The organism is Neorhizobium sp. T7_12 (assembly GCF_002968535.1).
Classification (GTDB): Bacteria; Pseudomonadota; Alphaproteobacteria; order Rhizobiales; family Rhizobiaceae; genus Neorhizobium; species Neorhizobium tomejilense.
Map to the genome: position 1 here is coordinate 225,046 of NZ_PVBK01000001.1, position 56,255 is coordinate 281,300.

Sequence of the window (56,255 nt, forward strand, 5' to 3'; positions counted from 1 at the left end):
TGAGGCCGAGGCGTTCGATGGCGGCGCTCGCCTTGCCGCGCGGATCGGCGAGGCCGTAGACGCGGGCGACGAATTCGAGGTTCTCGCGGATCGACAGGTCCTGGTAGAGCGAAAATTTTTGGGTCATGTAGCCGACCCGGCGACGGATGCGGTCGCTCTCGGTCAGAATGTCGAAGCCGAGGCAGGTGCCGTCGCCGCTGTCTGGCGTCAAGAGGCCGCAGAGCATGCGGATGGTGGTCGTCTTGCCGGAACCGTTGGGGCCTAGAAAGCCGTGGATGCGGCCTTTCTTCACCGACATGGAGACATCGTCGACCACCTTGCGGCCGCCAAAACTCTTGGTGAGGTGGTGGACGTCGATCACCGTTTCCGGGGCGTCGACTTGGTAGGTTTCGGCGGCGGTCATGGATGAACTCCCGGAAGGACATCGACCGGCTGGCCGGGGCGGAGCGCCTTCGGGTCGGCAGGGATGGCCTCGATGCGATAGACGAGTTTTGCACGCTCTTCGAGGCTGTAGATTTCCGGCGGCGTATATTCCGCGCTCCTGGCGATGAAGCTGACCTTTGCATCGGACGGCCGGCAGGCGTCGCAGCCGACGCGGACCGGCTGGCCGAGCGACAGGCGGGCGATTTCGGTTTCGGGCACGAAAAAGCGGATGCGGACATTTTCGGGTGGCAGGAGGGCGACGATCGGGCGGCCTGCGGGCACGACTTCGCCCGTGCGGTAATAGAGTGTCTCGACGCTGCCGGCGGCGGGAGCCGAAACCGAGCGGCGGGCAAGTGCTGCCTGCGCCGAGGCGAGATCGGCCCTGGCGGCGGCGACGGATTCTTCTGCCTGACGCAGCGCCTCATCGCGGGCGGGAAGGGCGGCGAGGATGATCTGGCTGCGGACATTCTCGAGGGCGGCGCGGTTGGCGGCCTCGGTCGCGGTCGCGGTATCGAGATTGGCGCGGGTCGCGGTGCCGCGCTCGACGAGAACCCGGGTGCGGTCGAGATCCTGTTCGGCAAGCTCCAGCCGGGCGGAGGCTTCGCGTTCGGAGGCGCGCAGCACGTCGATCTCCTGGGGGCGTTTCTGGGCGGCTTGCGCCAGATCCAGTTCCGCCCGCGAGCGGGCAAGCGCGGCGCGGGCCGCAGCGACGGCGGCCTCTTCGCTTGAGGAGTCGAGCCTGAAGAGCGGCGCGCCGGCTGCGATCGTCGCACCTTCGGCGATATCGACCTGAGTGAGCCGGCCGGCACTTTCGGCACCGATGAACAGCGTGTCGGCTTCGACCCAGCCCTGGTAAGGGCGCGGCGGCTTGTCGGCGAAGAGGAAGGGCAGGGCGGCAAGGGCGGCGCCCGCCAGGATAGCGATGATGAGGATACGCTTCACTTCGCACCTCCTTCCGGCACGAACAGGGTTTCGAGAAAGGCATCGAACAGATTTTGGGTGTCGAGATGTTCGTAGGCCTCGAACAGCGTCGTCCAGACGATCGACAACAGCGCCGGGGCGATGACGATCTGCGGCACTTCGGCAATGGCCGGATTGCGCAGGTCGCCGCGGGCGGCGGCACGGGCGAGCAGGATGCGCAGGACGCCGAGACCCTTCGAAATGATCTCGCGGTGGTAAAACTCGGTGACGGCCGGAAACATCGGGCCTTCGGCGAGGATCAGCCGCAACAGGTGGCGGCGCTCGGTCTCCAGAACCTCGCGCTTGAAGAGGGTATAGAACATCGAGATGGCGAAACGCGGCGGGATTGCCTCGTTGGCCGCCAGCCCGTCGATCTGACCGAGGATCGGCGTGGCGATGCCCGAGACGAGCTCGGTGAACAGCGCTTCCTTGTCCGGAAAATGCAGGTAGACGGTGCCCTTGGCGATGCCGGCACGGGCCGCGACATCCTCCATGCGGGTGGCGGCGAACCCGCGTTCGGAAAAGCAGGCGAAGGCGGCGGCCAGGATTTCGGCCCGGCGCTGCTGCGGATCGCGTTTCTCTCTTTTCCTCTCGGCCACCGCGTATCTCCAATTGTGACTGACTGGTCGGTCATTAACATTTGGCTGCGAAATTTGCAAGCGGTTTTGGGAAAAGTGAAGAGAGGAGGTGGCGCGTGACGAACATTGTCGGGCGGTTTTTCGGTGGGGTTCGGCGGCGCGGACGTTCCGGATGAACCTCACGAAGACGTTGGATGCATCCGGCTGGTTCGACCCCCATATAAACCAAACGGGACCCTTGAAGCTGCATAAGCCGCAAACGCGTGCTAAGTTGGGGGTGACGAGGGTGATTGTAGGAGTCGCAGTAGATGTCGCAGAATTCCGAAGGTGTAGTGCCGGCCTTCGAACTTTCCCTGGGGGGGCAGCTCCGCATGATGGGCAAGGCATTCTGGAATGCGCCGGTGCGCAATCGCGTCCTGGTACTGACCGCGGCCCTGCTCGTCGTCATCTTCGCAACGACCTATGCGACATACCGTCTGAACGAGTGGAACGGACCATTCTACGATGCGCTGGAACGGCGCGACATGCCGGAATTTCTGAACCAGCTCGTCGTCTTTGGTATTATCGCCTTTTCGCTGACGCTCCTGAACGTCATCCAGCAGTGGCTGAACCAGATTACCGCCCTGCGGATGCGCGAGGGGCTGGCGCGCGACCTCGCCGATGTCTGGCTGAAGCCCGGCCGGGCGCTGAAGCTTGGCCGCGCAGGCTCGATCGCCAGCAATCCCGACCAGCGGCTGCATGAGGACACGCGCATCCTGGCGGAAAACACCACGGCGCTGGCGATCGGGCTCGTCAACTCGACGATCCTGCTCGCGAGCTTCATCGGCGTGCTCTGGGCGATCTCGTCGAATTTCGTCTTCCATTTCGGCGACCGCGCCATTTCGATCCCCGGCTATATGGTGTGGACGACGATCCTCTATGCGCTGCTGGGTTCGGTGCTCAGCAACGTCGTCGGCAACCTTTTGCCGAAGCTCAACGCCGAGCGTTATGCCCGGGAAGCGGACCTGCGCTCGGCCCTGGTGCGCGCCAACGAGAACCTCAAGCCGATCACGCTCGCGCGCGGTGAGGCAAGCGAGCGCGACCGGGTGCATTTTGCGATCGACGGCGTGCTCGGCATGCTGCGCAAGCTCGCCTGGGCGCTCGCCAACCTCACCTGGGTCTCTGCCGGGTTCGGCTGGCTGGCGCTGGTGGCGCCGATCATCATCGCGTCGCCGATGTATTTTTCCGGCGAACTTTCCTTCGGCGGGCTGATGATGGCGGTCGGCGCCTTCAACCAGGTCAACCAGGCGCTTCGCTGGTACGTCGTCAATTTCAGCGTCATCGCCGACTGGCGGGCAACGCTGAACCGCGTCTCTTCCTTCCGCAACGCGCTGCTCTCCATGGATACGCCGGCTGAGGAGGGCGGGGTGATCGCCTATCGAGAGGCGCAACAGGGGGAGGGCATCAGCGTTTGCGGCATCACGGTTTACGGCGCGCCCGAGCAGGGCGAGGCCGGACATGGGGTGCGCGTCGTCGAGGGCGATTGCGCCATCAAGCCGGGCGAGCGGGTGATGATCAACGGCGATCCCGGCGCCGACCGGCATCTGTTTTTCCAGGCGCTGGCCGGCATCTGGCCCTGGGGGCGCGGCGAGATCGCCCTGCCGCCCGCGGGCCGCATGATCCTGATGCCGCAGGACGGATACCTGCCGACGGCGACGCTGCGCGAGGTGATGACCTATCCGGACGGGCTGAGCGACATCAACGACAAGGCGCTGACCGAGGCCCTGGAGAAGGTCGGGCTCGACCGCCTCGTGCACCGGCTGGACGAGGTGGAGCGCTGGGACCGACTGCTCGACAAGGACGAGGAGGCAGCGCTCGCGATCGCCAACGCGGTGCTGCGTAAGCCGGCCTGGCTGATCATGGACGACGTGCTGGAAGGCCTGGAGCCGGAAACCCAGCAGCGGCTGCTGAACGTGCTCAGCCGTCTCGACGGCGTGACGCTCATCTATATCGGCCGTTCGGAAGAGTTCCGGGCCAAATTCTCGCCGCGCCTCTTCCACCTCTCGCCGCTTCACGCGCATGCGAAGAAGAAGGAAGATGCGTGAAATGAGCAGGCATCTGGCTCCGACCAAGACAGGGCAATGCGTCGTCTGCGGCCGCACTTTTCCGCTCTCGAAAATGCACAAGGCCGGACACCTGCGGCCGAACCTCGTGGCAATGGTCGCCGAGGAAGTCCCGGACTGCACAGCCGACAGCTATATCTGCGACGAGGACCTCGGCCGCTATCGCCGCCGTTATGTGGAAAAGCTGCTCGACGAAGAGCGCGGCGAGCTTTCCGATCTCGACAGGCGCGTGCTCGACAGTTTCGAAAAGGGCGCCTCGACGGTGCAGACGAGCGCCAGCGACCTGCTCGAGCGCAACCCCACCTTCGGCGAGCGGATTGCCGACAAGGTCGCCACCTTCGGCGGCTCCTGGACGTTCATCCTGAGCTTCCTCGGCGTGCTGGTCGTCTGGATGGGGATCAATGTCGTCGGCCTGTTCTCCCAGCCTTTCGACCCCTATCCGTTCATCCTGCTCAACCTGGTGCTCTCCTGCCTTGCGGCGCTGCAGGCGCCTGTCATCATGATGAGCCAGAGGCGGCAGGAGGAGAAGGACCGGCTGCGCTCCGAGAACGACTACATGATCAACCTGCGCGCCGAACTCGAAATCCGCCAGCTCCACGAAAAGATTGATCACCAGATGGCGCATCAATGGGAGCGGCTGGCGGAAATGCAGCAGATCCAGATCGAGCTTCTGGAACGGCGCGGCGGCGGGCGGAGCCCGAGCTAGGCCGGAAATACCGAATGTCCGAGACCGGCCGCCGTCCAGCGCTGCTATTTCAAGGGCAGGAACAGTTCCACGACGACATCATGGACCTGCGCGCCCGGGAAGAGGGAGAAGTGCCGCTGGCAATAGATGGGGAAGTCGCGTGCGTCCTCCCCACTGGCTGGAAGCCAATCCCGATAAAGAAAGAGCGCGGCGGGCTCTAAATTGTGGGGATCATGGAAGACGCGCAGGACCGCACAGCGCCCGCCGGGGATCACGCCTGGTTTCATCTGTGCGTCATCGGGCGCAATCGGCAGGTCAGTCCCGACACACAGGTCCATGCTATAATCGGCCGGGATCGCAGGGGTCCTCTCAGAACGGAAGACGTTGAAGGTCGGGCTCGTCTCAGGCGATAAGCCGGCCGCCTTGCGCCAGGCAATGAAGCGCTCGATGGTATCGCCAAGTGTTGCCCGGTCGCCCCGATGCTCCATGATCGCCACCGGCGTCGGGGGGACATCGCGGATAGTCACGTCGTCGTGGGTATAGGTAATCTGCATGAGCTTGCTCCTCGCATTGTTCAAAGGCCCGAAGGCCGCAAGCCACGGTGCCCAGTCGGGCGACTTCCGGAATGATGAAGGCGATTGGCCAAGCCTTTGCCGAAAGGCGCGGGCAAAGGCGTCGGGTGCATCGTAACCGGCATCCATCGCTACGTCCGTGACACTTGGAGCGTCCTTCGAAGCCAGCCGGTGCGAAGCATGCTTCAAACGGGCAAGCTGGACATAGCGATGTACGGACACCCCGAAGGTGGACGCGAACTGCCGGTGGAAATGGTATTTCGAGAACGCTGCAACGCCGCTCAACGCGTCCAGGCCCAGATCATCGTCGAGGTGCTGGTCGATATGGTCCAGCACCCGCTGCATTCGGGCATGGTAGTTTTCAAGTGGCGCCTTCATAGTCTTCCTCCGTGGCGACACCATCTACGCCCTTTCAAATATGACGCGCTCGACCGATCTTGCGGTTTGGCATGGATCAGCAGGTGCCTGCCAGCGACGGCGGAAGGGGAGGTGGCGTACCCTAACGCGAGTTTGGCGGAATTCTCCGGCTTTTTGAGTGTTTGCTCCACCTATTCTTAAAGGGCTGCGTGCTAAACGGGTTTTCGCCGCTGGTAGAAGCATCTGCGGTCCCCATTTCTTAAGGATTCACAGATGAAAAAAGCTCTCCTGATTGCCATGTTCGTCATGGCCGCTCCCATGCTGGCTGAGGCGAAAACACTCAAGTTCCCGAGCGATGCTCCGATCGCTAGCATCAAGATCCCCGACAGCTGGAACCCGAAGGAAACCGACACCGGCGTCGATGCCACGTCCAGTGACGACGCCGTCTATCTTTCCGCCGATGTCGCGGAGCTGAAGTCGATGGACAAGACCGTTACGGACGCCATCGATTTCCTGAAGGAGGTTGGCGTCACCGTCGATCCCAAGACGCTGAAGGAAACTCCGGTCGAGGAGTTCAACGGCATGCAGATGACCACGCTCGATTGGGACGGCAAGGACGAGAGCGGCCCGGTGAGCGTCGGGCTTGCACTGATCCAGACGTCGCCGACCAAGGGCCTCGTCGTCACCTATTGGGGAACCAAGGGCGACGAGGAAAAGCACCAGAAGGAACTGGTCGACATCCTGTTGTCGATCAAGCCCATCGGTAAGTGATCCGGACAAGCGGCGGCGGTTGTTTTCGCCGCCGCTTTCGTCTCGTCTGACTGAACGGGCGAAAAGTCAGCCGATGAAATCGTGGATGATGCGGGCGACCTCGTCCGGCATTTCGAGCTGCAGCATGTGGCCGCTCGGAACTTCCATGGATGCCCAGGACGGATCGGCGCCAACCCTGGCGTAGATGCCGGAAAAGATCTTCGCCTGGTCGATATTGGCCGAGACGTAAAGCCTTTTCGTGATCTTCCGATAGTCACCCGACAGCTTGATCTTCTGGATCATCGTCGCGAACGGCTGCGGCGAGCGGCTGGCCATGTAATGACGCAGATGTTCCGGTACGCGGGTCGCGTGACGGGCAGGGGGCGGCACCGCGACGCCGCCGAGTTCGCCGGCCATGGCAAGGTTGGCCATCGCCACTTCCGGGCCGAGCAGATCGAGCGCCGACTGGCCGTTTTCCGGCAGGAAAGCGTCGAGATAGGTCAGCGTGCGGATGCGGGCCGCGAAACGATCCACGACGCCCGTAATCACCATGCCGCCATAGGAATGGCCGACGAGGTCGAATTCCTCCAGGCCCTCCGCTTCGATAAGGCCGCAGACATCGCCGATATGGGTGTCGAGATTGATGGCGCCCGAAAAGAGGTGGGCGCGTTCACCGAGCCCGGTGAGGCTCGGCACGAAAACCTGGTGACCCATGCCCCGCAGAATATCGGCAACCGGCGTCCAGCTCGCGCTCGAACCCCAAGCACCCTGAACCAAAACGATTTTGCGACTAACCATTCATCCCCTCCCGTCTGAACGATGCCGGTTGTTTCCCATCCGGGTCGGGTGGAGTCAATGCGACAGGCGAGGGGACAGGTTTGGTGGAATACGGCTGTTCAGTTGTTCTTCCAGGTGAGGCGGAAGGCGCGCAGCCAGTTGTCGAAGGCGAATTTTCTCAAGGTCGGTTCGTCGAAACCGGCCTTGCGCATGGTAGCGAAGAGATGCGGCAGGCCGCTCGCATCTCCGATCTCGCGGGGCACGACCGTGCCGTCGAAGTCTGACCCGAGCGCCACGCGGTCCACGCCAACGCGATCGATCAGATATCTGATGTGGGAGACAACGGTGTCGAGAGGCGTGTTTTCGTCCAGATGTGCGTCGGCACGGATATCGTAGACGGCGAGGTTGAAGCCGATGACCCCGTCCGTATCGCGAATGGCGTCAAGCTGCCGATCGGTGAGGTTGCGGGTGGAGGGGCAGAGTGCATGGGCGCAGGCATGCGTGGCGACGAGGGGAGCGGAGCTCAAGGCGGCCACATCCCAGAAGCCCCGTTCGTTCAGATGCGCAAGATCGATCATGATGCCGAGGGCATTACAGGCTTTCACCAGTTCCTTGCCAATATCCGTCAGGCCTGGGCCCGTGTCGGGAGACCTCGGATAAGCGAAAGGCACGCCATGGCCGAATATATTCGGGCGGCTCCAGACCGGGCCGAGCGAACGCAGGCCCGCCATGTGCAGGACATGGAGATAGTCGAGATCGGGGCCGATGGCCTCGGCGCCTTCCATATGAAGAACGACTGCGAAGGCGGATTCCGCCCGAGCGGTCTCGATGCTGCCGACATCGGTCGCGAGGCGCATCCGGCCGCTCGATCGCCGGATCAAGAGATTGATGGCGGCAAGTTGGGCGTCGATCAGCCGACGGGCATAACCCTCTTCCAGGGCATCGGCATAACGGACCTCATAACCATCGTCGGTGACCGTCAAATCGTTTTCCGGCTTGCGCTCCGGATGGGCCTGCAGCGCAAACAATCCGCCGACAAGATGTCCTTCTACCGCCCGGGGAAGATCGAGATGGCCGGCCTCCGAGCGAGCCAGGAAATCCCTGCCGCCGGGTTTGTAGTCCAGCATGAACTGGACCGCATCGTTATGGCCGTCGAAAACTGCGATTTTGTCCATAAGAATTCGTCCGCTTCCGTTGCGATTGTTGGCGAGTCTTAGGACAGTTTTGTTACCGCCACATGCCACGCATGCGGGCGGTGACGTCGATGCGGACCTGGTGGCGAACCTGGCGTTCGGCCTCGGTCATCTGGGCGACGATCGGCCAGGCGGCGGTTTCGAAGAACTGCAACAAGGTCGCCGGGATGAAGCGGGTGCGGGCGGCATAGACGTGGCGGTCGCCCTGCGAGGCCTGGCCGTGCACGAAGAAACGCTGCGGCGTCATCAGGTGCAGGTGGTCCTTCGCCCGCGTCATCGCGACATAAAGAAGACGGCGCTCCTCCTCGATTTCTGCGGTCGAACCGACGCCGAGATCGGAGGGGATGCAGCCGTCGACGCAGTTCAGGAGGAAGACGGAGCGCCATTCCTGGCCCTTCGACGAATGGATGGTCGAGAGGATGAGGTAGTCCTCGTCGAGCAGAGGCGTGCCGGATTCGGCGCTGGTCGCATCCGGCGGGTCGAGGGTCAGTTCGGTGAGGAACCGTTCGCGGGAGGCATAACCCGAGGCGATCTGTTCGAGTTGCAAAAGGTCGGCCTTGCGGGTCTCGGCGTCCTCGTGGATGCGGATGAGATGCGGCTCGTACCACTGGCGGGCAAGGCCGATCTCGGACGGCCAGCCCTGGCCCCTGCGGATGGCGGCGAGCATGTCGACAAAAGCTGGCCAGTCAGCTCCGGACCGCGGCGGGGCGGGGATTTCCTGGAGGGCTGCGAGCGGTTCGGGATCGGCGGCGATCGCATCGAGGATTTTTCCGGCCGTCTGCGGGCCGATACCGGGGATGAGCTGCATCAGCCGGAAGCCGGCGACCCGGTCGCGCGGGTTCTGGGCGAAACGCAGCGCCGCCAGCAGGTCCTTGACATGGGCGCTGTCGAGGAATTTCAGGCCGCCGAACTTCACGAAGGGAATGTTGCGGCGGGTGAGCTCGACTTCGAGCGGCCCGGAATGATGCGACGCGCGGAACAGCACGGCCTGGCTCTTCAGCGTCATGCCGGTTTCGCGGTTTTCGAGGATCTTTTCGGCGATGTAATTGGCCTGCTCGGTCTCGTCCTTGACGGCGACGAGGCGGGGGCGCTCCTCAGACTGGCGCTCGGTCCAGAGGTTTTTGGTGAAGCGCTCGCGGGCAAGATCGATGACGCCGTTGGCGGCGGCGAGGATCGTGTTCGTCGAGCGGTAGTTGCGGTCGAGCGTGACGATATTGGCCGGCGGATCGAACGTGTTCGGGAAATCGAGGATGTTGCGGATCGTCGCGGCGCGGAAGGAATAGATCGACTGGGCGTCGTCACCCACCACGGTCAGCCCGATGCCGCCGGGCTTCATCGCCATCAGGATCGACGATTGCAGGCGGTTGGTATCCTGGTATTCGTCGACGAGGACATGGTCGAAACGGCCGCCGACATCCTGCGCAATCGCCGGCTCGCTCATCATCTGCGCCCAGTAAAGCAGTAGGTCGTCGTAATCGAGGACATTCTGGGCCTGCTTGGCCTCGACATAGGAGGCGAACAGTTCGCGGAGCTGCGGTTCCCAGGCGGAGCACCAGGGGAAATAGAGTTTCAGCACCTCGTCCAGAGGCGTTTCGGAATTCACCGCACGGGAATAGATCTGCAGACAGGTGCCTTTGGTGGGAAACCGGTTCTCGGTCTTCGAGAAGCCGAGTTCGTGGCGTACCAGGTTCATCAGGTCGGCGGAATCTTCCCGGTCGTGGATGGTGAAGTCGTGGTCGAGGCCGATCTGTTCGGCGTAGAGGCGGAGCAGCCGGGCGCCGATGCCGTGAAAGGTGCCGGCCCAGGCGAGCGCATCGGTCATGATGCCGGCATTTGCGCCCAGAACCTGCGCGCAGATGCGCTCGACCCGGCGGCCCATTTCCGAGGCCGCGCGGCGGGAAAAGGTCATCAGCAGGATGCGGCGCGGGTCGGCGCCCGAGACGATCAGGTGCGCGACGCGATGGGCGAGCGTGTTGGTCTTGCCGGAACCGGCGCCGGCGATGACCAGCAAAGGCCCGGCGGGGCCGCCCTTGGGCACGTCCGAGCCGTGCTCGACCGCACGCCGTTGCGCATCATTCAGCTTTTCCAGATAAGCAACAGCCATGCCCGTTCCCGATGTGTTCGAATTAGCCATAGCTGATTCGTGGGCCTGCGCGGAAATCCGCTTCGGCACTTATGCGGCAAGTCGCCAACTTGCCCGCGGGCCGGAAGATTGCGACGATGCGGCCGGCGGCAATTTCCGCCCAAGTACAATTTGCACACCACGGCCCGGTGCCGCGATCAATTCGCGTCTCCTGCTGTATCTATTTGTATTTTAAAGGTAAATCACGCTTTTGTTATGCCTGTCACGGGAATAAACTTGACCACAAATCTCTGCTTTGGTTATGACGGGCTCGTCAAATTCCTGACTCTCTTGCGGAGGCGACCTTGAAAGCTTCATTCACCTTGGCCGCGGGCGTTGCCCTGGCTTTTTCCGTTCTGTCCCTATCGTCGCCGGCTTCGGCGCAGGTGGCCGACAGTCTCACTATCTATAATGCCCAGCACGAAGGGCTGACCAAGGAATGGGTGAAGGCTTTTACGGAAGAGACCGGCATCGCGGTCACCATCCGCCAGGGCAGCGACCTCGAAGTCGCCAACCAGATCGTCCAGGAAGGCGCCAATTCGCCGGCCGACGTGTTCCTCACCGAAAATTCGCCGGCCATGGTGCTGGTCGACGGCAAGGGCCTTTTCGCGCCGGTCGACAAGGCAACCCTCGACCAGGTTTTGCCGGGTTTCCATCCGGCCAACGGCAACTGGGTCGGCATCGCTGCCCGCTCGACCGTTTTTGTCTATGACAAGACCAAGCTGACGGGAGACAAGCTGCCGAAGTCGATGCTCGACCTTGCCAAGCCGGAATGGAAGGGCCGCTGGACGGCATCTCCGTCGGGCGCCGATTTCCAGGCGATCGTCGGTGCGCTGCTGCAGCTCAAGGGCGAAGAAGCGACCGCTGCCTGGCTGAAGGGCATGAAGGAAAATGCGACCCCGATCCGCGGCAACTCGACAGCGATGAAGGCGGTCAATGCCGGCCAGTTCGAAGGCGCCCTGATCTATCACTACTACTATTTCGGCGACGTCGCGAAGACCGGCGAGAACACCAAGAACATCGGCATGCATTATTTCAAGAACCAGGATCCGGGCGCCTTCGTGTCGATCTCGGGCGGCGGCATCCTCGCCTCCTCCAAGCACAAGGAACAGGCGCAGACCTTCCTGAAGTGGGTCACCGGCAAGGGCGGCCAGAAGATCTTGCGCGACGGTACCGCCTTTGAATACGCCGTCGGCAAGGGGGAGGCTTCCAACAAGATGCTGACCCCGATCGCCGATCTGCAGGCCCCGAAGGTCGAGCCTTCGACCCTCAACAACGCCAAGGTCACCGACATGATGACCGCCGCCGGCCTGCTCTAAAAAGCGGTCGATAACAGTTGCACGGAGACATCGCAGGGCGTACCTGCGATGTCTCGTATTTTCGGACCGGCAATGACTTCCACCACAGATACCAGGATCTCCATCGCGCCGCGACACCGCCTGCCGGCGGCGTCGTCCTGGACGCTGACGATCGCGGTCGTGGTGGCTTTGCTGGCGCTCCTGCCGCTCGGCTTCGTGTTATGGGCAGCGGTAGTGACAGGTTGGGAGATGGCCTCGCAGCTGATTTTCCGCTCGCGGGTCGGCGATCTGCTGGCCAACACGGTCCTGCTCGTCGTCTTCACTATTCCAATCTGCGCCGTGCTCAGCGTCGCGCTCGCCTGGCTGACGGAGCGCAGCGACCTGCCGGGCGCGCGGTTCTGGTCCTGGCTCTGCGTCACGCCGCTTGCCGTGCCCGCCTTCGTGCACTCCTATGCCTGGATCGGGATGTGGCCCGCTTTCAACGGCCTTCCCGCCGGTGTTGCGATCTCGGTCGTCGCTTACTTTCCCTTTCTCTACCTTCCGCTTTCGGCCGCCTTCCGGCTGCTCGACCCAGCACTGGAAGATCAGGCGGCCTCACTGGGGCTGGCACCGTTTGCCGTCTTCCGGCGCGTCGTGCTGCCGCAGCTTCGGCTTGCCCTTTGCGGCGGCGCGCTGCTGATCGGCCTGCATCTCTTGGCCGAATACGGTCTGTTTGCGATGATCCGTTTCGACACGTTCACGACCGCCATTCTCGACCAGTTCCAGTCGACCTATAACGGTGTCGCCGCCTATATGCTGGCGCTGGTGCTGGTGCTCTGCTGTTTCGTGCTGCTCGGGCTCGAAGCTTCGCTGCGCGGCCGCAGCCGCTATGCGCGGCTCGGATCTGGCGTCGCCCGCCGGCCGAAGATCGCCCGGCTCGGCCGATGGAAATACGTCGCCCTCCTTCTGCCGGCTGCGACCGCCGCCTTTGCGCTCGGCATTCCGGTGCTGACGCTCGGTCGCTGGCTGATTGCCGGCGGCACCGGCGTGTGGCGGATCGACGAGGTTGGGCTGGCGCTGTGGCAGACGCTGGTCATCTGCCTGGTCGGCGGGCTCGCGACGACCGCCGCCGCCGTGCCGATCGCCTGGCTCTCCGTGCGCCGGCCGACCCGAGCCAGCCGGTTCCTCGAAGGCTGCTATTATCTCGCGAGCTCGATGCCGGGCGTCGTCGTGGCGCTGGCGCTCGTCACCATCACCGTGCGGACCATGCTGCCGCTCTACCAGAGCGTTGCCACCATCGTGCTCGCCTATATGGTGATGTTTCTGCCGCGGGCGCTGGTGAGCCTGCGGGCCAGCATTGCGCAGGTGCCGGTCGAGATCGAACAGGCGGCGGCAAGCCTCGGCCGGTCGCCGGGCAACGCGCTGCTTGCGACCACGATCCGGCTTGCCGCACCGGGGGCTGCGGCCGGCGTTGCGCTTTCGTCGCTCGGCATCATGAACGAACTCACCGCCACCCAGATGCTGGCGCCGAACGGCACCCGCACGCTCGCCATGGCCTTCTGGGCGCTGACCGGCGAGATCGACTATGCCGGTGCGGCGCCTTATGCGGTGCTGATGGTCGCCTTCTCGCTGCCGCTCACCTTTCTTCTCCATCACCAATCGAAAAAGATCGCCGGGCGATGACGCTGCTTACCCTGACCTCCCTGCGCAAACAGTATGGCTCCGTCGCAGCCCTCGACGGGATCGACCTGTCGGTGACAGCCGGCAGCCGCACGGCGATTGTCGGTCCGTCCGGATGCGGCAAGACCACGCTTCTGCGCCTGGTTGCCGGCTTCGACGCGCCGGATGAAGGCCGTATCGTGTTCGATGGCCAGACGCTCGCCGACGGCTCGTCCCAGGTGCCGGCGCACAAGCGCGGTATCGGCATCGTGGCGCAGGACGGCTGCCTGTTTCCGCATCTGACGATCCGGCAGAATATCGGTTTCGGGCTGGAGGCGGAGGCCTCGGTCAAGAGTGCCCGCATCGCAGAGCTGATGGACATGGTCGGGCTTGACGCGGCCATGCTCTCCCGCAAGCCGGACCAGCTCTCAGGCGGCCAACAGCAGCGCGTGGCGCTTGCGAGGGCCTTGGCACGCAAGCCGAGGCTGATGCTGCTCGACGAGCCCTTCTCGGCGCTGGATACGGGTCTGAGAGCCGCCACCCGCAAGGCGGTGACTGACGTGCTGACGGCCGCCGGCATCACCACGCTTCTGGTGACCCACGACCAGGGCGAGGCGCTCGCTTTTGCCGACCAGGTGGCGGTGATGCGCGCCGGCCGGTTCGCGCAGGTCGGTTCTCCGCGCGAGGTCTATTCCAGGCCCGTCGATGCGGCGACAGCGGCTTTCCTCGGCGAGGCGATCGTGATGCCGGCGGATATCGCCGACGGACAGGCAAAAAGCCCACTGGGCGTGCTGCCGGTCGACGATATCGCCTATCGCGGCAAGGCCCAAATCATGCTGCGGCCGGAACAGGTCACGGTCAGTCAAGCCGGCGGCCACAATGGCGGCGAGGGGGCTTCAGGCACGATCGCCGAGATCAATTTCTGCGGCCCGACCTCGGATGTCCGGATCAGGCTTGGCGGCGATCCGCAAGGCTTCTCCTTCCGGCTCGACATTCCCAGCCGCGAGACGCTTTTCGTCGGCGACCGGGTGACGATCGGCGTGGCCGGAGCCGCCCACGTCCTGCGCTGATTGGGAACCCTGGAACATTTCTTCGCGTTATCGGACCATCAACGTGAAGGAAACAATTCCATGCTGAAATGGGCTCTCATCTTTCTGGTCATCTCGCTGATTTCCGGTTTCCTCGGCTTTTCGGGCATTTCCGCCGCGACGGCAGGGATCGCGAAAATCCTGTTCTTCATCTTCCTTGTCGTTTTCCTGATTTTCGTCGTGCTCGCCTTTGCCGCCGGCAATGCGATTCTCTGATTCCCCTGACATCCTCGGGGCGTCAAGCGCGAGGAACCGTGCCGCTGAAACAAAAAAGCCCCGCCGAAGGTCGGGCGGGGCAAATTGGGGAAAATCCGCATCAAAGACGCGGTAGGTCGCATCTGGCATATTCGATGTCGTGTTGCGAGGCGGGTTGGGGCCGATTCGGTACGCTCCGGCGAAAAAAGAGACCGGTCTCGAAACGGCGGTAACTGTTCTGCGCAGATGCGGAGGTCAGGGGCGCGAGGGATGTTTCTGGGCGAACACGAGCAGCTTCCAAATTACCGGTCCGAGGACCGTGTGCTCGTGGTGGATCTGAGGGATGGCCGCGTCCTTGTGCACGACGATTTCGTCGCCGCAGGTCTTGCACCGGTAAATGCCGGCATTCGGCACCTTCTGCCCCGGCATCCAATCCTTCTCGAAGGCCGGTGCTTTCGTCTGGACGAGATGCTCCGAATTCTTGAACTGCGCCATCTAGACCTCCTTGATGTCGTAACACCATAACAGCCGCAGATGACCAAATCGCCAGCAAGGCTGGTGAAGGATTTCGGGCGCAAGTGCGCCGTTTTGGAACGAATAGATTAAGGGGAGGATCAGAAACGAAGAAATCCGCCGAAGCGGATTTCTTAACGTTTTGAACTGGATGGTGGGCGTGACAGGGATTGAACCTGTGACCCCTACGATGTCAACGTAGTGCTCTCCCGCTGAGCTACACGCCCATCCGTGGCGGCGCATAGACCATAGACTGGTCGGGCCGTCAACAGGTTTTTGCCATGAAATGCGAAGGTTTTTTGAAGGCCTTGCAGATCAGGGCTTTCGGGGCCTCAGGCCGCCAGAAGCTTGTTCACTTCGTCCACCAGATCGCGCAGGTGGAAGGGCTTCGACAGCACCTTGGCATCCTTAGGGGCCTTGGAATCGGAGTTCAACGCGACGGCTGCAAAGCCGGTGATGAACATCACCTTCAGGTCCGGGTCGAGTTCGGTCGCCCGGCGGGCGAGTTCGATCCCGTCCATTTCCGGCATGACGATGTCGGTCAGGAGCAGCGAGAAGGGCTCTTCGCGCAGGCGATCATAGGCGCTGGCGCCGTTGTCGAAGGACGCAACCTTGTAGCCCGCCTTTTCAAGCGCCTTGACCAGGAAACGACGCATGTCGTTATCGTCTTCGGCGAGAAGGATTTTCTGAATCATCTCCAGGACCGTTATCCAATGCAAATTTTTAGAGTTGTCGGTATCTCTTACACTGCCTACACGCGGTAAACATCCGTTTAATGAGGGTACAAGAGGATTTGGTAGGGTATAGATAGTATGGACTTCGCCTCGGGCAACTGGCAACATGAGTTCCTGAACAAGTTCGCGACATGGTAAAGGCAGGATGGATTGCAACGCGGGTGATTTTGAACACTTCGAAGTGAGGGAGCCCGCCACGCAGACTATCCCCTTCGTCTTCAATTCGCCTCACAGCGGCAGCTTCTACCCGCCCGAATTTCTCGCCGAGAGCGACCTCGATTCGCTCGCCATCCGCCGCTCCGCAGACCACTATGTCGACGAGCTTTTCGCCGATGCGCCGGAACTCGGTGCGCCGCTGCTTCTCGCCCATTTCCCGCGCGCCTATCTCGACGTCAACCGCGAGCCCTACGAGCTCGATCCGCGCATGTTCGACGGGCCTTTGCCGCCTTTCGTCAATATCGGCTCGATGCGGGTCGCAGGCGGGCTCGGCACGATCCCCCGGATCGTCGCGGAAAACATGGAAATCTATCGCCGCCGGCTGCCGGTCAACGAGGCGATGTCGCGTATCGAAACGATCTACAAGCCTTATCACGCCTGTCTTCGCAAGCTGATCGCCCGCACCCATGCCCGCTTTGGGCTCGCCATCCTGATCGACTGCCATTCGATGCCGGGCAATATCCGCCTTTCAGGCTCGGACGTGCGGCCCGACTTCATCATCGGCGACCGCTACGGCACCAGCGCCTCGGCCGAGCTTTCGCGGGCGGCGATGCAGTTCCTCGACGGCATGGGTTTTTCCGCCGTGCGCAACAAGCCCTATGCCGGCGGTTTCATTACCGAACATTACGGACGGCCGGTGCGTGGCCTGCACGCGCTGCAGATCGAGATCAACCGCGCGCTCTACGTGGACGAGATGACGCTTGCCAGGCGGCCGGAGTTCCCGATGGTCGCGGCCGCCCTTTCCACCTTCATGCGACAGATGGCGGATTTCGTCGTCGACTTCGCCGGCGACAGCGCGCTGGCGGCAGAATAGACCTTCAGGTTTTCCACAGGTTTGATCTTTTGCCGGCCCGTTGGCAGGCTCGCCAGCTTGATCGCGGGCAAAAAAAACCGCGCTTGTGGGCGCGGCTAAGTCTAGGGAGGAAACACCCAAGGAGGGTATTTACAGTCAAAGACTGTGCAATGAACCTACGAGTGCACTGCACAAATGTCAAGCAACTTTTTTGACTGATTAAATATGCGCCATTTTTAGGCGGTTTGATGAGTTTTTCGGCGCGGGTGGCGTGTTTTTTGATTTTCTGCGCCCGGCCACGCGATTCCGGTTTTCAGTTTCAGGCGAGTATCCTAGAAGGGATCACCTCTTCCTCAGCGGATCTCCCCATGCTCCCCGATCGCGATTTCTTCGATGCGCTTGCCGCCGCCGCCAAGGCAGAGACCCTGCCACGCTTCCGCACCGGACTTTCGGTGGTCAACAAGCTGATGGGCGGGTTCGACCCGGTGACCGAAGGCGACCGCGCCGCCGAGACGGCGATCCGGTCGCTGATCACTGAGAAATTTCCGGAACACGGCATCCTCGGCGAGGAGCATGAGAATGTCGGCCTCGACCGCGAACATATCTGGGTGATCGATCCGATCGACGGTACGCGCGCCTTCATTTCCGGCCTGCCGGTCTGGGGCACGCTGATCGGCTTCCAGTCGAACGGCCGCGCCGCCATGGGGCTGATGGACCAGCCGTTTATCGGCGAGCGCTATTTCGCCGACGGCACCCGCGCCTGGTATTCCGGCCCGGACGGCGAGCGGCAGATTTCGGTGCGCGACTGCGGCAGCCTGGCCGACGCCACCCTGTTCACCACGTCGCCGCATATTTTCGGCGGCGAGGACCTGGCGAAATACCAGGCCGTCGAGGAAAGGGTGCGGCTGTTCCGTTACGGGTGCGATTGCTACGCCTATGTGCTGCTCGCCTCCGGCCATATCGACATTGTGGTCGAGAACAACCTGAAGCCCTACGACGTCGGCGCGCTGATTCCGATCATCGAGCAGGCGGGCGGCATCATCACCACCTGGGACGGCGGGCGCCCGGAAAACGGCGGCAATATTCTTGCGGCGGGCAGCAAGGCCGTGCATGCGGAAGCCATGAAGCTGCTTTCCGGCAAGTAGGTCGCCGAGCGGGTCGCGGGATCAGGCGGCCGTCTCGGAAAGCCCAAAACCGCCATCCTGGCCGGGCATAAAGGCTTCGATCGCCGCCAGCCCCTGGGCGCGGTAGATATCCCTGTCGTGAAACAGCTCGTGGCGCCCGCCGTTGATAGTGATCAGCTGGCCGGCGCGGAAATTGCGCGACATCTCCTCCTGCGCCGCATAGGGGACGATGGCATCGAGAACCGGAGCGAGGATCAGGGTCGGGATGGTGATCCTGGTCAGATGCGACTGGGAGGACACGCGGCGCGCCGCCTTGAATGTCTCGTGCAGCCAGCGGGCCGTCGGCGGGCCGATCGTCAGCTCCGGATGGGCGGCAGCGATCTCGATATTGCGGGCAAAACGCTTCGGATCCGATGTCAGCGGGTTGCCTTCGAAGGGGCGGTTGCTCCGGTCGGTGCCCATCGAGACGCCGCCGAAGCCGGTCCAGCTTGCCAGACCGGCGAGCGAACGGATAAGCCCTTCCGGCACGCCCTGGCCCGAAAGCGCGATATAGGGGGCGGCAAGCGCCATCCGGTTGATGCGGTTCGAGAGGCGTGGGGCAGCCGAGAGCGCGATCAGGGCGCCGGTCGAGTGGGCAACCAGGAAGAAGGGCAGGCGGGCATCCGGCAGGACGATATGCTCGAGGAAGATCTCGAGATCCCGCTCGTAATCGGAAAATCGGCGGACATGACCCTTGCGCGGATTTTTCGTCAGCCGCTGCGATCCGCCCTGGCCGCGCAGGTCGAAGGTCGCGACCCACAGGCCCATGGCATTCAGGTCCCGGATCGTCTCGAAATATTTCTCGATGCACTCATTGCGGCCCTGCATGAGCACGATGGTGCCGATCGCCGGCGACATTCCGGAGCGAAACAGGCCGTAGCGTAACCGGGTGCCGCGATGGCCGGTGAAATAGCCGGCCGAATAATTGGCCGGAGCCGGATTGCCGGGCGTCGGGTGGAGAATGTCGTCGATGGAATCTGCCGCTTCGCTCATGCCGTCCAGCGTCAGCCAGCGGCGGCGGGACGTCAAGGAAAAAGCGCGGCCGAAGAAATCGGAGGGCTTGCACGCTGCCGGTCAAACATGTGTATTCAGGCGCTTTTGCAGATTTCCGGATGTCCGTCGGTCCGCCCGAGCACGGGAGTGTGCGAGGAGGTGGGTTGGCGTCAGTCGACGTATAAGAGGGAGACAAGTCATGTATTACGCAATCCTTGCCTATCACCAGGAGGGAGTGGTCCAATCCTGGACCGAGGAGGAGGATCAGGCGCTGATGACCGAGTTGCTCGAGGTCAACGACCGTCTGGTTGCGCAGAAATCCCTGGGACCTGCCGCGCGGCTCGGCCCGACGGAGCAGGCCGTGACATTGCGGGGCAAGGGCGAAGGCATGGTCATCGACGGTCCGTTTGCCGAAACCAAGGAGCAGCTGCTCGGCCTCTACGTGGTGGATTTTCCGACGATCGAGGGAGCCATTGCGGCGGCACGAGATCTGCGCCGGGCCAATCCGACAGCGGTCTACGAAATCAGGCCGATCCTGCTTTATCTGCCGGGCGCGCAGCTTGAGACGCGGGGCGAGGCCTAGCGAGTTCTTCAGCGGGAAAAAAGAAGCCGGAATCGCGGGTCTAGGGATACCTCAAGCGATTCCGGCAATTGATGACCGAAGCGAAGGGACGAATGGAGCTTCGGTCGAGAGAGACAGTCTGCCTTCCACTGTCACTTCTATCAAAACGATCCTGAACCGGCCCGAAACGGGCTGTTCATGTCAGGTTCACGCGCAAAACCGCGCCGCAACCGGGCTCTTGAAGCCGCAGAAATCAATCCCCATCTGAACTCTGCGGGCGCCAAACGGGTCCGCTGAACGGGACCGCATCGCCAATCAAGGGATGCGCAAACCCGGATGAAAACCGCAACGTCGCTTCCCAAGGAGGACTCCATGCGTCACGTCGATTTTACCCCCCTTTATCGTTCCACCGTCGGTTTCGACCGTCTTTTCAACCTGCTCGACAATCGCGGGCCGGCCGACCAGACCCCGAGCTATCCGCCCTACAATATCGAGCGCACCGGCGAAAACACCTATCGCATCACCATGGCCGTTGCCGGTTTCGACGAAAAGGAACTGAGCCTCGAAGCCCATGCGAACGTGCTGACCGTCAAGGGTGAAAAGAGCGAGGACGAAACCGCTGCCGAACAGAGCGAATATCTCTATCGCGGCATCGCCAAGCGCGCCTTCGAGCGCCGCTTCCAGCTCGCCGATCATGTCGAAGTGCAATCCGCTTCGCTGAAGAACGGCCTGCTCCATATCGACCTGCTCCGGAACATTCCGGAAGCCATGAAGCCCCGTCGCATCGCGATTGCCGCAGACGCAGTCGCTCCGAAGACGATCGAGGCTCAGGTCACCCCGCAGCAGGTCAACTAACCCGCTGCCGGGCACCCGGCCGATATAGTCGAGCAAGCCCAATGCGGCCCTTCCTCCTGGGGGAAGGGCCGTTTTTCGTTCTGGGGAGTTATTTGACCACCCGGCGCTAGGGGTCTATTGTATCGACAATGTATCTACTTGGAGCGACCCATGCGCGTGACCGTCAAAAAATGGGGTAACAGCGCCTCCGTGCGCATTCCCGCCGCCGTCATGGAGGCAGCGCAGCTTCAGATCGACACGATCGTTGATGTGTCGGAGGAAAACGGACGGATCATCATCGAGCCGGTGCGGGACGCGGAACTTGATCTTGACCAACTCATTGCGGGGATGACACCCGACAACCTTCACGAGGAAATCGATTTTGGAGGGCCTGTCGGCAAGGAAGCCCTATGATGGCTGCTTCCTACGTTCCGGAGGCCGGCGATATCGTCTGGCTGGAATTTTCTCCACAGGCGGGACATGAGCAGACCGGGCGCCGGCCCGCGGTCGTGTTGAGTCCTCAAAGTTACAATCGCTTCGGCTTGATGCTGTGCTGCCCGATGACCACCAAGCGGAAGGGATATCCTTTCGAAGTGGCGATCGGCGACGACGGCGACAGCACGGCCCTTGCCGACCAGGTGAAGAGCCTCGACTGGAAGGCGCGTAATGCGCAGCGGAAGGGCCGGGTTTCAACCCGGGAGCTTTCCCAGATCAGGGCCAAAGCAGGTGCGCTGATCGGCAAGCCCTGATCAGCGCTACCAGCCCCTCAAGCCGCAGCCGATGCCACCACCGCATCCTTCTTCGCCTTCAGGCGGTCGGCGTATTTCTGGGCGATGACGGCGCAGGCCATCAGCTGGATCTGGTGGAAGAGCATCAGCGGCAGGACGATGGCGCCGATCGACGAGGACTGGCCGGAGAAGATGGCGTTGGCCATCGGCACGCCGCTTGCGAGCGACTTTTTTGAACCGCAGAAGGTGATGGTGATCTCGTCTTCCTTGTTGAAGCCGAGCGCACGGCTGCCGAACATGGTGATGCAGATGACGACGGCCAGAAGCGCCATGTCGACGAGGATGACGACGCCGATATCCAGCGCCGAAAAGGTGTGCCACAGGCCTTCCATGACCGCTTCCGAGAAAGCGAGGTAGACGACCATCAGGATCGAGCCGCGGTCGACGGGGGCGAGCATCTTCTTCTTCGAGCGGATCCAGTTGCCGATCCAGGGCTGCAGGATTTGGCCGACAACGAAGGGGGCGAGGAGCTGCAGCAGGATGCTTTCGAGCGCATCCCAGGAGAAACCGGCGTCACCGGTGGTCGAAAGCAGGATGCCGGCGAGAAGCGGCGTCAGGAACATGCCGAAGATGTTGGAGCCCGAAGCGGCGCAGATCGCCGCCGGCACGTTGCCGCCGGCGATCGAAGTGAAGGCGATCGAGGACTGCACGGTCGAAGGGAGCACGCAGAGGAAGAGGATGCCGGCATAAAGCGGCGCTGCCAGGATATCCTCCGGAATAAATCCGATCATCAGCCCGAGAATCGGGAAGATCGCGAATGTCGTCAGCAGGATCGTCAGGTGTAGGCGCCAGTGCAGGATACCCGCCACCACGACATCGCGCGACAGGCGCGCGCCATGCAGGAAGAACAGCAGGCCGATGGCGATATCGGTCGCGACGTTGAACCAGTCGGCATAGGCGCCGTGGATCGGCAGGACCGAGGCGAGGATGACGGTGCAGACGAGAAGGACCGTGAAGCGGTCCGGCAGAAAACGGCTCATGGGCGGATTCCTCGAGTTTGAGGATTTACCCCTCCCTTATCATGAAGCAGAATTCAAACACTAACAGTTATCACGATATTGGATAGCCATGCTGAACCTTTATCACCTGAACAGCTTCGTCATGCTGCAGCAGACCGGCAGTTTTACCGAGGCGGCGGCCCGGCTGGGGATCGGCCAGTCGACCGTCACCCAGCATATCCAGCGGCTCGAAAAATCGCTCGGCCGCCGATTGGTGTTTCGCGACACCCATCAGGTGAAGCTGACGGCGGAAGGCGAGGCGCTGCTCGGCTATGCGCGCGGCATGCTGGATATGAACGGCAAGGTCGCCTCGCTGTTCGGCGAAAGCCGGTTGCGTGGGCGGCTGCGGCTCGGGGTTTCGGAAGACGTGGTGGCGAGCCGGCTGACGTCGATCCTCGAGGATTTCATCCGGCTTTATCCGCTGGTCGATCTGGAACTGACCGTGGCTCTCTCGGCCGTGCTCTACCAGATGCAGGACATTGGCGATCTCGACCTGGTGCTCGCCAAGCGGCATATCGGCGAGACGCATGGGCGGCTGCTTTATCGCGAACCGCTGGTCTGGCTGGCGCGCGATCCGGACCGTGTCCTGTCGCGCGGCGATGCATTGCCGCTGATCGCGTTTCCGCCGCCAAGCATCACGAGGCGCGTCGCCCAGGAAGCGCTCGACCGGGAAAAGATGGCCTGGCGGATCGTCTGCACCTGCGGCAGCTTGAGCGGGTTGACGGCCGCGGCGCGGGCCGGCATGGGGTTGCTCGTCCAGCCGCGCAGCATGGCGCCGGCGGGGCTCAAGGAAATCCCCGCGGACCGGCTGCCGGTGCTGGAAGACGTGGAATTCGTTCTGGTCCCGCGGCGCGGCGCCGATGCCGCGCTCGTGGAAGCGCTGTCGAGCCTGATCGTGGCGCAGATCGCGCCACAACATCAGTTGTAGGTCGAGGCTTCAGCCCGCTTTGCAAATCGCCAAAAACTGGTCGATGTCCTCTTCGGTGGTGGCGAACGAGGTGACGAGGCGGATCAGGGTTTCGTCGTCCCTGACCGGCTCCGGCATGTTGGTCGGCACCGGCCAGCCATAGAATTTGGCGCCCCTTGCTTCGGCTGCTTCGGCCGACGCCTTGTTGAGCACGGCGAAAACCTCGTTGGAGGTCGTGTCCCAGGCAAGCCGCGTGCTGTTCAGCGAGCCGATGCCGGCGCGCAGGCGGTCGGCCATGCTGTTGGCGTGGCTTGCCATGTTGAGCCAGAGCCCATCCTGCAGGTAGGCGTCGAACTGGGCCGAGATGAAGCGGGTCTTGGAAAAGAGCTGGGCGGCGCGCTTGCGGATGAAGGCGAAGTCCCGGGCAAGGTCCGGATTGAAGAAGACGATGGCTTCGGCACACCAGCAGCCGTTCTTGGTGCCGCCGAAGGAGAGGATGTCGATGCCGCGCTTCCAGGTCATTTCGGCGGGCGAGACGTCGAGCGAGACCAGTGCGTTGGCGAAACGGGCGCCGTCCATATGCACGGGCAGGCCGTTCGCCTTGGCAATCGCGGTGATCGCGTCGATCTCGTCGAGCGTGTAGATAGTGCCGGTCTCGGTCGCCTGGGTGAGGGTGACGGCGGCGGCGCGGCCGTGATGCAGCGAATCCTGCGGAAAGCCGGCAATGCGGGCGCTGAGCTTCTCCGGATCCATCTTGCCGTCTTCGCCTTCGACCGGAACCATGCGCATGCCGGAAAAGAAGTCGGGCGCGCCGCATTCGTCCTCGATCACATGCGCTTCCGAATGGGAAAAGGTGACGCCGCCGACCCGCGCGATGCTGGCGAGCGACAGGGAATTGGCAGCCGTGCCGGTGGAGACGAAATAGACCGAGACCTCCCGTTCGAAAATCTCGTTGAAACGGGCTTCGACCGCCTTGTCGAGATCGCTGTTGCCATAGGCGGCGGCAAACCGGGTCGACTCCTTGGAGAGGCGTTCATTGATGGATGGATGGGCGCCGGCCCAATTGTCGGAAGCGAAAAACATTCTGAAAAATACCCTGGAAGTTTTGTCTCGGAAGCGTGGGGAGATTAATCTTTTTGAACCGGTAATCAATCGGCGAGGGTGGCGGGCGGGGCCAAAACGGTTAGGTCAGCACGCGCCACGCTTTAAAAGATGGCCGATTGTAATTAAATTTCGACATCTACGCCATTCGGCGTAATCTTCTGTCGCCAGACACGGCAGATTTTTAACAACCGCTCTTGTCGCGGGTTAACTTCTATGGCATAGATTTTAGAAATTAGGACAGAAGTACTGTCCTAATTTCGGGAAAAGAAGCGCCAATGGATGCGTCTTTCCCGCTGACGTTCGCGCCGATCCGCGTTATGCTGCGCTGCAAAGCTGCAACTCACACCGGAGCGGCGCCATCGCATGAAGCACGGGATGGAGCTTAGGCTTGTCATCCCCAAGAGACAATTGAGAGCCACTTTGCCCGCTGCCGAAGGCGGCCAACAGGAGGAATGACGATGACGAAGACCATCTCCGAGATATCCGGCCCGGCTCATCACGCTGAAGCCCCGATGTCGGCCGAGACGACAGTTCGCGTTCCATTTGTCGCCGGCGGTTTGCCGATGGCCCAGGGCCTCTATCACCCGCGCAACGAGCACGATGCCTGCGGCGTCGGCTTCATCGCCCATATGAAGGGCAAGAAGTCGCACCAGATCGTCAAGGACGGCCTGTTCATTCTCGAAAACCTGACGCATCGCGGTGCTGTCGGCGCCGACCCGCTGATGGGCGATGGCGCGGGCATTCTGGTGCAGATCCCCGACCGTTTCTTCCGCGAGGAAATGGCGAAGCAGGGCGTCACCCTGCCGAAGGCCGGCGAATATGCCGTCGGTCACATCTTCATGCCGCGCAAGGCCGAGGAGATCGAGCACTACAAGAAGGTGATCGAGGACGTCATTGCGGAAGAGGGGCAGCAGTTCCTCGGTTTCCGCGACGTGCCGGTCGACAACTCGTCGCTTTCCAAGGCGCCGGATATCGCCGCCACCGAGCCGCATCACGTCCAGGTCTTCATCGGCGCGGGCAAGGACGCTGCGACGAACCATGATTTCGAGCGCAAGCTTTTCCTGATCCGCAAGGTGATCTCCAACCGCATCTATGACGCGTTCGGCGGCGTCGACATGGGTTTCTATCCGGTGTCGCTGTCGTCCTCGACGATCGTCTACAAGGGCATGTTCCTCGCCTATCAGGTCGGTGCCTATTACAAGGACCTGGCCGATCCGAGGTTCGAAACGGCGGTGGCGCTGGTGCACCAGCGGTTCTCGACCAACACCTTCCCGTCCTGGAAGCTCGCGCATCCTTACCGGATGGTCGCTCATAACGGGGAAATCAACACGCTGCGCGGCAACGTCAACTGGATGGCGGCGCGGCAGGCGTCGGTCTCTTCGCCTCTCTTTGGCGACGACATTTCCAAGCTCTGGCCGATTTCCTACGAAGGCCAGTCGGACACGGCTTGTTTCGACAACGCGCTCGAGTTCCTCGTGCGCGGCGGGTATTCGCTCGCCCATGCGGTGATGATGCTGATCCCGGAAGCCTGGGCCGGCAACCAGTCGATGTCGAAGGAGCGCAAGGCCTTCTATGAATACCACGCCGCCCTGATGGAGCCGTGGGACGGCCCGGCTGCCGTTGCCTTCACCGACGGTCGTCAGATCGGCGCGACGCTCGACCGCAACGGTCTGCGTCCGGCCCGCTACATGGTCACCGACGACGACCGCATCATCATGGCGTCCGAAGCGGGCGTCCTGCCGGTGCCGGAAGAGCGTATCGTCAAGAAGTGGCGCCTGCAGCCCGGCAAGATGCTGCTGATCGACATGGAAAAGGGCCAGATCGTCTCCGACGAGGAGCTGAAGTCCGAACTTGCGACCAAGCATCCCTACGGCAAGTGGCTGGACAAGACCCAGCTCATTCTCGAAGACCTGAAGCCGGTGGAGCCGCGGGCGCTGCGCCGCGACGTGTCGCTGCTCGACCGTCAGCAGGCCTTCGGCTACACGTCGGAAGACACCAAGATCCTGATGTCGCCGATGGCGACAACGGGCCAGGAAGCCATCGGCTCGATGGGCACCGACACGCCGATCTCGGCGATGTCTGAAAAGTCGAAGCTGCTCTACACCTATTTCAAGCAGAATTTTGCGCAGGTCACCAACCCGCCGATCGATCCGATCCGCGAGGAGCTCGTCATGAGCCTGGTGTCGTTCATCGGTCCGCGCCCGAACATCCTCGACCACGAGGGTGCGGCGAACGCCAAGCGCCTGGAAGTGCGCCAGCCGATCCTGACCAATGGCGACCTCGAGAAGATCCGTTCGATCGGCCACACGGAAGACCGGTTCGACACCAAGACGCTCGATTTCACCTACGACATCGAGCGCGGCGCCGAAGGCATGCCGGAAATGCTCGACCGTCTCTGCGAACGTGCGGAAGCGGCGGTCAAGGGCGGTTACAACATCATCGTGCTTTCCGACCGCCAGATCGGCCCGGACCGGATCGCCATCCCGGCTCTGCTGGCGACCGCTGCCGTGCATCATCACCTGATCCGCAAGGGGCTCAGGACCTCAGTCGGCCTCGTCGTCGAGAGCGGCGAGCCGCGCGAGATCCATCACTTCTGCTGTCTCGCCGGTTATGGCGCAGAAGCCATCAACCCCTATCTCGCCTTCGACACGCTGACCGACATGCACATGCGCGGCGAGTTTCCCAAGGAAGTGGATTCCTCGGAAATCGTCTACCGCTATATCAAGGCGGTCGGTAAGGGCATTCTCAAGGTCATGTCGAAGATGGGCATCTCGACCTACCAGTCCTATTGCGGTGCGCAGATCTTCGATGCCATCGGGCTGTCTTCAGGCCTGGTAGAGAAGTATTTCTTCGGTACGGCGTCGAACATCGAAGGCATCGGTCTGGAAGAGATCGCTGAGGAAACGGTTTCCCGCCACCATGCTGCCTTCGGCAAGGACCCGGTCCTCGCCTCCACGCTCGATATCGGCGGCGAATATGCCTACCGGATGCGCGGCGAAAGCCACGCCTGGACGCCGGATGTGGTCGCGACGCTGCAGCACGCGGTGCGCGGCAACAGCCAGGAGCGCTACCGCGAATTCGCCGAGATGGTGAACGAGACGGCGGTGCGGATGAACACCATCCGCGGCCTGTTCAAGATCAAGAAGGCCGAAGCGATCGGCCGCGCTCCTGTCTCGATCGACGAGGTGGAGCCGGCTGTCGACATCGTCAAGCGGTTCTCGACCGGCGCCATGTCGTTCGGCTCGATTTCCCGCGAGGCGCATACGACGCTGGCGATCGCCATGAACCGGATCGGCGGCAAGTCGAACACCGGCGAGGGCGGCGAGGAAAGCGATCGGTACATGCCGCTGCCGGACGGTTCTCAGAACCCGGAACGCTCGGCGATCAAGCAGGTCGCGTCCGGCCGCTTCGGCGTCACGACCGAATACCTGGTCAACGCCGACATGCTGCAGATCAAGGTGGCGCAGGGTGCAAAGCCCGGTGAAGGCGGCCAGCTGCCCGGCCACAAGGTCGATGCGACGGTTGCCAAGACCCGGCATTCGACACCGGGCGTTGGCCTGATTTCGCCGCCGCCGCACCATGACATCTACTCGATCGAAGACCTGGCCCAGCTGATCTACGACCTGAAGAACGTCAACCCGACCTCGGACATTTCCGTCAAGCTCGTCTCGGAAGTGGGCGTCGGCACGGTTGCCGCAGGCGTGGCCAAGGCCCGCGCCGACCATATCACGGTGGCTGGCTTCGACGGCGGTACCGGCGCTTCGCCGCTCACCTCGCTGAAGCATGCGGGTTCGCCCTGGGAAATCGGCCTTGCCGAAACCCAGCAGACGCTGGTGCTGAACGGCCTTCGTTCGCGCATCGCGCTGCAGGTCGACGGTGGCCTGAAGACCGGCCGCGACGTCATCATCGGCGCGCTGCTCGGTGCCGACGAGTTCGGTTTCGCGACAGCTCCGGTCATCGCCGCCGGTTGCATCATGATGCGCAAGTGCCACCTGAACACCTGTCCGGTGGGTGTGGCGACGCAGGACCCGGTCCTGCGCAAGCGCTTCAAGGGCACGCCGGAGCATGTCATCAACTACTTCTTCTTCGTCGCCGAAGAAGTGCGCGAGATCCTGGCATCGCTCGGCTTCACCCGCTTCGACGAGATTATCGGCATGGTCGAGCTTCTGGAAAAGGACGAGATGATCGCCCACTGGAAGTCCAAGGGCCTCGATTTCTCGAAGATCTTCCACAAGGTGGAGGCTCCGAAGGAGGCGACCTACTGGACGCAGCGCCAGAAGCATCCGATCGACGACATTCTCGACCGCAAGCTGATCGAGAAGTCGCAGGCTGCCCTTGAGAACAAGGAGCCGGTGGTCTTCGAAGTGCCGATCAAGAACGTCGACCGTTCCGTCGGCGCCATGCTTTCGGGTGCGCTTGCCAAGCGTTGGCGCCACAAGGGCCTCAAGGACGACACGATCCATGTGACGCTGCGCGGCACGGCCGGACAGTCGTTCGGTGCATTCCTTGCGCACGGCATCACCTTCGATCTGGTCGGCGACGGCAACGACTATGTCGGCAAGGGCCTGTCGGGCGGCCGCATCATCGTGCGCCCGCCGGAAAACTCCAGGATCATCGCGGAGAACTCGATCATCGTCGGCAATACCGTGCTCTACGGCGCGATCACCGGCGAGTGCTATTTCCGCGGCGTTGCCGGCGAGCGTTTCGCCGTTCGCAACTCCGGTGCGATTGCGGTCGTCGAGGGCGTGGGTGACCACGGCTGCGAATATATGACCGGCGGCATCGTCGTCGTGCTCGGGGAAACGGGTCGCAACTTCGCGGCGGGCATGTCCGGCGGCGTCGCCTACGTGCTCGACGAGAGCGGTGATTTCGCCAAGCGTTGCAACATGGCGATGGTCGAACTCGAGCCGGTTCCGGAAGAGGACGACATGCTGGAGAAGCTGCACCATCACGGTGGCGACCTCATGCACAAGGGACGCGTCGACGTTTCCGAGGACATGACGCGCCACGACGAGGAACGCCTCTACCAGCTGATCTCCAACCACCTGCACTACACGGGCTCCAACCGCGCCAAGGAAATCCTCGACCGCTGGAGCGAATACCGCCCGAAATTCCGCAAGGTCATGCCGGTCGAATACCGCCGTGCTCTCGTGGAGATGGAGCGGATGCGGATGGGCGTCGCTGCGGAATAAGTTTCGCGCGGGTTGTTAGGTTTTAACCGGCTGCGGTAGCGGCAGGACGGATTGAGGATTTAAACATGGGCAAGGTAACGGGTTTCCTGGAGATCGACCGGCAGGTGGGCAAGTATCAGCCGGCCTCCGACCGCATCCGCCATTTCCGCGAATTCACCATCCCGATGTCGGATGCGGAGGTCACCAAGCAGGCGGCGCGCTGCATGGACTGTGGCATTCCCTATTGCCACGGCCCGACCGGCTGTCCGGTTCACAACCAGATTCCGGACTGGAACGACCTTGTCTACAACAACAAGTGGGAGGAGGCGATCCGCAACCTTCATTCCACCAACAACTTCCCGGAATTCACCGGCCGCGTCTGCCCCGCTCCTTGCGAGGAAGCCTGCACGCTGAACCTCGAGGATGCCCCGGTCGCGATCAAGACCGTCGAACAGGCGATCGCCGACAAGGCCTATGAGCTCGGTTTCATCGCGCCGCAGCCCGCAACCGTTCATACCGGCAAGAAGGTGGCGATCATCGGTTCCGGCCCCGCCGGCATGGCGGCTGCCCAGCAGCTCGGCCGCGCCGGCCATGAAGTGCATGTCTACGAGCGCGAGTCCAAGGCCGGCGGCCTGCTGCGCTACGGCATTCCGGACTTCAAGATGGAGAAGAATTTTATCGACCGCCGGGTCGAGCAGATCACCGGCGAAGGCGTGACCTTCCATTACGGCGCCAATATCGGCGTTGATATCCCGGTCGAGAAGCTGATCGCCGAACACGATGCGGTACTTTATTGCGGCGGTTCGGAAACCCCGCGTCCGGCCGGCATTCCGGGCGTCGATCTGCATGGCGTCTATGATGCGATGCCTTACCTCGTGCAGCAGAACCGACGCCTCGGCCGCGAGAACATCGAGAGCGTCGCCTGGGCGGCCGATCCGATACTGGCAGGCGCCAAGCATGTGGTCGTCGTTGGCGGCGGCGATACCGCGTCGGACTGCGTCGGCACGGCCTTCCGCCAGGGCGCCGTCAAGGTGACCCAGCTCGACATCCGCCCGCAGCCGCCTGAAAAGGAAGACAAGCTGGCCGTCTGGCCGTTCTGGGCCACCAAGATGCGCACCTCGTCCAGCCAGGCCGAAGGTGCGGTGCGCGAATTCCAGGTAGCGACGCTCGAATTCGCCGGCGAAGACGGACAGCTCATCGGCGTGCGCTGCTGCGAAGTCGACGAGCGCCGCAAGCCGATCGCAGGCACCGATTTCATCATCAAGGCCGATCTCGCTTTCATCGCCATCGGCTTCTCCGGTCCGCTGACGGACGGGGTTCTGAACGAGCTCGAAGGCAAGCTGACGCTCAATGTCGATCGCCGCGGCTCGACCAACGTGGTCGCCAACGACAAGGACTACAGGACCTCGGTCGACAAGTTCTGGACCGCCGGCGACGTGCGCCGCGGCCAGTCGCTGGTTGTCTGGGCGATCCGCGAAGGCCGCCAGGCGGCGCGGGCGATCGACGAGGCGCTGATGGGAAGCTCGGTGCTGCCGCGGTAACGCGGGAGGGCGGAATTCAATAACGGCGCGCCCCATCTGTCCGGCAGGGCAGATGGCGCGCGATCCTGTTCCGGCGCCAAGGTGCACCTACCGCGCCACTTTCACCCGATAATCATCAACCCGCCCGGCGGGCGCCGGGGCGAGTTCGCCGCGCCTGACCAGTTTGTCGCGCGGCGTTTCGACGAGGACGGAGGGGAGCGGGGCGGCGCCGAGAAGGTCCTTGCCGCCGTCGAGTTCCGGGTCTGAGAGGCTGATCGGATGGGTCGGGATGGCCTGGCCGGGCGAGGCGGGAAGGGCTGACAGCGCCGGCAGGTTGGAACCGTCGAGCTTGACCACGTCGGGACTTGCCATTTCGCCGAGATGCCGGCGGGCCAGTTTTTCCACGTAGAAGGCGAGCTTCTGCTTGCCGGCCTTGGTGAAGGTGATGCCGTCGGAACCGCGCAGGCGCACCTGCTGACCGTTGACGTCCGAGCCGGTGATGACGAACTTGCCGTCCTCGTCGACGAAACCTTCCCAGATATCGACGAACTCGCCGCCGGCCTTTTCCGCCTGGTTGCGATAGATGGCATTGAGCGTCACGGCGTCGGCGGTCGCGACCGGCGACTGGAAGGAAGGCAGGCCGACCCAGAGGAGCGGCAGCTTGCGGGAAGTGACGATGCCGACGAGTTCGGTCACCCGCCGCTCGTATTCCTTGAACCAGGCGTCGCTGCGGAACTTTTCCTTGGTGCTGCCGATCGTCATCTGCTGGCGGTCGTTGGCCCCGAGCATGATCACGACGACGGCGGGTTTCACCTCGTCGAGCATGGCGGGAAGCTCGGCCGCCCAGTCGAAGTGATCCTCGCGGACGAGACCGGAGGAGCCGTCGCTGCGTTCGGTGACCGCAACGCCGGGGGCGGTGGCAAACGCCGTTTCCAGCTCGCTGCCGATACCGCCGGCCATGAAGTCGCCGACCACCAGGACATGCTTGGCATTTTCGAGCTTGGCAACCGGTTCCGGCACCGGCGGCGCGATCGGCTGCACCGGGCGAGGGGCGGCCGCCCGTCCCGTGCTGCGGCGCGGCCGCGGCTTCATCTCGATGATCGAGCCGTCGCGGTCGTAACGGCGGCGGCCGTAGGGGGCGGGCCGCTCATAGCGGTCGTCGCGCTCGTAACGCGGACCGCCGAACAGGTAATCGAAGAGGTTGCGGCGCGGGATGGGCTCCTGGGCGGCAGCCGGCGACAAGCCGGCCGGCAGGGCGAGCAGCACCGCGAGGAGGAGAAGGGCCAGGCGCACCCATCCCCGGTTTCGGACGCCCCAGTTTCGCACGCCCTTGTCCGGTCGAGGCCTGTTCCGCCAGGCACCGTTCTGGACGGTCTCTTTCTGCCCGGATTTATGCAAAGCCTTCATGCCTCCGCCGTCCCGCACACCTTGCGGGGGATTTTCTCAAACGATGTGGCGCGATACGCCTTCTTGTCAACGCAAAGCTTCGAGAAGCGATTTCGAGGGCTCGCCGTTCTGCTGCATGCCGAGGCGTTTCTGGATCGCCGAGATCGCAGCCTTCGAGCCGGAACCGAAATTGCCGTCGACTTCGCCCTCGTAATAACCGAGCTGCTTCATGCGGTTCTGCAGCTCGAACTTCTGTTTGATGTCGAGCGTGCCTTCGGGGCGCGGCCAGCTCTGCTGGACGTCGCCGAAACCGGCGATCTCGTCGGCGAGCAGGCCCACCGCCAGCGCGTAGCTGTCGGCGGCGTTGTATTTCTTCACGGTGAAGAAATTGCCGAGCATCAGGAAGGCCGGTCCGGTCTCGCCGGCCATCAGCTTCAGCGTCGCCCGGTCGGTGCCGCGCGGGAAACTCTTGCCATTCGCGCGCGCGAAACCAAGCTTCGCCCATTCGCCAAGCGTCTTGGTCTGGCCTTCGTGACGGGCGCCGCCCGCCGGCAGCACCGTTTCATAACCCCAGGTCTTGCCGCTCTGCCAGCCGTTCTTGGCAAGCAGGTTGGCGGAGGTGGCGAGCGCATCCGGGACCGAATGCCAGATGTCACGCTTGCCGTTGCCGTCCGCATCGATCGCGTAGAGCAGATAGCTGGTCGGGATGAACTGGGTATGGCCCATGGCGCCGGCCCAGGAGCCGGTCAGCTGCTTGGGCGTGATATCCCCCGACTGCAGGATCTTCAGCGCGGCGATGAGCTGGTTGCGGGCGAACTTGGCGCGCTTGGGATCGCCCCAGGCAAGCGTCGCCAGCGCCTGCGGCACGTGGTGCAGGCGGTCGGGATTTTCGAGCGCCGCCCCGTAGTTGGATTCCATCGACCAGATGGCAAGCAGGATGTTCCTGTCGACGCCGAAATGGCGCTCCAGGGAGGCCAGCGTCGAGCCGTGCTTGGCCGCCATCTCGCGGCCGATCTTGACGGTATAGGGGTTTACGCGGCTGTCGAGATAGTCCCAGATCCTGGACTTGAATTCGGGCTGAAAATTCGCCTTCTCAAGCACGTCCCGGTCTGGTTCACTGACGCCTGCGAACGCTCGGTCATAGGTGGAGCGGGTGATACCGCTTTTGGCTGCGGTATCGTAGAATTTTGCAATCCACGTCTTGAAACCGGCGTCTGCCTGGGCATCTATCGGCATGGCCGCAGCGGCGAGCCCGGCGATCAGGGAGAAAGCAAACCCACGAAAGAGGTTGGTGCGAAGCGTCTTCATCGGCAGTCGGGTCCAGTCTTCTTTTACCAAGCCTTGCGGCAAGAGTGGCATGCGGCTTAACGATGTAATAACAGGATTGGGTCAACAAATTCTTTACCATAGAAACCCGACCCGCGGCAGTCTTTGCGAAACGGTAGCAATTCGTCATTAGATGCCGAGATTTGAATATTTGCACAATGACGTGCTTTCAGGAGGCATGAGTGGCACAACAACAAAAGATCCGTAAGGCAGTGTTTCCGGTAGCAGGTCTGGGCACGCGCTTCCTGCCCGCGACCAAGGCGGTGCCGAAGGAAATGCTGACCGTGGTCGACAAGCCGGTCATCCAGTACGTCGTGGATGAGGCGGCCGAAGCCGGGATCGAACATTTCGTCTTCGTGACCGGACGCGGCAAGGGGGTCATCGAGGACTATTTCGACATCCAGTACGAACTGGAACAGATGCTGCGCGAGCGCAACAAGAATGCCGAGCTGACGCTGCTCGCCGGCCTTCTGCCGGTTGCCGGCACCGCCAGCTTCACGCGCCAGCAGGTGCCTCTCGGCCTCGGCCACGCGGTCTGGTGCGCCCGCGACATCGTCGGCAACGAACCTTTCGCGGTCCTGCTTCCCGACATGATCATGGCCGGTGGCAAGGGCTGCCTCAAGGGCATGGTCGATCTTTATGCCGAAAGTGGCGGCAACGTCGTCGCCGTGCAGGAATGCGATCCGGACCAGGCGCATAAATACGGCATCGTCGGCATCGGCGCGCCGGTCGGCGAAGGTTTCAAGATCACCCAGATGATCGAAAAGCCCGCCAAGGGCACCGCGCCGTCCAACCTCTACATCAACGGCCGTTACATCCTGCAGCCGGAGATCTTCAAGATCCTGGAAACCCAGGAGCGCGGTGCCGGCAACGAAATCCAGCTCACCGACGGCATGCTGACGCTCGCCAAGGCCCAGGAATTTGCGGCCTATCCCTTCAAGGGCGATACGTTCGACTGCGGCGCCAAGGACGGCTTCATCCTGGCCAACCTCGCCTTCGCCCTGCAGCGCGCCGATATCCGCCCGGCGATCGAAGGGCCGATGAAGGCGCTGCTCGCCTCGCTGAAGTAAATCCCTCTGCCCGGCGATTTGCCGGTCCGGACGTCACGCAAACCCCTCATGGTCCTGCTATGAGGGGTTTTGCTTTTTGACGGTGTCGGGTGACATGGCTGTCTCTGAGAATCTCGATTTTCTGGAATTCCACGATCTTTCGGCGGACGCCATAGCGGCGATCCTCGATCGCGCCGGCGCGCTTGGGCAAGCGTGGCGGGAGCGGCGGATGCCGAAAAGCCTCGAGGGCAGGCGGGTCGCCCTGATCGTCGACGATGGCGGCTGGCGCAACACGACGGCTTTCGATCTCGGAATCCAGGCGATGGGCGGCATTTGCACCCAGGTGCCGGTCACTCTCGGCGGGCGCGAGGCGATCGCCGATCTGGCGGGTTATCTCGACAACTGGTTCGACATGATCGTCATCCGCACGCCGGAGCTGGCCTCGCTCCGGGAGCTTGCGGCAAATGCCCGGGCGCCGGTCATCAACGCCCGGACACGATCGAACCACCCTTGCGAGACGCTCGGAGACCTCGCCTATGTCGGAGCCAAAAGGGGCCGCATCGAGGATTTGAAGATCGTCGGTGTTGCGCCCGACGCCAATATCCTCCGGTCATGGGTCGAGGCGTCGATCTCGCTGCCGATCGAGGTGGTGCAGGTCTATCCGGACGGTTGGCACGTGGGCGACCCGGCACTGCTCAACGGCAATTTCCGGCGGAGCACGGATATGCGGGAGCTTGAGGATGCGGATGTCATCTTCACGGATAGCTGGCCGGGCGGGATCGCTGAAAGCACGCTTGCGGATTACCGGATCTCGGCGGCAGTTCTCGATCGCTGCCGTCCCGACGTGATCTTCATTCCCTGTCCGCCGGTGGCGCGGGGCGAGGAGGTCAACGTGGATGCGATGACGCACCCCGCCTGCCAGAGCACGGCGGCGAAAGCCTTCCTGCTGCATGCGCAGAACGCGCTGATGGAATGGATTGATGCTCGAACGAAAGCCTAGCGCTTCAAGGTGAGGCCGACGCCGGCGCGGACGATCTTGTCGTTGGTGCCGCCGCCGCCCGCCTGCTCGTATTCGACGTCGCCGGTCAGATCGAGGTAGCGGTTGATCGCCCAGGTCAGGCCGGCGCCGCCGATCCAGACCGTCTCGTCGCTCGGGCCGCCGCTCGGGAAATCGCGCAGTGTCGAACTGCCGGTCAGACGGGCGATGAGGTTGTCGCGCATCTCATGTGTCAGCGCTGCCGTCGCCTGGTATTCCACCCAGCCGCTCTGGCCGGGCGTGGTCGAATCCTGCACCGTGGTGCGCAGGCCGAGATCGACATTGGTGCCGCGCTGCGGCGACCAAGTCGCGCTGCCGTTGAAGGTGACGGCGCCGACCGATTTCAGGCGGTCGTCCTCGTAGTCGACGATCTCGTAACCGGTGCCGATCTCGCCGCGCAGCTTTTCGCCCAGATCGAATTCGACCCCGGTGCGCGCTGCATAACTCTGCGACGAACGGGCATAACCGGAATTGTCGCGCCTGAGATCGTAGAAGGTGCGGCCGGTCGCCACTTCTACGTAGGGGACCAGCGCCGGCGACAGTTCGTAGCCGAGCCGAAGGCGGCCGTCGATGCCGGTCCGGTTACGGTCCTTCGTGCTGACGATCGTGCCGTCGGAGAGTTTCGCATCCGTGTAGGCCGCGCGGGAAAGATCGAGCGCGGCGGTGCCACGGACCTTGCCGAAGTCGCGCTGGACGGAGGCGCCGCCGGTGAATTCATGGACGCCCGGCTGGGTCGACGCGCCGCCGAGCGCATTCGGATCGTAGTCGTCCTCGCGGGAGAACCGATAACCGCCGGTGATATGGGCGACCGTATCGTTGGAGAGATCGAGCCGCAGGTCCGCATTGACGTTTGCTTCCGGCTGCTCGCCCTGGCTGCTGCTGCCGAGATTCCGCTCCAGCGTGCCTTCACCGGTGACCGTCAGCGAATGGCGCGACCAGTCGGAGGTCAACGTGCCGCGGATCGCTGTGGACAGGTAATCGCGGCGGATCTTGGTGCCGTTCGAGCGGCGGGTCTCGGTGTCGATGCTCTGGTTGATCGAGGGGCGGAGCAGGAAACTGCCCATCCGGATGCCGGTCGGATCGCCCGGCTCGCGGGGCTGTTCCTGGGTTTCGACAGGCTCCGCGCCGCGGTCGAGCGGCTCTTCGCGCGGCTGGTTCAGGTCGTCCTCGTAGGGAGGTTCCTGGTTGGCCGCCTGGTTGCGGCCGGGCGTGGTGCCCGTCGCGAGATTGGGATCGCTCGCATTCTGGTCATCGGCGGCATTGCTGGCGTTGCTCGTCGTCTGTGCCGACGTGCTGCCTCTCAATGCCGTGTTGGAGGCCGTGTTCGAGGTCGGCGAGGTGGCGTTCGCGACCGAGGGAAGAGAGCCGTTCTGCGGCGGAAACACGTTGCGGGTCTGGGCGGCTGCGGGCGAAACAAGCGCCGAACAGGCCAGCAGAAGGCCGAGTGCCGCCCGGCGCCTCTGACGCGTCCCGCCTGTCGTTGTGGTGATCTTCATAGGCCTGCCCGGCAATCGCAAATGCTTACCCAAACGTAAAGCCATGTGGTTAACGTTTGGTTGCGACGCCGTGGCAGGCGGCTAACTTAGTGGCGCCGCACCAAGCCGATAGACTTGAAAGATGAAAAGAGTTAAGGCTTGCCCATGATCAAGAGAGCTTTGCAACTGGTCGAGAACGACCTTGTCGATTCCGCCTTGAGGACAATTTCCTTCGGGAAACAAGGACTTAATGCGCTGGAGCTGGCGCTTCAGAACGGCCTTGGCGATGCCTTCCGCAAGGCAGCGGAACTGATCGGCGACATCGACGGCAGGGTCGTCGTGACCGGCATCGGCAAGAGCGGACATATCGGCCGCAAGATCGCCGCCAGCCTCGCCTCGACCGGCACGCCTTCCTTCTTCGTGCATCCCGTCGAAGCCAATCACGGCGATCTCGGCATGATCGGCTCGGGTGACGTGGTGCTGGCTCTGTCCTGGAGCGGCGAGACCGCCGAGCTGCAGGGCATCGTTTCCTTCACCCGCCGCTTCTCCATTCCGCTGATCGCCATCACGTCGGGCGAGATTTCGACGCTCGCCCGCGAGGCCGATGTCGTTCTGCTGCTGCCCAAGGAGCAGGAAGCCTGCCCGCACGGTCTGGCGCCGACCACCTCGACGCTGATGCAGCTTGCGATGGGCGACGCGCTTGCCGTGGCGCTGCTTGAAGCACGCGGTTTCTCGGCAACCGATTTCCGCGTCTACCATCCGGGCGGCAAGCTCGGAGCGATGCTCACCCATGTCGGCGACCTGATGCATACCGGCGATCGCATGCCTCTGGTCAAAAAGGGCGTCCTCATGCTGGAGGCGATCGAGGAACTGTCGCGCAAGCGCTTCGGCTGCGTCGGCATAGTCGATGAGGATGGCAGCCTCTGCGGCTTCATCAGCGATGGCGATATTTCCCGGCACCTTCATCTCGATCTGCGCGAAACGCGGGTCGACGACGTGATGACGCACAACCCGAAGACCGTCAGCAAGGAAACGCTTGCCACGAAGGCCATGGCGCTGCTCAACAAGCACAGCATCGGCGCGCTGCTCGTCGTCGATGAGGAGCGCAAGCCGGTCGGCATCGTCCACTTCCACGATCTGCTGCGCGTCGGCGTCGCCTGATACCAGTCAGGCTCCGAGCCGCTTTCGGCCGGAAGAACTACGCCGCTTCGACCGTCAGGTCGCGTCCGCTCGCCGCCACCACCTTCACCTGCGTGCCGGCCGGCAGGTCCGGTCCCATGACCGACCACCATGTATCGTCGAGCCGGATGCGTCCGCGCCCCTCGGCGATCGGTTCGTGGAGAGTTGCGGTGCGCCCGACCAGGCTTTCGCCGCGCCGGTTGAGATTGGGCTCGTCGGTCGCCTGGTTGCGGCTGGAATAGAAACGGCGGCCGGCCAGTGCGAAGGCGCCGGAAAGCACCGCGAAGAGCAGGAGCTGGACGTGCCAGGTCCAGAAGGCCGCATCCCAGAGCGCCAGAGACAGCACGCCGATAACGATCGCGGCAGCACCGATCCAGATCAGGAAGACGCCCGGTGCCGCGAGCTCGGCACATAAGAGGACGACGCCCAATATCCACCAGCTCCAGGGACCGAGATTGACCACAGCATCATGCAGCATGGCTCAGGTCTCTGAGGAATTCGGGTTGAACGGGTTGAGGACCGGCGTGGTGCGCGGGCCGGGCTGGGGACGCGGGCCGGCCGGCGGGCGCGGCGGTGCTGCGGGGCCGGAACCATCGCCGAAAACGTCCTTTGCAATGGCGCCGATGCCGCCGAGCGAACCGATGACCGACGAAGCCTCCAGCGGCATCAGCACGATCTTCGAGTTCGGTGCCTTGCCGATCGCCGCCAGCGCCTCGATGTATTTCTGCGCCACGAAATAGTTGATCGCCTGCACGTCGCCGGCGGCGATCGCCTGCGAGACGGACTGGGTCGCCTTGGCTTCGGCTTCTGCCAGACGCTCGCGAGCTTCCGCCTCGCGGTACGCGGCTTCGCGCTTGCCCTCGGCTTCGAGGACGGCCGCCTGCTTGGCGCCTTCGGCGCGCAGGATTTGGGCGCTGCGGGAACCTTCAGCCTCGAGGATCTGGGCGCGCTTCTCGCGTTCGGCCTTCATCTGCCGTCCCATCGATTCGACGAGGTCGGCCGGCGGCTGGATGTCCTTGATCTCGACGCGGGTGACCTTGATACCCCAAGGGCCGACGGCCTCGTCGACGACGCGCAGCAGGCGCTCGTTGATGACTTCGCGATTGGAGAGCAGTTCGTCGAGATCCATCGAGCCCATGACCGAGCGGATATTGGTCATGGTGAGGTTCTGGATGGCGTTCTGCAGGTTGGAAATCTGGTAGGCGGCCTGGGCCGGATTGAGCACCTGATAGAAGGCGACTGCGTCGGCGGAGACGCTGGCATTGTCCTTGGTGATGACTTCCTGGGTCGGGATGTCGAGGACCTGCTCCATGACGTTCATGCGCACCCCGATGCGCTCGATGAAGGGCGTCAGGATGTTGAGGCCGGGCTCCAGCGTGCGCGTATAGCGGCCGAAGCGCTCCACGGTGTAGCGATAACCCTGCGGCACGGTCTTGATCCCGGCGAACAGGACCAGGATGATCAGCAGAACGACGCCGATCACGACGATATCGAAGCCACCCAGGCCGCCCAAGTTCATGACATTCCTCCATTGCAGGCGGTAAGTCCGCCAGATCACACGTGATGAGTTAGCACGTTCTTTACAGGGAAGAAATGACAGCTCGACCGCTGTCGATGACGCCCGGGTTATTCACAAGGACGCGTTGCCGGTCTAGGAAGCGGGTTCGAATACCCGGTCGCAGCCTACCCGGTCAAAACAAGGATGAAAGCCCATGAAAACCATCGTCGTCTGCTCCGGCGGACTGGATTCCGTTTCGCTCGCCCACAGGATTGCCGCCGAACAGCAGCTGCTGGGCCTGATCTCCTTCGACTATGGCCAGCGGCACCGCAAGGAACTCGATTTCGCCGCCGCTTGCGCCGTGCGGCTCGGTGTGTTCCACGAGATCATCGACATGCGCGGCATCGGCAGCCGGTTGACCGGCTCGGCACTGACCGACGACGTGGAGGTGCCGGACGGGCATTATGCCGAGGAGACGATGCGCGTCACCGTGGTGCCGAACCGCAATGCGATCATGCTGTCGATCGCTTTCGGGGTGGCGGCGGCGCGAAACGCCGATGCGGTAGCGATCGCCGTGCATGGCGGCGACCATTTCATCTATCCCGATTGCCGGCCCGGTTTCATCGACGCCTTCCAGGTGATGCAGGATCATGCCCTCGACGGCTACGCGTCGGTCCGGCTGCTTGCGCCTTATGTCCATGGATCGAAGGCCGATATCGTCACAGACGGCGCCCGTCACGCTACGCCGTTCGCCGAAACCTGGTCCTGCTACAAGGGTGGTGCCCGCCATTGCGGCCGCTGCGGCACCTGCGTCGAGCGGCGAGAGGCTTTCCATCTCGCTGGCATCGAAGATCCGACCGAGTACGAGGATCCGGATTTCTGGAGGGCGGCGACGGAAGGATTCAGGGCCGAGGAGACGCGTTGATAGAGTGGCTGTCTCATCTAGAACAGTCATTGGATCATCACGGCCAACCGGCCTAGGCTTCGCATTCTTCCCGCAGGAGGTGCCTCGATGAAGCTTCAATTGATCCGCAATGCGACGCTCAAGCTTTCCTATGCGGGCCGCAGCATCCTGATCGATCCTTATTTCGCACCTCGTCACAGCCTGCCGTCCTACACCGGCAAATCCGCCAATCCGTTGACGGACCTGCCGCTTTCGGTGGAGGAGGTCTTGCAGGGTGTCGAACTGGTGATCGTCTCCCATCTCCATTCGGACCATTTCGATTCGGTGGCCAAACAACGTGTCCCGAAACATCTGCCGCTGATCTGTCAGCCGGGCGATGAGGCGACAATCGCTGCAGAAGGTTTTACCGATGTGGAGCCGCTCGAGGGGGTGCTGGTCTGGCAAGGCATCACGATCACGCGCTGCGAGGGCAGCCACGGGCTTGGTCCGGTCCAGGAAAAGATGGGGTCGGTGATGGGACTGACGCTTGCCGCGCCCGGTGAGCCGCTAGTTTATTGGGCGGGCGATACGGTCCTTTATCCGCCGGTACTGGAGACGGTGGAGCGCGTCGTGCCCGATGTCATCGTCAGCCATTCCTGCGGCGCCCTCTGGGATGGCGACCTCATCGTCATGGATGCGGCGGAAACGATCGAACTCTGCCGGTCCGCGCCTGAGGCCACGGTTGTCGCGGCGCATATGGAGGCGCTCGATCATGCCACCGTTTCGCGTGCGCATCTGCGCGAGGCGGCCGACACGGCTGGAATCGGCCCATCGCGCCTGCTGATTCCGGCAGACGGCGATGTGATCGACCTGCCGGCCCGCTGAAAGCGCTGAAGCCGGAGAGGCAATAGATCGGGGGCGGCTGGAATGGGCCGGCTTACACCCAGCCCTGAAGTTCGCGGCGGACGACCTTTTCCAGCACGGTCATGCCACCCGGACTGTCGTTCAGACAGGGGATATGCGCGAACTTTTCGCCGCCGTGATGCAGGAAGATCTCGCCCGCTTCACCGGCAATCTCTTCGAGCGTTTCCAGACAGTCGGAGACGAAGCCGGGGTTCATCACCGCGATCCGCTTGATACCGTCATGGGCGAGTTTTTCCACCGTCTTGTCGGTATAGGGCTGCAGCCATTCCTCCGGTCCGAAACGGGACTGGAAGGTGATCATGAAATTCCTGTCCGTGAAGCCGAGCGCCTCTTTCAGGAGCCGCGCCGTCTTCTGGCAATGACAGTAATAGGGATCACCCGCCTTGAAGTAGGATTGCGGGATGCCGTGGAAGGAGGCGATCAGCATTTCCGGCTCCCAGTCGAGGGCCGCGTATTTCGCCCTGACGGAGTCCGCCAGCGCTTCGATATAGGCCGGCTCGTCGTGATAGGGGGGCACGGTGCGCAGGGTCGGCTGCCAGCGCAGCTTCATCAGGTGCTCGAAAGCCTTGTCGTTGACGGTAGCGGTGGTGGAGGCCGCATATTGCGGATAGAGCGGGAAGAGGAGGATCTTCTCGCAACCCTTTTCCTTCAGCGCGTCGATGCGCTCGGCGATCGACGGCTTGCCGTAGCGCATCGCCCAGTCGACGACGACATTCGGCAGGTCCTTCAGCCGCTCGGCCATCAGCTCGCCTTGGCTGCGGGTATAGGTGCGCAGGTAGCTCTCGTTCAAATCCTTGTTCCAGATCGCCTCATAGGCCTTGCCGACCTTCTGTGGCCGCTTGTTGAGCACGATGCCGTAGAGGATCGGATACCAGTAGAGCCGCGACCATTCGATCACCCGCTTGTCGGACAGGAACTCCGCCAGGTAGCGCCGCATCGGCCAGTAATCCGTGCCGTCCGGGGTGCCGAGGTTGACGAGCAGCACCCCGATCTTGCCGAAACTCACCTTCGGATGATCGGAGGGCATGTGGGCGGAATGCGGATGCATGGTGACCTTTCAAAGATCGGATGAAGCCGATACGGGGGCGGGCGCCTTTCCGGATCATTTAGGAATAAAAAACGGCCCGGGAAAGCCCGGGCCGGTATATGGATCGGGACAAATTGTCCCGGCCCGTTGTCTGAAGTCGCGGACCCGACCCTGGTGGGGTCGGGATGTCGCTGGCCGGCGTTACTTGGCGGGCAGTTCCAGCTCGGCGCCGATCTCGATGTGGTTCGGGCGGCGCAACTTGTTGGCCTCGGCGATCTTCGTCCATTCCTCGCCGGTGCCGTAGTGGCTTTCGGCGATATCCCAGAGCGAGTCACCCTTGACGACCGTGTACTTGGTCGGACCGGCCGGCTGCGGAGCAGCGGGAGCTGGCTTTGCCGGAGCTGCGGCCATGCTGTTCGGGGCAGGGGCGGCCGGTGCGGGAGCCGCAGGAGCGGCCGGTGCGGAGGCGGTCGGTGCCGGAGCGGCAGGTGCAGCCGGGGCGGGTGCGGGTGCTGCAGGCGCCGGGCTGGCGGGCGCGGCCGCCATCGGAGCAGGTGCCGCCGGTGCAGGTGCTGCAGGGGCAGACGCAGCCGGTGCCGGCGGCGCGGCAGGCGCGGGCTTGGCCGGTGGGGTGTAGCTTGCCGGGGTCAGGTCGGTGATGCGGCCGTCCGTATAGGGCTTGTAAGGGTTGCGGGCAGCCACGAATTCCGCCGTCACGTCCGCGAGGTCCGGACCGTAGTCATAGGCGTTCTTGCCGCCGGTCTTGAAGATGGCGTAGCCATCGCCGCCTGCGCGCATGAAATTGTTGGTGACAACACCATAGGTCTTGGCCGGGTCGATCGGTACGAACTTGTCGCCTTCCTTGACCTGCACGTCGCTGACCTTGGAGCCGGCCGGCTTCGACTTGTCGAAGGAATATTTAAGGCCCGCGACCTGGGCGAAACGGCCAGCGCCGTCATCGATCTGGCTGACGCCGTTTTCCAGCGCCTTGACGACCTCGGCGCCGGTGAGCTGGAAGGTAGCGAGCGTGTTCTGGAAGGGCAGGACGCTGACGACTTCACCCTGGGTGACTTCGCCGGCGTCGATCGAGGCGCGCAAGCCCCCGCCGTTCTGGATGGCGATGGTGATGCCCTGGCCTTTGGTGCGCTCGAGCATGGCATCGGCGACCAGGTTGCCCATCGAGCATTCCTTGGCGCGGCAGACGCGGCGGTCACCGTCGATCACGGCTTCGGAGGCGCCGACGACCTTCTTCTTCATGTCCTCGATCGGCTTCTTCAACTCCGCGACGCGGGCCAGGAAGGCCGGGTCCGGGGTGATCGACTTGTCCATGAGGATCGGCTCGCCCTCGGCCGACTTCACGACGCCGCTGTCATCGAAGACGATCTTGATGTCGCCGAGATATTTCGAATACTGATAGGCTTGGACGACCGGGACCTTGTAGCCGCCCGGATTGTCGGACCAGGTCGGGTAGGGGCCTTCGGCGCCCTTGGCCACGTTCGACAAGAGCGTGTGGGTGTGGCCGCCGACGACGACGTCGACATCCGGGATCTTGGCGATCAAGGCGAGATCGCGCGGGTAACCGACATGGGTCAGCGCGATGATCTTGTCGACGCCCTGAGCCTTCAGGGACTGGACGGCTTCGGTGATCTTGGCGACATCGTCGGCAATGGTGATGTTCGGGCCGGGATTGGCGATTTCGGGGGTGTCGTTGGTGACGGCGCCGACGATGCCGATCTTCTGGCCGCCGACGGTCAGCACCAGCGACGGCTTGATGCGGTTGCCGATCTTGGCGGCGGCGCTCGGCACGACATTGGCGGTGACGACCGGGAACTGGATCTTGTCGAGGAAGGTGGCGAGCACGTCGTCGCTGTCGTCGAATTCATGGTTGCCGACGGTCATGGCGTCGAACTTCATGGCGTTCAGCGCTTCGGCTTCGGCCGCACCCTTGTAGGTCGTGTAGAAGAGAGAGCCCTGGAAGTTGTCGCCGGCGTTGAGGAGAATGACGTTCTTGTTCTCAGCCTTCAGCGCGTCGCGGGTCTGGTTGATCGCAGTCAGCAGCCGGGCCGCGCCGCCGAAGCATACGCCCTTGCCTTCATCCTCGGCCGAGCAGGTGGAATCCGTCGCGTTGATGGATTCGAGACGCGAATGGAAGTCGTTGATGTGCAGGATATTGAGCTCGAAATCGGCAAGTGCCGCGCCGCTTGAAAGAGCCATGACCGACGCGGTCAGCAGCCCGAACCTCAATGTCTTCTTCATCTGATCTCTCTCCTGTTTTTATTGGTCGGCTCTCTGCCGCCTGACTCCGACTGTTCTACCGTCCCACCGTGACAGTCGTTGTGCAACGCATGTTTTCATCAAGGCAAAGTGGTTTCAAGGGGAAATATGACAAAGGTGCGCGTGTAAGTTTTCTCAGCGCCGAACGCGAGAAACCCCGCCGAAGCGGGGTTCCGGAATTTCCAGGCATTGTTCGATGACGGATTGTTTCAGCCGCGGCGGGAGAGCGAGAACTGGGCACCGCTATCCTGCGTGCAGTTGAGCTGGTTGATGCTGACCAGCGAGCAGTTGACACGCGACTGGGTCTTGCGCACCAGCGAGGTCATGTTGATCTCGACCAGCGTCGGCGAGAGGCTGGTATAGGTGCCCGAGGCGAGCAGCGTGTTGCTGTCGCTGGAGCGGGTGTTGAACGTGCCGGCCTGGAACGAGGAAACGATGCCGTTCGGATCGACCCAGCTGCCTTCGACGCCCTGCGGCTGCACGGCCGCCATCTGTTGCGGTGGAGGGGAAGAAACGCAGGCGGTCAAGCTGGCTGCGGCGATGAGCGCAAAGCTCACTTTAAATTTCATGATCAGTCTCCCGCGATTCGGTCCGGCTTAGGTTGGCAAACCTTGCCGCCATCGCCCTATGTAACGCAAGATGTGGCCTTGAAAAGGCAAGAGCTTTCAACATGCAAAAAACCGCCTGCGGCAAGGCAGGCGGTTTCCATTGTGTTTTATCGGATCAACGAGCCCGTTCGCGAGATTAGCGAACCAGGATGTTCTTGAACTGCCACGGATCCTTGGTGTCGATGTCTTCCGGGAAGAGGCCCGGGCGGCCGTCGAGCGGGGTCCAGTCGGTATAGTGGCCTTCGACCGGGCCGAGATAGGGCAGCTGCACTTCGAGGCAGCGCTTGTAGTCGATCTCGTCGGCCTCGACGATGCCGGCGGTCGGGTTTTCGAGCGCCCAGACCATGCCCGAGAGAACCGCGGAGGTCACCTGCAGGCCGGTGGCGTTCTGGTAAGGCGCGATACGGCGGGTTTCCTCGAGCGACAGGCGCGAACCGAACCAGTAGGCGTTCTTCTCGTGGCCGTAGAGCAGCACGCCGAGTTCGTCGATGCCGTCCTCCAGCTCGTCCTCGTTGAGTACGTGGTGGACCGGCTGCGGGGTGCCGCCATTGCCGAACATCTCGTGAAGCGACAGAACCGCGTCATTCGCCGGATGGTAAGCGTAGTGGCAGGTCGGGCGGAAGGTCACTTCGCCGTCCTTGTCGCGCACCGTGAAATAATCGGCGATCGAGATCGATTCGTTGTGGGTGACGAGGAAGCCATACTGCGGGCCGGGCGTCGGGCACCAGCTACGGACGCGGGTGTTGGCGCCCGGCTGTTCGAGATAGATGGCGGCCTTGTTGCCCTTCTTGTGCTTCTTGCCGTTCTTCGGCATCCATTCCTCGTGGGTGCCCCAGCCGAGTTCGGCCGGCTGCATGCCTTCGGAGATGAAGCCTTCGACCGACCAGGTGTTCCAGAAGACGTTGAGCGGCTTCGGGTGCTTGGTGCGCTGGGTGTCGCGCTCGGCGATGTGGACGCCCTTGACGCCGAGCTTCTTCATCAGCTTCGCCCAGCCTTCGCGGTCGTGCTGATCCGGCTCGTCGAACTTCAGGCCGGTATCGTTGGCGAGGTTGACCAGCGCCTGCTTGACGAACCAGGAGACCATGCCCGGGTTGGCGCCGCAGGTGGAAACGGCGGTCGGGCCGTCGGGATTCTTGGCCTTTTCCTTGCGCACGGTTTCGCGCAGCGCATAGTTGGTGCGCTCGGAATTCTTCATGTTCTTGTCGAAATAGAAGCCGAGCCAGGGCTCGACGACCGTGTCGATGTAGAGGACGTCGAGCTTGCGGCAGAGCTTCATCAGGTCGAGCGAACCGGTATCGACCGACAGGTTGACGCAGAAGCCCTGGCCCTTGCCTTCGGTCAGGAGCGGCTTCAGGAGTTCCTTGTAGTTCTCCTTGGTCACGTATTCCTTGATGTGACGGACGCCGTGCTTCTTGAGGATCTCCATGTCGGAGGGTTCGTCGCGCGGGTCGATGACGACCATCCGGCTCTTGTCGAACTTGAAATGGCGTTCGATCAGCGGCAGCGTGCCGCGGCCGATCGAGCCGAAACCGATCATCACGATCGGACCGGTGATTTCGCCATAAACCGGATAGGTCGTCTCTGACATGTCTTTCTCCTTGATCGCGGCCTTCTCGGGCCGCTGCCCCGCTTATTCGGCAGTGGAATGGAAATCTAAAGGCTGTACTCGGGCAATTCGCGGCGCTCTAGATCATAAAACTTCGTCACAATAAAGAGCCTGTCGATTTTCGGCTGATGAATCGACAGCGCTATTCGATCGCGGCGGGCGCGGCTGCGGATCCTGGTGAGTTGCAAGAGGGGCGGGAAACCCGGCTAGGCTAAACCATTTCCGCAGATCACCCCGTCGCGGTGCCCTGGTGAAAGACCATGCGCCATTTGCCGTCGGGGTCGAGGCGCCAGATGGAGCTTCGGTTGGTAAAGAGCCTGCTGCCGCCGTCGTTGATGCGGGTGCCGCGATAGGTGGCGAGCGCGATCGTGTCGCTCAGCATCGTGGCGCTGAAATCCGAGATCGAAGTGTTGTCCGGTCCGGTCTCGGCCACGAGGCGTGTGACGATATCATCGAACGCATAGGCGAGGCCGGAGCGGCCGAATTCGCGGAATTCCGGCGCCAGCAGTTCGCGCAGCTTTTCCTCGGAATTGCGGACCTCGCGGCTCTGCAAGGCAAGCTCGAGCCCAAGCAGATGATCCGCGAGGGCGCTGGGCGTGGTCATTACCGGCCTGCTCGGGCCATTTTCGCGGCGCGGGCGGCAGGACGAGGGGCTTCCGCCGGCATTTCCGATTGCGCCGTCTGGGCGACGAGTTCGGCGGCGATCAGGCCGCGCAGAGAATTGCCGACGAAGAAGCGGCGGTTTTCGAGGTCGGCGAGGCGCAGGACCTGGCTTTTTGCCTTGCCCTCACGGATGAGGTCGGCGCGCAGGATGCCGGGCAGGAGCCCGCTCGACAGCGCCGGGGTCAGCAGCGAGCCGTTCGGTTGTTCGACGAAGACATTGGTGATCGTGCCTTCGCAGACTTCGCCGCGCTCGTTGAGAAGGATAACCTCGTCCGCCTCTTCGGGTGAAAACTCGGCGCGGGCGGCCTCATAGATCTCGCGCCGGGAGGTCTTGTGGCGATAGGTCGGGTCGTCGGAGGGAAGCGTCGTCCTGGCAACCTGGATCCGCCACAGCGTATCGGCGGGCAGGGGCGTGAACGGCGTCGTGGTGATCTCGATCTTGCCGCGATAGGTCATCACGAGGCGGACGCGGAGCGGCGTTTCGCCGCCCGCTGCAGCGGCTTTAAGCTGTTTCAACGTATCCGCCGGGGGCTGGCGGAAACCCAAGGCATCCGCCGAGCGGCTGAGCCGGCGCAGATGCTGGTCGACCCGGAGCAAGCCATTGCCCGGTTCCCAGCGCATTGTTTCGATCAGCGAGAAATCCATTGGTCGCCCACCGCAAAGCGTGCCTTCAACAGGCACTCGTCATACTCGGCCTCGGCCTTCGAGTCGAAGACGATGCCGCCGCCGACATTGAAGACGGCTTTTTCGTCGTTGAAAAGCGTGATCGTGCGGATGGCCACCGAAAAACGCATCGGGCCGGCCGGATCGCACCAGCCGATGGCGCCGCAATAGACGTCGCGCGGCTCCCTTTCGAGATCGGCGAGGATGCGCATGGCCCACATTTTCGGCGCTCCGGTGATCGAACCGCAGGGAAAGAGAGCCGCAAGGATGTCCGGAAAGCCGATCCCGGGCAGCAGCTTCGCCCGCACGTGGCTGACCATCTGGTGGACGGTCGGATAGGTTTCGATTTCAAACAACTTCGGAACCGAGAGCGTGCCGACCTCGCTGATCACGGAGATATCGTTGCGCAACAGGTCGACGATCATTCGGTTTTCGGCGAGCGTCTTTTCGTCGGCGAGCATTTCCGCGATGATCGCCTCGTCTTCTTCCACGGTCGGGCCGCGCGGGGCGGTGCCCTTCATCGGGTGGGTCTCGACGAAGCGATCCGCATCGACCGAAAAGAACAGTTCAGGCGAGCGCGATAGGACGACGGGACCGCCGAGGTCGACGAATGCGCCGTAGCGCACCGGCTGGCGGGCGACGAGGGACCAGAACGCGGAAAGCGGATCGCCGTGCCAGCGTGCGGTAACCGGCATGGTCAGGTTTGCCTGGTAGCAGTCGCCGTTGCGCAGGTGCTGGTGAAGTCGGTCGAACCGTTCCTGGTAGGCCGCAAAATCCCAACCGGCACGCGGTTCGCTGAGGAACGAGCCTTGCGAAGAACCGTCGTCCACGATCGTGCCGGGCGGTCCGGCGAGCGGATGTTCGTTGCCCGAGGGTTTGTCGAATATGCCCATGGCGATCAGCGGCGTCGGCCGGTCGTCGACGATCAACGGTCGGAGCTTGTCCTCGAAGACGTAACCGGCCTCATAGGAAATATAACCCGCCAGCCACTGACCGGCGAGGCGCGCCTCTTCCAGCCGCCGAAGTGCGGGCAGCACCTCGGCGGCAGTCCGGGCCGTGACGATGTCCTTCGGCCGGTCGAAGACGAGGCTCCGGCCGGCGGGGTCATCGCGAAAGAGCGCGAAGGGCGCTTTCTCATTCATGGACGTGCCTTAAGGGAATGCGTCAGGCCTTGTCCAGAGCCTCCAGCTCGTCGATCAGGCCTTCGATCATCGACAGGCCCCTGGACCAGAAGGACGGATCGGTGGCGTCGAGGCCGAAGGGCTTCAGCAGCTCCGAGTGATGTTGGGTGCCGCCGGCCTTCAGAAGCTCGAAATACTTTTGCTGGAAGCCCGGAGCGGCGTTCTGGTAAACCGCGTAGAGCGAGTTCACCAGGCAGTCGCCGAAGGCATAGGCATAGACGTAGAAGGGCGAGTGGATGAAGTGGGGGATATAGGTCCACCAGCTTTCATAACCCTCCGAGATCCTGATCGCCGGTCCAAGGCTTTCGCCCTGGACGGAAAGCCAGAGCTCGCCGATCTGCTCGGCGGTCAGTTCGCCTTCCTTGCGGGCGGTATGGACCTTGCGCTCGAACTGGTAGAAGGCGACCTGGCGCACGACCGTGTTGATCATGTCCTCGACCTTCTGGGCGAGCATGGCCTTACGCTCGCGCTTGTCGGTGGTCTTTTCGAGGAGAGCGCGGAAGGTCAGCATTTCGCCGAAGACGGAAGCGGTTTCGGCAAGCGTCAGCGGCGTCTGGCACATCAGGGCACCCTGATCGCCGGCCAGCACCTGGTGCACGCCGTGGCCGAGTTCGTGGGCGAGCGTCATCACGTCGCGCGGTTTGCCCATGTAGTTGACGAGCACGTAAGGGTGGGCCGACGGCACGGTCGGATGTGCGAAGGCGCCTGGCGCCTTGCCCGGCCGCACCGGCGCATCGATCCATTCCTCCTCGAAGAAGCGGGCGGCGATCTCCGCCATTTCGGGCGCGAAGCCGCGATAGGCGTCGAGCACGGTATCCTTCGCCTCCGTCCAGGAAATCAGCGCGTTCGGGGTTTCCGGCAGCGGCGCGTTGCGGTCCCAGAAATTCAGCTGGTCCATGCCGAGCCACTTCGCCTTCATCGCGTAGTAGCGATGCGAGAGGCGCGGGTAGGCCTGCCTGACGGCCTCTGCGAGCGCATCGACGACTTCACGTTCGACGCGGTTGGCGAGATGGCGACTGTCGGCGATGTCCTCGAAGCCGCGCCAGCGGTCGGAGATTTCCTTGTCCTTGGCGAGCGTGTTGGTGATCAGCGTGAAGACGCGCAGGTTGTCGCCGAAAGTTTTGGAGAGGGCTGCAGCTGCCTTGGCGCGGGTCTCCGGCTCAGGTTCCTGCAGCATGTTGAGGGCGACTTCCAGCGGCAACTGTTCGCCATCGACCTCGAAGCGGAGCTCGGCCATGGTCTCGTCGAAGAGACGGTTGAAGGCGGCGGCAGAGGTCATCGACTTTTCGAGGAAGAGCTGTTCCAGCTTGTCTTCGAGCTGGAAGGGCTTGTCCTTCCTGAGGTCGACGAGCCAGGGGCGGTAATGGCCGGCGGCCGGGTCGCGGTCCATGCAGGCGTCCATCACCGCGTCGTCGATCCGGTTGAGTTCCAGGGCGAAGAACAGCATGTGCGAGGAGAGGTCGGTCAGCTTCGCCTGCACATCGCCGTAGAACTTGCCATTGGCCGGGCTCGACGTATCGGAGAAATAGGTGAGGCCGGCGAAGGAGCCGATCTTGCCGAGCAGATCGTCGAGCGCCTCGTATTCCTGAAGTGCTTCGCCGATGCCACCGGCGCCGGTTTTGGTCGCGGCTTCGGCAAGCCGGCCCTTCCATTTTTCCTCGAAGGCGATCGAGAGCCTGTTGGCCTTTTCCATGTCGGCGGTGAAAGCCGGGGCGTCCTTGGCCTCGTAGAGGTCCGAGAGCTTCCAGACCGGCAGGAGGCCGAGCGCCGGGTCGGAGGCAGCAGCGCCCGCGGTGGGCGCGGCCAGAATTTCGGGGAGGGCGGGTGCGGACATTCTCATCGCTTTTTCCTTCTCAACCTGTTGCGCCTGTTTTCCTTGCCGGCCGTTAAAATGCAAGCTTTTCTCAAAAGGGGATGTTCAAGGCTTTCTGACACAACCAGCGGCATAACAGCCTAAAAAGGCCATGATGACCATTGGTGGGAGCCGAGCATGATTGCGCAAATCCTCGTTGTCGACGACGATCCTATTCAGCGTCGCCTGTTGAAGAATGCGGTTGAACGTTACGGCCATGCCGCCCATCTTGCCGAAAACGGACTGGCGGCGCTGGAGTTCCTGAAGCGCACCGCGACCGACATCAATGTCATCGTGCTCGACCTGATGATGCCGGAAATGGACGGCCTCACCTTCCTCGCGGCTATCCGCGAACTTGGCATCGAAACGCCGGTCATCGTCCAGACGGGACAGGGCAGCATCGAATACGTGGTGCAGGCGATGCGCGCCGGCGCTTTCGATTTCGTCGTGAAGCCGGTGTCGCCGGAACGGATCGGCGCCTCGATCACCAATGCGCTGAAGCTCGACCAGAAGGAATCGAAGGCCCGTGTCGGCCGCCGCCATCGCGCCGGTGCCGTCGGCTTCGGCGATATCATCTCGGCAAGCCCCGACATGCTGCGCGTCATCGATCTCGCCCAGCGCGCCGCCCATTCCAACATCCCGGTGGTGCTGGAAGGCGAATCCGGCGTCGGCAAGGAAATGATCGCCCGCGCCATCCAGTCGAACAGCGACCGGGCCGGCAAGCCGTTCATCACCGTCAACTGCGGCGCCATTCCGCACAATCTCGTGGAAAGCATCCTCTTCGGCCATGAGAAGGGCGCCTTTACCGGCGCTTCGGAAAAGCACACCGGCAAGTTCGTGGAAGCCGATGGCGGCACGCTTTTCCTCGACGAGATCGGCGACTTGCCGCTTGACGTGCAGGTAAAGCTGTTGCGAGCCGTGCAGCAGGGCGAAGTCGAAACAGTCGGTGCCTCGAAGGTCCAGAAGGTCAATGTCCGGCTGATCTCGGCCACCAACAAGGACCTGATCGAAGAGGTCCGGGCCGGCCGCTTCCGCGAAGACCTCTACTACCGCCTCAACGTCTTCCCGATCACCATTCCGGCGCTGCGCCGCCGCAAGGAAGACATCCCGCATCTCGCGCGCGTGTTTGCCGAGCGGTTCTCGACCGAACAGAAGCTCAACAGGACGCTGTCGGTCGGCGCCGGCGCGCTCGCGCTTTTGACGGCCTACGACTGGCCGGGCAACATCCGCCAGCTCGAAAACGCCGTGTTCCGCGCCGTCGTGCTTGCCGAGGGTAACGAGCTCACCGAAGACGATTTTCCGCAGATCGCGGCGCAGATCCCGGAATTCCGGCAGGCTGAACTGGCGGCGACCGCGGTCACGCCCGCACCGGGTGTCCTGTCCGACTACGCCATGCGCGAGGCGCTCGCCGATTCGCCGGTATTTGCCAATAACGACAAGGCTCGGGCCGGCAGACCGGATGCGAAGGCGATGCTCGCCGCCGCTTATCCCCAGGAAAACGTCATCGTCAGCACCGACGAGACCGGCGAAGTGAGGAAGCTTGCGGATGTCGAGGAGGAGCTGATCCGCTTTGCCCTGAAGTTCTATCGCGGCCAGATGAGCCAGGTTGCCCGTAAACTCGGCATCGGACGCTCGACACTTTACCGCAAACTCAAGGATTACGGCATCGATCCTGATGACCCGCTGAAGGAAGCCGCGTAATTCCTAATGTATTAGCTTGGGTTAACCTTCGCGCAAGGATGTCCTGTCAACGTCTGTCAATCTCTGATTAGTCAATTGTTGACTATATGGGAGAAGGTTGTACATGTGTGGCACATTTGCCATCGTGTCACCGCAATTGACAGTCATTTGAGGCAACGTGGGACGTTGTCGACAGGACGGGGATCGTTTTGCCGGATCAGTATGCAAAAGAAACGCCTTCGGGTGAGAAAAGGCGCGGCGGCAAAGCTGGGTTTTTTGTCAGTTTGACCCGGCGCGTCATGGCCGTCACCCTGTTGGTGTTGATGGCGCTGCCCGTGCTTTCGGTCTCCGCAAGCGGTGCAGCAGCCCAGGAGAAAAGCCTCAAGCTCTATTTCGTCCATACCGGCGAAAAGGCCGTCATCACCTTCAAGCGGAACGGCAAGTTCGATCCCAAGGGCCTCGCCCAGATCAACCAGTTCCTGCGCGACTGGCGCCGCAACGAACCGGCCAGGATGGACCCGCGGCTCTTCGACCTCGTCTGGGAAGTCTATCGCCGTTCCGGCGCCTCCGATTATATCCACGTGGTTTCCGCCTATCGTTCGCCGACCACCAACAACATGCTGCGCACCCGTTCGCGCACCACTGGTGTCGCCAAGAACAGCCAGCACATGCTCGGCAAGGCCATGGATTTCTACATTCCGGGCGTAAAGCTCTCGACGCTGCGCGGGCTCGCCATGCAGATGCAGGTCGGCGGCGTCGGCTATTACCCGACCTCGGGTTCGCCCTTTGTGCATCTCGATGTCGGCGGCGTTCGTGCCTGGCCGCGCATGACGCGCCAGGAACTGGTGCAGATCTTCCCGAACGGCAATACGATCCATCTTCCCGCCGACGGCAAGCCGCTTCCCGGCTACGAAACGGCGATGGCGGATTACAAGCGGCGTGTCGGTTCGGATTCGATCCAGATCGCCAGCACCGCCGGTCGCGGCATCAGAGGCGACTCGGAACGCAAGCGTCAGCCTAACCTTCTGGCATTCCTGTTCGGCGGCGGTGGTGCCGACGAGGAGGAAGATAACGAGGAAAGCGCTGCTCCAGCCGTGGCGCGGCGTGCGGCTCCGGCTGCAAAGCCTGCTGCGGACGACGAGGGCGAAGCTCCTGTCGCGGTTGCCTCGGCTTCGCCTTTGACGGGCCAGATGCAGAACCAGGCCCAGGCTCCGGCGCAGGCGCAGATGGTTTCAGCACCGGTACCGCTTTCGCGTCCGGCCTTCCGTTCGGATAGCGGCGGGCTTGCCACCGCGCTCTATTCTCCGGCGCGCAACCCGGCCCAGGAAGCGCTCGCCCTGCAGGCGTCCGCTCCGACCCAACCTGGCGGCGAGACTTTTGCCGATCTTTCCACCTACAATATTCCGGTTCCGACGCTGCTTGGACCGCGTGGCTTCAAGGGTGATGCAGAAAGCGGCGTGATGACCGCGTCCGTCGGCCCGATGCAGCCGCCGGAGGATGTCGCGTCCGTTCCGCTTCCCAGTCAGAGGCCGAACATCGTCGCGGCCGCTCCCGCCGCCAAGGCTGAGGAACAGCAGGAGCTGACGCCGGCCCTCGTTGCAGCGCTTGCCCAGAGTGTCGAGCCGCGCCAGGCGGCGGTGCCTACGCCTGTTGCTCCGGCCCAACCTGCTGCGGCAATGGCGGCGGCTCCCATGCCGGTCCAGAAGCCGGTTGAAACGGCGTCGGCTTCTCCGAAGGTCATCCATTCCAACAGGGGCGCGCAGTTCGGAGACGGTTTCGACACGCCGCGCAGCCCGGTCTCGGCTTCGACAAGCGCGCTTCCGATCCCCGCCAAGGGCGGCCGTGCGCCCGGGTCTGCGCCGCAGACGGCAAATGGCGGCTTGACGGGCGACATGCTGGCGAAATGGGCTCTCAACAACAATCGCGCCGACGCGGCCGCCTCGATGAAGGCACCACGCGTCGTCAGCCGGACCCTCAACAACGAATATTCGGCGGGCTATTCCGGCGGCGGCTTCAGGCCGGTTGCCGCCACGGTGGCGATCGACCCGAACCGGTTCAGCGGCCCGAACAACTGATCGTCGGCCTGACCGAAGACCATAAAAAACCCGCCGAAATGGCGGGTTTTTTCATGCTTTCTGTCTGGCCTGCGTGCCTGGAAAGAATCAGGCGGCATCCTGGTCGGCAGGGGCCTCGATCATGCCGAGCGCCTGGAGATATGTATCGAGGATCAGATCCTCTTCCATGCGCTCCTGGTCGTCCTTCTTGCGCAGGGCGATGACCTTTTTCATGATCTTCGTGTCGTAGCCCATGCCCTTGGCTTCGCCGTAGACATCCTTGATGTCGTCGGCGATGGTCTTCTTTTCTTCTTCCAAGCGTTCGATACGCTCGATAAATGCGCGAAGCTGGTCGCGGGCGACGCCATGAGCATCAGACATCGGGGCCTCCTGATCGTGTAGATTTCAATGAATGGTCGTCAACTGCCGAAAAGCCGCCGCGAGGTCAAGCCCAATCGGCAAATCGATCAGCCATGGGCCGGCTTGTTCACGTCGAATGCGGCTTTTTGTGCATCCGAGGCTTCCGCCTGGTGCAGATTTTTCCAATCCTCGTAGGGCATGCCGTAGACGATCTCGCGGGATGCGTCCTTGGAGAGGTCGACGCCGGCATCGCTGGCGGCATCGCGATACCAGTTCGACAGGCAGTTGCGGCAGAAGCCGGCGAGGTTCATCAGGTCGATATTCTGCACGTCGGCGCGTTCACGCAGATGCTGCACGAGGCGGCGGAAGGCGGCGGCCTCAAATTCGGTCTGCTGCTCTCTGGTCAGTTCCGTAGGCGTGAGTTCGCTCATGGGCGCATCTCCTGGTGTCGCGTCAGATTGGATAGGGGCCGGTGCGCGAGGGAAAGATCCTGTATT

At 62.9% G+C, this 56,255-nt stretch carries 51 protein-coding genes, 1 tRNA gene and 2 pseudogenes (2 of these 54 only partly in view); 25 read left to right on the top strand and 29 right to left on the bottom strand.

All coding sequences use genetic code 11. From position 1 onward, the window contains the following. The 3 genes in view from C5J26_RS01070 to C5J26_RS01080 are tightly spaced (each overlapping or abutting the next) and all read right to left on the bottom strand, a layout consistent with a single transcriptional unit that may run on beyond the window. Positions 1 to 403: the 5' portion of an ABC transporter ATP-binding protein gene (locus C5J26_RS01070; protein ID WP_105400156.1), read on the bottom strand. 551 nt of this gene lie to the left of the window's left edge; 403 of the gene's 954 nt are visible here — the first part of the coding sequence; it begins with the start codon at positions 401 to 403; its stop codon lies beyond the left edge, outside the window. Further along, a complete protein-coding gene (locus C5J26_RS01075; RefSeq protein WP_105400157.1) occupies positions 400 to 1,365 on the bottom strand; it encodes an HlyD family secretion protein in 966 nt (321 codons plus the stop codon). Before C5J26_RS01075 ends, C5J26_RS01070 begins: the two co-directional genes overlap by 4 nt. Continuing rightward, positions 1,362 to 1,982 carry a TetR/AcrR family transcriptional regulator gene (locus C5J26_RS01080; protein ID WP_105400158.1) on the bottom strand — a complete coding sequence of 207 codons (621 nt, stop codon included), beginning with the start codon at positions 1,980 to 1,982 and terminating at the stop codon, positions 1,362 to 1,364. Before C5J26_RS01080 ends, C5J26_RS01075 begins: the two co-directional genes overlap by 4 nt. 287 nt (positions 1,983 to 2,269) lie before the next feature. Between C5J26_RS01080 and C5J26_RS01085 the strand changes: the two genes are divergently transcribed. Next, positions 2,270 to 4,045, top strand: coding sequence for an ABC transporter ATP-binding protein/permease (locus C5J26_RS01085; RefSeq protein WP_105400159.1), 1,776 nt, complete (start codon positions 2,270 to 2,272; stop codon positions 4,043 to 4,045). 1 nt (position 4,046) lies between these two features. Next, the gene (locus C5J26_RS01090; RefSeq protein ID WP_205412903.1) at positions 4,047 to 4,769 is read left to right on the top strand and encodes a DUF1003 domain-containing protein; all 723 of its coding nucleotides are present in this window, start codon (positions 4,047 to 4,049) and stop codon (positions 4,767 to 4,769) included. A 44-nt stretch (positions 4,770 to 4,813) separates the two neighbouring features. Here C5J26_RS01090 and C5J26_RS01095 read toward each other — a convergent pair whose 3' ends face one another. Further along, a complete protein-coding gene (locus C5J26_RS01095) occupies positions 4,814 to 5,698 on the bottom strand; it encodes a GyrI-like domain-containing protein (RefSeq protein ID WP_105400161.1) in 885 nt (294 codons plus the stop codon). A 252-nt stretch (positions 5,699 to 5,950) separates the two neighbouring features. Here C5J26_RS01095 and C5J26_RS01100 point away from each other — a divergent pair, with 252 nt between their 5' ends. After that, positions 5,951 to 6,448, top strand: coding sequence for a histidine kinase (locus C5J26_RS01100; protein ID WP_105400162.1), 498 nt, complete (start codon positions 5,951 to 5,953; stop codon positions 6,446 to 6,448). Positions 6,449 to 6,514: 66 nt separating this feature from the next. On the opposite strand, the gene C5J26_RS01105 is transcribed toward C5J26_RS01100, so the two are convergent. From C5J26_RS01105 to C5J26_RS01115, 3 genes are all read right to left on the bottom strand, one after another. Then, positions 6,515 to 7,225: an alpha/beta fold hydrolase gene (locus C5J26_RS01105; protein ID WP_105400163.1), complete on the bottom strand. Its 711-nt coding sequence runs from the start codon at positions 7,223 to 7,225 to the stop codon at positions 6,515 to 6,517. Between the two features lie 98 nt (positions 7,226 to 7,323). After that, a complete protein-coding gene (locus C5J26_RS01110; RefSeq protein ID WP_105400164.1) occupies positions 7,324 to 8,379 on the bottom strand; it encodes a dipeptidase in 1,056 nt (351 codons plus the stop codon). Positions 8,380 to 8,431: 52 nt separating this feature from the next. Beyond that, positions 8,432 to 10,501, bottom strand: coding sequence for an ATP-dependent helicase (locus C5J26_RS01115; protein WP_105400165.1), 2,070 nt, complete (start codon positions 10,499 to 10,501; stop codon positions 8,432 to 8,434). Here C5J26_RS01115 and C5J26_RS32480 point away from each other — a divergent pair. The 5 genes from C5J26_RS32480 (at position 10,500) to C5J26_RS01135 (ending at position 14,759) form a co-directional block, all read left to right on the top strand. Further along, the gene (locus tag C5J26_RS32480; protein ID WP_172724134.1) at positions 10,500 to 10,715 is read left to right on the top strand and encodes a hypothetical protein; all 216 of its coding nucleotides are present in this window, start codon (positions 10,500 to 10,502) and stop codon (positions 10,713 to 10,715) included. The two genes, C5J26_RS01115 and C5J26_RS32480, sit on opposite strands and share 2 nt — an antisense overlap. Positions 10,716 to 10,824: 109 nt before the next feature. After that, entirely contained in the window at positions 10,825 to 11,838 is a 1,014-nt protein-coding gene (locus C5J26_RS01120) for an iron ABC transporter substrate-binding protein (protein WP_105400166.1), read from the top strand. A gap of 72 nt (positions 11,839 to 11,910) precedes the next feature. Beyond that, the gene (locus tag C5J26_RS01125; protein ID WP_105400882.1) at positions 11,911 to 13,479 is read left to right on the top strand and encodes an iron ABC transporter permease; all 1,569 of its coding nucleotides are present in this window, start codon (positions 11,911 to 11,913) and stop codon (positions 13,477 to 13,479) included. Further along, positions 13,476 to 14,525, top strand: a complete 1,050-nt coding sequence (locus tag C5J26_RS01130; RefSeq protein ID WP_105400167.1) for an ABC transporter ATP-binding protein — start codon at positions 13,476 to 13,478, stop codon at positions 14,523 to 14,525. Before C5J26_RS01125 ends, C5J26_RS01130 begins: the two co-directional genes overlap by 4 nt. Before the next feature lie 60 nt (positions 14,526 to 14,585). Then, a complete protein-coding gene (locus C5J26_RS01135; RefSeq protein WP_038545141.1) occupies positions 14,586 to 14,759 on the top strand; it encodes a DUF1328 domain-containing protein in 174 nt (57 codons plus the stop codon). A 234-nt stretch (positions 14,760 to 14,993) separates the two neighbouring features. On the opposite strand, the gene C5J26_RS01140 is transcribed toward C5J26_RS01135, so the two are convergent. The 3 genes from C5J26_RS01140 to cpdR1 form a co-directional block, all read right to left on the bottom strand. After that, positions 14,994 to 15,233 (bottom strand): hypothetical protein, encoded by a 240-nt coding sequence (locus C5J26_RS01140; protein WP_037077223.1) that lies wholly within the window; start codon positions 15,231 to 15,233, stop codon positions 14,994 to 14,996. Between the two features lie 170 nt (positions 15,234 to 15,403). Then, positions 15,404 to 15,478 (bottom strand) — tRNA-Val (locus C5J26_RS01145). Positions 15,479 to 15,583: 105 nt separating this feature from the next. Continuing rightward, positions 15,584 to 15,946, bottom strand: a complete 363-nt coding sequence (gene cpdR1 / locus C5J26_RS01150; protein WP_037077221.1) for a response regulator CpdR1 — start codon at positions 15,944 to 15,946, stop codon at positions 15,584 to 15,586. A 184-nt stretch (positions 15,947 to 16,130) separates the two neighbouring features. Between cpdR1 and C5J26_RS01155 the strand changes: the two genes are divergently transcribed. Next, complete coding sequence (locus C5J26_RS01155; RefSeq protein WP_105400168.1) at positions 16,131 to 17,015, top strand: N-formylglutamate amidohydrolase; 885 nt, start codon at positions 16,131 to 16,133, stop codon at positions 17,013 to 17,015. 347 nt (positions 17,016 to 17,362) lie between these two features. Continuing rightward, positions 17,363 to 18,139: a histidinol-phosphatase gene (hisN, locus tag C5J26_RS01160; protein WP_105400169.1), complete on the top strand. Its 777-nt coding sequence runs from the start codon at positions 17,363 to 17,365 to the stop codon at positions 18,137 to 18,139. A 21-nt stretch (positions 18,140 to 18,160) separates the two neighbouring features. On the opposite strand, the gene C5J26_RS01165 is transcribed toward hisN, so the two are convergent. Continuing rightward, positions 18,161 to 19,129, bottom strand: a complete 969-nt coding sequence (locus tag C5J26_RS01165) for an alpha/beta hydrolase (protein WP_105400883.1) — start codon at positions 19,127 to 19,129, stop codon at positions 18,161 to 18,163. Positions 19,130 to 19,349: 220 nt separating this feature from the next. Here C5J26_RS01165 and C5J26_RS01170 point away from each other — a divergent pair, with 220 nt between their 5' ends. The 4 genes from C5J26_RS01170 (at position 19,350) to mazF (ending at position 21,295) form a co-directional block, all read left to right on the top strand. Continuing rightward, positions 19,350 to 19,733, top strand: a complete 384-nt coding sequence (locus C5J26_RS01170) for a YciI family protein (protein ID WP_105400170.1) — start codon at positions 19,350 to 19,352, stop codon at positions 19,731 to 19,733. Positions 19,734 to 20,084: 351 nt separating this feature from the next. Further along, positions 20,085 to 20,567 carry an Hsp20 family protein gene (locus C5J26_RS01175; protein ID WP_037077212.1) on the top strand — a complete coding sequence of 161 codons (483 nt, stop codon included), beginning with the start codon at positions 20,085 to 20,087 and terminating at the stop codon, positions 20,565 to 20,567. A gap of 150 nt (positions 20,568 to 20,717) precedes the next feature. Further along, positions 20,718 to 20,960, top strand: a complete 243-nt coding sequence (locus C5J26_RS01180) for an AbrB/MazE/SpoVT family DNA-binding domain-containing protein (RefSeq protein WP_105400171.1) — start codon at positions 20,718 to 20,720, stop codon at positions 20,958 to 20,960. Then, positions 20,957 to 21,295, top strand: coding sequence for an endoribonuclease MazF (gene mazF / locus C5J26_RS01185; protein WP_245441018.1), 339 nt, complete (start codon positions 20,957 to 20,959; stop codon positions 21,293 to 21,295). The genes C5J26_RS01180 and mazF overlap by 4 nt, the downstream gene beginning before the upstream one ends. A 17-nt stretch (positions 21,296 to 21,312) precedes the next feature. Here the strand turns inward: mazF and C5J26_RS01190 are convergent, their stop codons facing one another. Then, complete coding sequence (locus tag C5J26_RS01190) at positions 21,313 to 22,314, bottom strand: bile acid:sodium symporter family protein (RefSeq protein WP_105400173.1); 1,002 nt, start codon at positions 22,312 to 22,314, stop codon at positions 21,313 to 21,315. An 88-nt stretch (positions 22,315 to 22,402) separates the two neighbouring features. Between C5J26_RS01190 and C5J26_RS01195 the strand changes: the two genes are divergently transcribed. Beyond that, entirely contained in the window at positions 22,403 to 23,260 is an 858-nt protein-coding gene (locus C5J26_RS01195) for a LysR family transcriptional regulator (protein ID WP_105400174.1), read from the top strand. A gap of 9 nt (positions 23,261 to 23,269) precedes the next feature. Here C5J26_RS01195 and C5J26_RS01200 read toward each other — a convergent pair whose 3' ends face one another. Further along, positions 23,270 to 24,322: a low specificity L-threonine aldolase gene (locus C5J26_RS01200; RefSeq protein ID WP_105400175.1), complete on the bottom strand. Its 1,053-nt coding sequence runs from the start codon at positions 24,320 to 24,322 to the stop codon at positions 23,270 to 23,272. A gap of 479 nt (positions 24,323 to 24,801) precedes the next feature. On the opposite strand from C5J26_RS01200, the gene gltB reads away from it, so the two are divergent. Both gltB and C5J26_RS01210 read left to right on the top strand, forming a co-directional pair. Beyond that, entirely contained in the window at positions 24,802 to 29,535 is a 4,734-nt protein-coding gene (gene gltB, locus C5J26_RS01205) for a glutamate synthase large subunit (RefSeq protein ID WP_371681878.1), read from the top strand. A gap of 65 nt (positions 29,536 to 29,600) precedes the next feature. Then, a complete protein-coding gene (locus tag C5J26_RS01210) occupies positions 29,601 to 31,055 on the top strand; it encodes a glutamate synthase subunit beta (RefSeq protein ID WP_105400177.1) in 1,455 nt (484 codons plus the stop codon). Positions 31,056 to 31,142: 87 nt separating this feature from the next. Here C5J26_RS01210 and C5J26_RS01215 read toward each other — a convergent pair whose 3' ends face one another. Then, entirely contained in the window at positions 31,143 to 32,441 is a 1,299-nt protein-coding gene (locus C5J26_RS01215) for a GDSL-type esterase/lipase family protein (RefSeq protein WP_105400178.1), read from the bottom strand. A 66-nt stretch (positions 32,442 to 32,507) separates the two neighbouring features. Next, a complete protein-coding gene (locus tag C5J26_RS01220; RefSeq protein ID WP_105400179.1) occupies positions 32,508 to 33,728 on the bottom strand; it encodes a lytic murein transglycosylase in 1,221 nt (406 codons plus the stop codon). A 200-nt stretch (positions 33,729 to 33,928) separates the two neighbouring features. Between C5J26_RS01220 and galU the strand changes: the two genes are divergently transcribed. Then, positions 33,929 to 34,816, top strand: coding sequence for a UTP--glucose-1-phosphate uridylyltransferase GalU (gene galU / locus C5J26_RS01225; RefSeq protein ID WP_105400180.1), 888 nt, complete (start codon positions 33,929 to 33,931; stop codon positions 34,814 to 34,816). Between the two features lie 94 nt (positions 34,817 to 34,910). Then, entirely contained in the window at positions 34,911 to 35,795 is an 885-nt protein-coding gene (locus tag C5J26_RS01230) for an ornithine carbamoyltransferase (RefSeq protein ID WP_105400181.1), read from the top strand. Here the strand turns inward: C5J26_RS01230 and C5J26_RS01235 are convergent. Then, the gene (locus C5J26_RS01235; RefSeq protein WP_105400182.1) at positions 35,792 to 37,327 is read right to left on the bottom strand and encodes an outer membrane beta-barrel protein; all 1,536 of its coding nucleotides are present in this window, start codon (positions 37,325 to 37,327) and stop codon (positions 35,792 to 35,794) included. The genes C5J26_RS01230 and C5J26_RS01235 overlap by 4 nt on opposite strands. Positions 37,328 to 37,471: 144 nt before the next feature. Between C5J26_RS01235 and C5J26_RS01240 the strand changes: the two genes are divergently transcribed. Next, positions 37,472 to 38,467 carry an SIS domain-containing protein gene (locus C5J26_RS01240; RefSeq protein ID WP_105400183.1) on the top strand — a complete coding sequence of 332 codons (996 nt, stop codon included), beginning with the start codon at positions 37,472 to 37,474 and terminating at the stop codon, positions 38,465 to 38,467. A gap of 37 nt (positions 38,468 to 38,504) precedes the next feature. Here C5J26_RS01240 and C5J26_RS01245 read toward each other — a convergent pair whose 3' ends face one another. Further along, on the bottom strand, positions 38,505 to 38,963 hold the full coding sequence (locus C5J26_RS01245) for an NfeD family protein (RefSeq protein WP_105400184.1): 459 nt from the start codon (positions 38,961 to 38,963) through the stop codon (positions 38,505 to 38,507). 3 nt (positions 38,964 to 38,966) lie between these two features. Beyond that, positions 38,967 to 40,004: an SPFH domain-containing protein gene (locus C5J26_RS01250; RefSeq protein WP_046634717.1), complete on the bottom strand. Its 1,038-nt coding sequence runs from the start codon at positions 40,002 to 40,004 to the stop codon at positions 38,967 to 38,969. A 193-nt stretch (positions 40,005 to 40,197) separates the two neighbouring features. On the opposite strand from C5J26_RS01250, the gene queC reads away from it, so the two are divergent. Together queC and C5J26_RS01260 are read left to right on the top strand one after the other, a co-directional pair. After that, positions 40,198 to 40,908, top strand: coding sequence for a 7-cyano-7-deazaguanine synthase QueC (gene queC, locus C5J26_RS01255; protein ID WP_105400185.1), 711 nt, complete (start codon positions 40,198 to 40,200; stop codon positions 40,906 to 40,908). Between the two features lie 87 nt (positions 40,909 to 40,995). Next, entirely contained in the window at positions 40,996 to 41,751 is a 756-nt protein-coding gene (locus C5J26_RS01260) for an MBL fold metallo-hydrolase (RefSeq protein WP_105400186.1), read from the top strand. Positions 41,752 to 41,803: 52 nt separating this feature from the next. Here C5J26_RS01260 and hemH read toward each other — a convergent pair whose 3' ends face one another. From hemH to C5J26_RS01300, 8 genes are all read right to left on the bottom strand, one after another. Next, positions 41,804 to 42,838: a ferrochelatase gene (gene hemH, locus C5J26_RS01265; protein WP_105400187.1), complete on the bottom strand. Its 1,035-nt coding sequence runs from the start codon at positions 42,836 to 42,838 to the stop codon at positions 41,804 to 41,806. Between the two features lie 180 nt (positions 42,839 to 43,018). Further along, complete coding sequence (locus C5J26_RS01270) at positions 43,019 to 45,073, bottom strand: 5'-nucleotidase C-terminal domain-containing protein (RefSeq protein ID WP_105400188.1); 2,055 nt, start codon at positions 45,071 to 45,073, stop codon at positions 43,019 to 43,021. A 227-nt stretch (positions 45,074 to 45,300) separates the two neighbouring features. Beyond that, entirely contained in the window at positions 45,301 to 45,660 is a 360-nt protein-coding gene (gene omp10 / locus C5J26_RS01275) for an outer membrane lipoprotein Omp10 (protein ID WP_105400189.1), read from the bottom strand. A 175-nt stretch (positions 45,661 to 45,835) separates the two neighbouring features. Continuing rightward, positions 45,836 to 47,287, bottom strand: coding sequence for a homospermidine synthase (locus tag C5J26_RS01280; RefSeq protein ID WP_105400190.1), 1,452 nt, complete (start codon positions 47,285 to 47,287; stop codon positions 45,836 to 45,838). A 247-nt stretch (positions 47,288 to 47,534) separates the two neighbouring features. Further along, positions 47,535 to 47,909 carry a DUF4440 domain-containing protein gene (locus tag C5J26_RS01285; RefSeq protein ID WP_105400191.1) on the bottom strand — a complete coding sequence of 125 codons (375 nt, stop codon included), beginning with the start codon at positions 47,907 to 47,909 and terminating at the stop codon, positions 47,535 to 47,537. Further along, a complete protein-coding gene (locus tag C5J26_RS01290) occupies positions 47,909 to 48,613 on the bottom strand; it encodes an aminotransferase class IV family protein (RefSeq protein ID WP_105400192.1) in 705 nt (234 codons plus the stop codon). Before C5J26_RS01290 ends, C5J26_RS01285 begins: the two co-directional genes overlap by 1 nt. After that, the gene (locus C5J26_RS01295; RefSeq protein WP_105400193.1) at positions 48,598 to 49,773 is read right to left on the bottom strand and encodes an aminodeoxychorismate synthase component I; all 1,176 of its coding nucleotides are present in this window, start codon (positions 49,771 to 49,773) and stop codon (positions 48,598 to 48,600) included. The genes C5J26_RS01290 and C5J26_RS01295 overlap by 16 nt, the downstream gene beginning before the upstream one ends. A gap of 22 nt (positions 49,774 to 49,795) precedes the next feature. Further along, positions 49,796 to 51,652 (bottom strand): M3 family oligoendopeptidase, encoded by a 1,857-nt coding sequence (locus C5J26_RS01300; protein WP_105400194.1) that lies wholly within the window; start codon positions 51,650 to 51,652, stop codon positions 49,796 to 49,798. Between the two features lie 150 nt (positions 51,653 to 51,802). Between C5J26_RS01300 and C5J26_RS01305 the strand changes: the two are divergent. From C5J26_RS01305 to C5J26_RS01310, 3 genes and pseudogenes are all read left to right on the top strand, one after another. Further along, positions 51,803 to 52,991 (top strand): annotated as a pseudogene (locus tag C5J26_RS01305) (sigma-54-dependent transcriptional regulator); the annotation flags it as partial. Between the two features lie 197 nt (positions 52,992 to 53,188). Then, positions 53,189 to 53,365, top strand: a pseudogene (locus C5J26_RS33625) (helix-turn-helix domain-containing protein); the annotation flags it as partial. 278 nt (positions 53,366 to 53,643) lie between these two features. Then, positions 53,644 to 55,419, top strand: a complete 1,776-nt coding sequence (locus C5J26_RS01310; RefSeq protein ID WP_105400196.1) for a DUF882 domain-containing protein — start codon at positions 53,644 to 53,646, stop codon at positions 55,417 to 55,419. 87 nt (positions 55,420 to 55,506) lie between these two features. On the opposite strand, the gene C5J26_RS01315 is transcribed toward C5J26_RS01310, so the two are convergent. The 3 genes from C5J26_RS01315 to C5J26_RS01325 form a co-directional block, all read right to left on the bottom strand. Next, a complete protein-coding gene (locus C5J26_RS01315) occupies positions 55,507 to 55,779 on the bottom strand; it encodes a DUF2312 domain-containing protein (protein WP_007752220.1) in 273 nt (90 codons plus the stop codon). Between the two features lie 86 nt (positions 55,780 to 55,865). After that, entirely contained in the window at positions 55,866 to 56,189 is a 324-nt protein-coding gene (locus C5J26_RS01320; RefSeq protein WP_046634868.1) for a DUF1244 domain-containing protein, read from the bottom strand. A gap of 22 nt (positions 56,190 to 56,211) precedes the next feature. Then, positions 56,212 to 56,255, bottom strand: partial view of an N-formylglutamate amidohydrolase gene (locus C5J26_RS01325; protein ID WP_105400884.1) — the 3' portion only. It continues 748 nt past the right edge of the window; only the last 44 of its 792 coding nucleotides appear in the window; the start codon falls outside the window, past its right edge; the stop codon is at positions 56,212 to 56,214.

Excerpts from the sequence above, each read along its gene's own strand:
- C5J26_RS01125 (WP_105400882.1), top strand. The coding sequence starts at position 11,911 with ATGACTTCCACCACAGATACCAGGATCTCCATCGCGCCGCGACACCGC.
- C5J26_RS01245 (WP_105400184.1), bottom strand. The coding sequence starts at position 38,963 with ATGCTGCATGATGCTGTGGTCAATCTCGGTCCCTGGAGCTGGTGGATA.
- hisN (WP_105400169.1), top strand. The coding sequence starts at position 17,363 with ATGCTCCCCGATCGCGATTTCTTCGATGCGCTTGCCGCCGCCGCCAAG.
- C5J26_RS01200 (WP_105400175.1), bottom strand. The coding sequence starts at position 24,322 with ATGTTTTTCGCTTCCGACAATTGGGCCGGCGCCCATCCATCCATCAAT.
- C5J26_RS01240 (WP_105400183.1), top strand. The coding sequence starts at position 37,472 with ATGATCAAGAGAGCTTTGCAACTGGTCGAGAACGACCTTGTCGATTCC.
- C5J26_RS01100 (WP_105400162.1), top strand. The coding sequence starts at position 5,951 with ATGAAAAAAGCTCTCCTGATTGCCATGTTCGTCATGGCCGCTCCCATG.
- C5J26_RS01090 (WP_205412903.1), top strand. The coding sequence starts at position 4,047 with ATGAGCAGGCATCTGGCTCCGACCAAGACAGGGCAATGCGTCGTCTGC.
- C5J26_RS01295 (WP_105400193.1), bottom strand. The coding sequence starts at position 49,773 with ATGAATGAGAAAGCGCCCTTCGCGCTCTTTCGCGATGACCCCGCCGGC.
- C5J26_RS01220 (WP_105400179.1), bottom strand. The coding sequence starts at position 33,728 with ATGAAGACGCTTCGCACCAACCTCTTTCGTGGGTTTGCTTTCTCCCTG.
- C5J26_RS01170 (WP_105400170.1), top strand. The coding sequence starts at position 19,350 with ATGTATTACGCAATCCTTGCCTATCACCAGGAGGGAGTGGTCCAATCC.
- C5J26_RS01095 (WP_105400161.1), bottom strand. The coding sequence starts at position 5,698 with ATGAAGGCGCCACTTGAAAACTACCATGCCCGAATGCAGCGGGTGCTG.
- C5J26_RS01195 (WP_105400174.1), top strand. The coding sequence starts at position 22,403 with ATGCTGAACCTTTATCACCTGAACAGCTTCGTCATGCTGCAGCAGACC.
- C5J26_RS01110 (WP_105400164.1), bottom strand. The coding sequence starts at position 8,379 with ATGGACAAAATCGCAGTTTTCGACGGCCATAACGATGCGGTCCAGTTC.
- C5J26_RS01235 (WP_105400182.1), bottom strand. The coding sequence starts at position 37,327 with ATGAAGATCACCACAACGACAGGCGGGACGCGTCAGAGGCGCCGGGCG.
- C5J26_RS01250 (WP_046634717.1), bottom strand. The coding sequence starts at position 40,004 with ATGAACTTGGGCGGCCTGGGTGGCTTCGATATCGTCGTGATCGGCGTC.
- C5J26_RS01280 (WP_105400190.1), bottom strand. The coding sequence starts at position 47,287 with ATGTCAGAGACGACCTATCCGGTTTATGGCGAAATCACCGGTCCGATC.
- C5J26_RS01320 (WP_046634868.1), bottom strand. The coding sequence starts at position 56,189 with ATGAGCGAACTCACGCCTACGGAACTGACCAGAGAGCAGCAGACCGAA.
- C5J26_RS01180 (WP_105400171.1), top strand. The coding sequence starts at position 20,718 with ATGCGCGTGACCGTCAAAAAATGGGGTAACAGCGCCTCCGTGCGCATT.
- C5J26_RS01085 (WP_105400159.1), top strand. The coding sequence starts at position 2,270 with ATGTCGCAGAATTCCGAAGGTGTAGTGCCGGCCTTCGAACTTTCCCTG.
- C5J26_RS01155 (WP_105400168.1), top strand. The coding sequence starts at position 16,131 with ATGGATTGCAACGCGGGTGATTTTGAACACTTCGAAGTGAGGGAGCCC.
- mazF (WP_245441018.1), top strand. The coding sequence starts at position 20,957 with ATGATGGCTGCTTCCTACGTTCCGGAGGCCGGCGATATCGTCTGGCTG.
- C5J26_RS01315 (WP_007752220.1), bottom strand. The coding sequence starts at position 55,779 with ATGTCTGATGCTCATGGCGTCGCCCGCGACCAGCTTCGCGCATTTATC.
- C5J26_RS01285 (WP_105400191.1), bottom strand. The coding sequence starts at position 47,909 with ATGACCACGCCCAGCGCCCTCGCGGATCATCTGCTTGGGCTCGAGCTT.
- hemH (WP_105400187.1), bottom strand. The coding sequence starts at position 42,838 with ATGCATCCGCATTCCGCCCACATGCCCTCCGATCATCCGAAGGTGAGT.
- C5J26_RS01230 (WP_105400181.1), top strand. The coding sequence starts at position 34,911 with ATGGCTGTCTCTGAGAATCTCGATTTTCTGGAATTCCACGATCTTTCG.
- C5J26_RS01130 (WP_105400167.1), top strand. The coding sequence starts at position 13,476 with ATGACGCTGCTTACCCTGACCTCCCTGCGCAAACAGTATGGCTCCGTC.
- C5J26_RS01260 (WP_105400186.1), top strand. The coding sequence starts at position 40,996 with ATGAAGCTTCAATTGATCCGCAATGCGACGCTCAAGCTTTCCTATGCG.
- C5J26_RS01270 (WP_105400188.1), bottom strand. The coding sequence starts at position 45,073 with ATGAAGAAGACATTGAGGTTCGGGCTGCTGACCGCGTCGGTCATGGCT.
- C5J26_RS32480 (WP_172724134.1), top strand. The coding sequence starts at position 10,500 with ATGCCCGTTCCCGATGTGTTCGAATTAGCCATAGCTGATTCGTGGGCC.
- C5J26_RS01210 (WP_105400177.1), top strand. The coding sequence starts at position 29,601 with ATGGGCAAGGTAACGGGTTTCCTGGAGATCGACCGGCAGGTGGGCAAG.
- C5J26_RS01190 (WP_105400173.1), bottom strand. The coding sequence starts at position 22,314 with ATGAGCCGTTTTCTGCCGGACCGCTTCACGGTCCTTCTCGTCTGCACC.
- C5J26_RS01135 (WP_038545141.1), top strand. The coding sequence starts at position 14,586 with ATGCTGAAATGGGCTCTCATCTTTCTGGTCATCTCGCTGATTTCCGGT.
- C5J26_RS01310 (WP_105400196.1), top strand. The coding sequence starts at position 53,644 with ATGGCCGTCACCCTGTTGGTGTTGATGGCGCTGCCCGTGCTTTCGGTC.
- C5J26_RS01215 (WP_105400178.1), bottom strand. The coding sequence starts at position 32,441 with ATGAAGGCTTTGCATAAATCCGGGCAGAAAGAGACCGTCCAGAACGGT.
- C5J26_RS01290 (WP_105400192.1), bottom strand. The coding sequence starts at position 48,613 with ATGGATTTCTCGCTGATCGAAACAATGCGCTGGGAACCGGGCAATGGC.
- gltB (WP_371681878.1), top strand. The coding sequence starts at position 24,802 with ATGACGAAGACCATCTCCGAGATATCCGGCCCGGCTCATCACGCTGAA.
- queC (WP_105400185.1), top strand. The coding sequence starts at position 40,198 with ATGAAAACCATCGTCGTCTGCTCCGGCGGACTGGATTCCGTTTCGCTC.
- C5J26_RS01300 (WP_105400194.1), bottom strand. The coding sequence starts at position 51,652 with ATGAGAATGTCCGCACCCGCCCTCCCCGAAATTCTGGCCGCGCCCACC.
- cpdR1 (WP_037077221.1), bottom strand. The coding sequence starts at position 15,946 with ATGATTCAGAAAATCCTTCTCGCCGAAGACGATAACGACATGCGTCGT.
- C5J26_RS01105 (WP_105400163.1), bottom strand. The coding sequence starts at position 7,225 with ATGGTTAGTCGCAAAATCGTTTTGGTTCAGGGTGCTTGGGGTTCGAGC.
- C5J26_RS01115 (WP_105400165.1), bottom strand. The coding sequence starts at position 10,501 with ATGGCTGTTGCTTATCTGGAAAAGCTGAATGATGCGCAACGGCGTGCG.
- C5J26_RS01175 (WP_037077212.1), top strand. The coding sequence starts at position 20,085 with ATGCGTCACGTCGATTTTACCCCCCTTTATCGTTCCACCGTCGGTTTC.
- C5J26_RS01140 (WP_037077223.1), bottom strand. The coding sequence starts at position 15,233 with ATGGCGCAGTTCAAGAATTCGGAGCATCTCGTCCAGACGAAAGCACCG.
- omp10 (WP_105400189.1), bottom strand. The coding sequence starts at position 45,660 with ATGAAATTTAAAGTGAGCTTTGCGCTCATCGCCGCAGCCAGCTTGACC.